60 protein-coding genes and 5 tRNA genes (2 of these 65 cut by a window edge) are annotated in these 56,825 nt (G+C 40.0%); 42 read left to right on the forward strand and 23 right to left on the reverse strand.

Annotation, left to right across the window (positions count from 1 at the left end):
- Both OFN73_RS03720 and rpe read right to left on the reverse strand, forming a co-directional pair.
- Positions 1-583, reverse strand: partial view of a 3'-5' exonuclease gene (locus OFN73_RS03720; RefSeq protein ID WP_270862296.1) — the 5' portion only. 215 nt of this gene lie to the left of the window's left edge; the window shows 583 of its 798 coding nt (coding positions 1-583); it begins with the start codon at positions 581-583; its stop codon lies off the left edge, out of view.
- Positions 580-1,221, reverse strand: a complete 642-nt coding sequence (gene rpe, locus OFN73_RS03725; protein ID WP_270862519.1) for a ribulose-phosphate 3-epimerase — start codon at positions 1,219-1,221, stop codon at positions 580-582. The genes OFN73_RS03720 and rpe overlap by 4 nt, the downstream gene beginning before the upstream one ends.
- A gap of 150 nt (positions 1,222-1,371) precedes the next feature.
- On the opposite strand from rpe, the gene rpmB reads away from it, so the two are divergent.
- Genes rpmB through OFN73_RS03760 form a run of 7 tightly spaced genes read left to right on the forward strand, consistent with a single transcriptional unit; the run spans position 1,372 to position 5,674 of the window.
- On the forward strand, positions 1,372-1,563 hold the full coding sequence (gene rpmB, locus OFN73_RS03730) for a 50S ribosomal protein L28 (protein ID WP_270859292.1): 192 nt from the start codon (positions 1,372-1,374) through the stop codon (positions 1,561-1,563).
- Positions 1,564-1,581: 18 nt separating this feature from the next.
- Entirely contained in the window at positions 1,582-2,712 is a 1,131-nt protein-coding gene (locus OFN73_RS03735) for a potassium channel family protein (protein ID WP_270862297.1), read from the forward strand.
- Positions 2,705-3,898, forward strand: a complete 1,194-nt coding sequence (gene argJ, locus OFN73_RS03740) for a bifunctional glutamate N-acetyltransferase/amino-acid acetyltransferase ArgJ (protein WP_270862298.1) — start codon at positions 2,705-2,707, stop codon at positions 3,896-3,898. The genes OFN73_RS03735 and argJ overlap by 8 nt, the downstream gene beginning before the upstream one ends.
- A gap of 51 nt (positions 3,899-3,949) precedes the next feature.
- Positions 3,950-4,324: a hypothetical protein gene (locus tag OFN73_RS03745; protein ID WP_270862299.1), complete on the forward strand. Its 375-nt coding sequence runs from the start codon at positions 3,950-3,952 to the stop codon at positions 4,322-4,324.
- 1 nt (position 4,325) lies between these two features.
- Positions 4,326-4,751: a hypothetical protein gene (locus OFN73_RS03750; RefSeq protein WP_270862300.1), complete on the forward strand. Its 426-nt coding sequence runs from the start codon at positions 4,326-4,328 to the stop codon at positions 4,749-4,751.
- Positions 4,720-5,148 carry a hypothetical protein gene (locus tag OFN73_RS03755; RefSeq protein WP_270862301.1) on the forward strand — a complete coding sequence of 143 codons (429 nt, stop codon included), beginning with the start codon at positions 4,720-4,722 and terminating at the stop codon, positions 5,146-5,148. The genes OFN73_RS03750 and OFN73_RS03755 overlap by 32 nt, the downstream gene beginning before the upstream one ends.
- The gene (locus OFN73_RS03760) at positions 5,135-5,674 is read left to right on the forward strand and encodes a hypothetical protein (protein ID WP_270862302.1); all 540 of its coding nucleotides are present in this window, start codon (positions 5,135-5,137) and stop codon (positions 5,672-5,674) included. Before OFN73_RS03755 ends, OFN73_RS03760 begins: the two co-directional genes overlap by 14 nt.
- Positions 5,675-5,796: 122 nt before the next feature.
- Here OFN73_RS03760 and OFN73_RS03765 read toward each other — a convergent pair whose 3' ends face one another.
- The 9 genes from OFN73_RS03765 to ribA form a co-directional block, all read right to left on the reverse strand.
- Complete coding sequence (locus OFN73_RS03765; RefSeq protein WP_270862303.1) at positions 5,797-6,330, reverse strand: type II secretion system protein; 534 nt, start codon at positions 6,328-6,330, stop codon at positions 5,797-5,799.
- 84 nt (positions 6,331-6,414) lie between these two features.
- Positions 6,415-6,837, reverse strand: coding sequence for a peptidoglycan-binding protein LysM (lysM, locus tag OFN73_RS03770; protein WP_270862304.1), 423 nt, complete (start codon positions 6,835-6,837; stop codon positions 6,415-6,417).
- Between the two features lie 590 nt (positions 6,838-7,427).
- Positions 7,428-8,294, reverse strand: coding sequence for a zinc metalloprotease HtpX (gene htpX / locus OFN73_RS03775; protein ID WP_270862305.1), 867 nt, complete (start codon positions 8,292-8,294; stop codon positions 7,428-7,430).
- Positions 8,282-8,818 (reverse strand): hypothetical protein, encoded by a 537-nt coding sequence (locus OFN73_RS03780; protein WP_270862306.1) that lies wholly within the window; start codon positions 8,816-8,818, stop codon positions 8,282-8,284. Before OFN73_RS03780 ends, htpX begins: the two co-directional genes overlap by 13 nt.
- Positions 8,815-9,045 carry a hypothetical protein gene (locus OFN73_RS03785; protein ID WP_270862307.1) on the reverse strand — a complete coding sequence of 77 codons (231 nt, stop codon included), beginning with the start codon at positions 9,043-9,045 and terminating at the stop codon, positions 8,815-8,817. The genes OFN73_RS03780 and OFN73_RS03785 overlap by 4 nt, the downstream gene beginning before the upstream one ends.
- Before the next feature lie 9 nt (positions 9,046-9,054).
- On the reverse strand, positions 9,055-9,435 hold the full coding sequence (locus OFN73_RS03790) for a type II toxin-antitoxin system death-on-curing family toxin (protein ID WP_270862308.1): 381 nt from the start codon (positions 9,433-9,435) through the stop codon (positions 9,055-9,057).
- Positions 9,432-9,632, reverse strand: coding sequence for a hypothetical protein (locus OFN73_RS03795; RefSeq protein WP_270862309.1), 201 nt, complete (start codon positions 9,630-9,632; stop codon positions 9,432-9,434). The genes OFN73_RS03790 and OFN73_RS03795 overlap by 4 nt, the downstream gene beginning before the upstream one ends.
- Positions 9,633-9,679: 47 nt before the next feature.
- A complete protein-coding gene (gene rsmG, locus OFN73_RS03800; protein ID WP_442868087.1) occupies positions 9,680-10,246 on the reverse strand; it encodes a 16S rRNA (guanine(527)-N(7))-methyltransferase RsmG in 567 nt (188 codons plus the stop codon).
- A complete protein-coding gene (ribA, locus tag OFN73_RS03805; RefSeq protein ID WP_270862310.1) occupies positions 10,243-10,806 on the reverse strand; it encodes a GTP cyclohydrolase II in 564 nt (187 codons plus the stop codon). Before ribA ends, rsmG begins: the two co-directional genes overlap by 4 nt.
- 61 nt (positions 10,807-10,867) lie before the next feature.
- Between ribA and hemB the strand changes: the two genes are divergently transcribed.
- From hemB to OFN73_RS03840, 7 genes are all read left to right on the forward strand, one after another.
- Complete coding sequence (gene hemB / locus OFN73_RS03810; protein WP_270862311.1) at positions 10,868-11,845, forward strand: porphobilinogen synthase; 978 nt, start codon at positions 10,868-10,870, stop codon at positions 11,843-11,845.
- 14 nt (positions 11,846-11,859) lie between these two features.
- A complete protein-coding gene (gene argF, locus OFN73_RS03815; RefSeq protein WP_270862312.1) occupies positions 11,860-12,780 on the forward strand; it encodes an ornithine carbamoyltransferase in 921 nt (306 codons plus the stop codon).
- Positions 12,781-13,263: a DUF2603 domain-containing protein gene (locus OFN73_RS03820; RefSeq protein ID WP_270862313.1), complete on the forward strand. Its 483-nt coding sequence runs from the start codon at positions 12,781-12,783 to the stop codon at positions 13,261-13,263.
- On the forward strand, positions 13,250-14,614 hold the full coding sequence (gene hemN, locus OFN73_RS03825) for an oxygen-independent coproporphyrinogen III oxidase (protein ID WP_270862314.1): 1,365 nt from the start codon (positions 13,250-13,252) through the stop codon (positions 14,612-14,614). The genes OFN73_RS03820 and hemN overlap by 14 nt, the downstream gene beginning before the upstream one ends.
- A gap of 3 nt (positions 14,615-14,617) precedes the next feature.
- Positions 14,618-15,880: a (Fe-S)-binding protein gene (locus tag OFN73_RS03830; protein ID WP_270862315.1), complete on the forward strand. Its 1,263-nt coding sequence runs from the start codon at positions 14,618-14,620 to the stop codon at positions 15,878-15,880.
- On the forward strand, positions 15,864-16,190 hold the full coding sequence (locus tag OFN73_RS03835; protein ID WP_270862316.1) for a hypothetical protein: 327 nt from the start codon (positions 15,864-15,866) through the stop codon (positions 16,188-16,190). The genes OFN73_RS03830 and OFN73_RS03835 overlap by 17 nt, the downstream gene beginning before the upstream one ends.
- Before the next feature lie 114 nt (positions 16,191-16,304).
- Positions 16,305-16,484: a hypothetical protein gene (locus tag OFN73_RS03840; protein WP_270862317.1), complete on the forward strand. Its 180-nt coding sequence runs from the start codon at positions 16,305-16,307 to the stop codon at positions 16,482-16,484.
- 224 nt (positions 16,485-16,708) lie between these two features.
- Here OFN73_RS03840 and OFN73_RS03845 read toward each other — a convergent pair whose 3' ends face one another.
- Positions 16,709-16,927, reverse strand: coding sequence for a hypothetical protein (locus OFN73_RS03845; protein ID WP_270862318.1), 219 nt, complete (start codon positions 16,925-16,927; stop codon positions 16,709-16,711).
- Positions 16,928-17,048: 121 nt separating this feature from the next.
- On the opposite strand from OFN73_RS03845, the gene OFN73_RS03850 reads away from it, so the two are divergent.
- The 23 genes from OFN73_RS03850 (at position 17,049) to OFN73_RS03960 (ending at position 37,601) form a co-directional block, all read left to right on the forward strand.
- A tRNA-Thr gene (locus tag OFN73_RS03850) sits at positions 17,049-17,124 on the forward strand.
- A gap of 35 nt (positions 17,125-17,159) precedes the next feature.
- Positions 17,160-17,244 (forward strand) — tRNA-Tyr (locus OFN73_RS03855).
- A gap of 9 nt (positions 17,245-17,253) precedes the next feature.
- Positions 17,254-17,330: transfer RNA gene (locus OFN73_RS03860), tRNA-Gly, on the forward strand.
- A gap of 112 nt (positions 17,331-17,442) precedes the next feature.
- Positions 17,443-17,517, forward strand: a tRNA-Thr gene (locus OFN73_RS03865).
- A 57-nt stretch (positions 17,518-17,574) separates the two neighbouring features.
- Positions 17,575-18,774 carry an elongation factor Tu gene (tuf, locus tag OFN73_RS03870; protein WP_270859319.1) on the forward strand — a complete coding sequence of 400 codons (1,200 nt, stop codon included), beginning with the start codon at positions 17,575-17,577 and terminating at the stop codon, positions 18,772-18,774.
- Between the two features lie 56 nt (positions 18,775-18,830).
- A complete protein-coding gene (gene rpmG, locus OFN73_RS03875; protein WP_270859320.1) occupies positions 18,831-19,001 on the forward strand; it encodes a 50S ribosomal protein L33 in 171 nt (56 codons plus the stop codon).
- A gap of 6 nt (positions 19,002-19,007) precedes the next feature.
- Positions 19,008-19,083 (forward strand) — tRNA-Trp (locus OFN73_RS03880).
- Between the two features lie 14 nt (positions 19,084-19,097).
- Positions 19,098-19,271 (forward strand): preprotein translocase subunit SecE, encoded by a 174-nt coding sequence (gene secE / locus OFN73_RS03885; protein ID WP_270859321.1) that lies wholly within the window; start codon positions 19,098-19,100, stop codon positions 19,269-19,271.
- Positions 19,272-19,283: 12 nt separating this feature from the next.
- Positions 19,284-19,814, forward strand: coding sequence for a transcription termination/antitermination protein NusG (nusG, locus tag OFN73_RS03890; protein ID WP_270859322.1), 531 nt, complete (start codon positions 19,284-19,286; stop codon positions 19,812-19,814).
- Positions 19,815-19,837: 23 nt separating this feature from the next.
- The gene (rplK, locus tag OFN73_RS03895; RefSeq protein WP_270859323.1) at positions 19,838-20,263 is read left to right on the forward strand and encodes a 50S ribosomal protein L11; all 426 of its coding nucleotides are present in this window, start codon (positions 19,838-19,840) and stop codon (positions 20,261-20,263) included.
- 59 nt (positions 20,264-20,322) lie between these two features.
- Positions 20,323-21,024 carry a 50S ribosomal protein L1 gene (gene rplA / locus OFN73_RS03900; RefSeq protein WP_270862319.1) on the forward strand — a complete coding sequence of 234 codons (702 nt, stop codon included), beginning with the start codon at positions 20,323-20,325 and terminating at the stop codon, positions 21,022-21,024.
- Between the two features lie 125 nt (positions 21,025-21,149).
- On the forward strand, positions 21,150-21,629 hold the full coding sequence (gene rplJ / locus OFN73_RS03905; RefSeq protein ID WP_270859325.1) for a 50S ribosomal protein L10: 480 nt from the start codon (positions 21,150-21,152) through the stop codon (positions 21,627-21,629).
- Positions 21,630-21,652: 23 nt separating this feature from the next.
- A complete protein-coding gene (gene rplL / locus OFN73_RS03910) occupies positions 21,653-22,030 on the forward strand; it encodes a 50S ribosomal protein L7/L12 (RefSeq protein ID WP_270862320.1) in 378 nt (125 codons plus the stop codon).
- A gap of 93 nt (positions 22,031-22,123) precedes the next feature.
- Positions 22,124-26,260, forward strand: a complete 4,137-nt coding sequence (rpoB, locus tag OFN73_RS03915) for a DNA-directed RNA polymerase subunit beta (RefSeq protein ID WP_270862321.1) — start codon at positions 22,124-22,126, stop codon at positions 26,258-26,260.
- Positions 26,257-30,771 carry a DNA-directed RNA polymerase subunit beta' gene (gene rpoC, locus OFN73_RS03920; protein ID WP_270862322.1) on the forward strand — a complete coding sequence of 1,505 codons (4,515 nt, stop codon included), beginning with the start codon at positions 26,257-26,259 and terminating at the stop codon, positions 30,769-30,771. The genes rpoB and rpoC overlap by 4 nt, the downstream gene beginning before the upstream one ends.
- Before the next feature lie 105 nt (positions 30,772-30,876).
- The gene (locus OFN73_RS03925) at positions 30,877-31,266 is read left to right on the forward strand and encodes a DoxX family protein (RefSeq protein ID WP_270862323.1); all 390 of its coding nucleotides are present in this window, start codon (positions 30,877-30,879) and stop codon (positions 31,264-31,266) included.
- Between the two features lie 91 nt (positions 31,267-31,357).
- Entirely contained in the window at positions 31,358-31,645 is a 288-nt protein-coding gene (locus OFN73_RS03930; protein ID WP_270862324.1) for a type II toxin-antitoxin system RelB/DinJ family antitoxin, read from the forward strand.
- A gap of 1 nt (position 31,646) precedes the next feature.
- Entirely contained in the window at positions 31,647-31,907 is a 261-nt protein-coding gene (locus OFN73_RS03935) for a type II toxin-antitoxin system RelE family toxin (RefSeq protein ID WP_270862325.1), read from the forward strand.
- A gap of 97 nt (positions 31,908-32,004) precedes the next feature.
- The gene (locus OFN73_RS03940; RefSeq protein ID WP_270862326.1) at positions 32,005-33,666 is read left to right on the forward strand and encodes an AIPR family protein; all 1,662 of its coding nucleotides are present in this window, start codon (positions 32,005-32,007) and stop codon (positions 33,664-33,666) included.
- A gap of 199 nt (positions 33,667-33,865) precedes the next feature.
- Positions 33,866-34,240, forward strand: a complete 375-nt coding sequence (rpsL, locus tag OFN73_RS03945; RefSeq protein WP_270859212.1) for a 30S ribosomal protein S12 — start codon at positions 33,866-33,868, stop codon at positions 34,238-34,240.
- Positions 34,241-34,314: 74 nt separating this feature from the next.
- A complete protein-coding gene (rpsG, locus tag OFN73_RS03950) occupies positions 34,315-34,785 on the forward strand; it encodes a 30S ribosomal protein S7 (protein ID WP_270859211.1) in 471 nt (156 codons plus the stop codon).
- Positions 34,786-34,794: 9 nt separating this feature from the next.
- Positions 34,795-36,870: an elongation factor G gene (gene fusA, locus OFN73_RS03955; protein ID WP_270862327.1), complete on the forward strand. Its 2,076-nt coding sequence runs from the start codon at positions 34,795-34,797 to the stop codon at positions 36,868-36,870.
- A gap of 203 nt (positions 36,871-37,073) precedes the next feature.
- Positions 37,074-37,601 (forward strand): hypothetical protein, encoded by a 528-nt coding sequence (locus OFN73_RS03960; protein WP_270862328.1) that lies wholly within the window; start codon positions 37,074-37,076, stop codon positions 37,599-37,601.
- Positions 37,602-37,742: 141 nt separating this feature from the next.
- Here the strand turns inward: OFN73_RS03960 and fldA are convergent, their stop codons facing one another.
- The 8 genes from fldA to OFN73_RS04000 all read right to left on the reverse strand — a co-directional run bounded on the left by fldA (position 37,743) and on the right by OFN73_RS04000 (position 45,467).
- Complete coding sequence (fldA, locus tag OFN73_RS03965) at positions 37,743-38,234, reverse strand: flavodoxin FldA (RefSeq protein ID WP_270862329.1); 492 nt, start codon at positions 38,232-38,234, stop codon at positions 37,743-37,745.
- A gap of 3 nt (positions 38,235-38,237) precedes the next feature.
- Positions 38,238-38,984, reverse strand: coding sequence for a hypothetical protein (locus OFN73_RS03970; protein WP_270862330.1), 747 nt, complete (start codon positions 38,982-38,984; stop codon positions 38,238-38,240).
- Between the two features lie 121 nt (positions 38,985-39,105).
- Positions 39,106-41,316, reverse strand: a complete 2,211-nt coding sequence (locus tag OFN73_RS03975; protein WP_270862331.1) for an endonuclease MutS2 — start codon at positions 41,314-41,316, stop codon at positions 39,106-39,108.
- Entirely contained in the window at positions 41,313-41,654 is a 342-nt protein-coding gene (locus OFN73_RS03980) for a hypothetical protein (protein WP_270862332.1), read from the reverse strand. The genes OFN73_RS03975 and OFN73_RS03980 overlap by 4 nt, the downstream gene beginning before the upstream one ends.
- A 9-nt stretch (positions 41,655-41,663) precedes the next feature.
- On the reverse strand, positions 41,664-42,971 hold the full coding sequence (gene murC, locus OFN73_RS03985) for a UDP-N-acetylmuramate--L-alanine ligase (RefSeq protein ID WP_270862333.1): 1,308 nt from the start codon (positions 42,969-42,971) through the stop codon (positions 41,664-41,666).
- A gap of 17 nt (positions 42,972-42,988) precedes the next feature.
- Positions 42,989-43,558 (reverse strand): recombination mediator RecR, encoded by a 570-nt coding sequence (recR, locus tag OFN73_RS03990; protein WP_270862334.1) that lies wholly within the window; start codon positions 43,556-43,558, stop codon positions 42,989-42,991.
- Entirely contained in the window at positions 43,555-44,799 is a 1,245-nt protein-coding gene (locus tag OFN73_RS03995) for an ArsS family sensor histidine kinase (protein WP_270862335.1), read from the reverse strand. The genes recR and OFN73_RS03995 overlap by 4 nt, the downstream gene beginning before the upstream one ends.
- Entirely contained in the window at positions 44,796-45,467 is a 672-nt protein-coding gene (locus tag OFN73_RS04000) for a response regulator transcription factor (protein ID WP_270859200.1), read from the reverse strand. The genes OFN73_RS03995 and OFN73_RS04000 overlap by 4 nt, the downstream gene beginning before the upstream one ends.
- A 115-nt stretch (positions 45,468-45,582) precedes the next feature.
- On the opposite strand from OFN73_RS04000, the gene dnaJ reads away from it, so the two are divergent.
- Genes dnaJ through OFN73_RS04020 form a run of 4 tightly spaced genes read left to right on the forward strand, consistent with a single transcriptional unit; the run spans position 45,583 to position 49,490 of the window.
- Positions 45,583-46,677, forward strand: a complete 1,095-nt coding sequence (gene dnaJ / locus OFN73_RS04005; RefSeq protein WP_270862336.1) for a molecular chaperone DnaJ — start codon at positions 45,583-45,585, stop codon at positions 46,675-46,677.
- A gap of 19 nt (positions 46,678-46,696) precedes the next feature.
- Complete coding sequence (locus OFN73_RS04010; RefSeq protein WP_270859198.1) at positions 46,697-46,924, forward strand: FeoA family protein; 228 nt, start codon at positions 46,697-46,699, stop codon at positions 46,922-46,924.
- A gap of 24 nt (positions 46,925-46,948) precedes the next feature.
- Positions 46,949-49,327 (forward strand): ferrous iron transporter B, encoded by a 2,379-nt coding sequence (feoB, locus tag OFN73_RS04015; RefSeq protein ID WP_270862337.1) that lies wholly within the window; start codon positions 46,949-46,951, stop codon positions 49,325-49,327.
- Position 49,328: 1 nt separating this feature from the next.
- Positions 49,329-49,490, forward strand: a complete 162-nt coding sequence (locus OFN73_RS04020; RefSeq protein WP_270859196.1) for a FeoB-associated Cys-rich membrane protein — start codon at positions 49,329-49,331, stop codon at positions 49,488-49,490.
- Between the two features lie 283 nt (positions 49,491-49,773).
- On the opposite strand, the gene OFN73_RS04025 is transcribed toward OFN73_RS04020, so the two are convergent.
- The 3 genes from OFN73_RS04025 to OFN73_RS04035 form a co-directional block, all read right to left on the reverse strand.
- On the reverse strand, positions 49,774-53,511 hold the full coding sequence (locus tag OFN73_RS04025; RefSeq protein ID WP_270862338.1) for a restriction endonuclease subunit S: 3,738 nt from the start codon (positions 53,509-53,511) through the stop codon (positions 49,774-49,776).
- 66 nt (positions 53,512-53,577) lie between these two features.
- A complete protein-coding gene (locus OFN73_RS04030; protein WP_270862339.1) occupies positions 53,578-54,414 on the reverse strand; it encodes a M48 family metallopeptidase in 837 nt (278 codons plus the stop codon).
- A complete protein-coding gene (locus OFN73_RS04035) occupies positions 54,390-55,712 on the reverse strand; it encodes an MATE family efflux transporter (RefSeq protein WP_270862340.1) in 1,323 nt (440 codons plus the stop codon). Before OFN73_RS04035 ends, OFN73_RS04030 begins: the two co-directional genes overlap by 25 nt.
- Before the next feature lie 124 nt (positions 55,713-55,836).
- Here OFN73_RS04035 and abc-f point away from each other — a divergent pair, with 124 nt between their 5' ends.
- A protein-coding gene (gene abc-f / locus OFN73_RS04040) for a ribosomal protection-like ABC-F family protein (protein WP_270862341.1) crosses the window boundary here: on the forward strand, positions 55,837-56,825 show its 5' portion. It continues 964 nt past the right edge of the window; 989 of the gene's 1,953 nt are visible here — the first part of the coding sequence; its start codon is at positions 55,837-55,839; its stop codon lies off the right edge, out of view.

Genomic DNA, 56,825 nt, shown 5'->3' on the forward strand with positions numbered 1-56,825 from the left:
TCGTGCGACGCGCTAGCTCTACGGTGCAAATTTTGCGGTTTAGCAGCATGCCAAATCCGCATTTTTGCATACTTGCGTCGATAAAACCATAATCGAATTTGACATTATGCGCCACGAAAATCGCGTCGCCTAAAAATAGTCGAAACCGCTCCAAAACGCTAGCTAGGCTTGGCGCGCCCACTAAATCGCTTGCGCTAATTCCGGTTAGTTCGGTGATACCCTCTGGCACGAAATTTGCATAAACGAAACTCTCAAATCTATCCAAAACTTCTCCGCCTTGCACCTTTATCGCGCCGATTTCGATGATTTGGCCGCTGCTTAGCCCGCCGCTAGTCTCGATATCCACAAAGCAAAAAATCTCGTCCTCGATATCGGTTTCGCGGGTTTTGAGCGTGATTTTGCCGTTGTCTAGCTTGATGACATTTAGCCCCATGGCGCGCCACATGCTAAAATCTTTTGGCTCAAAAAGCTCCGCAATTAGCTCGATTTTTTGCGCTTTGGCAATAAAATCGTGGTAGTTTATGCTTTTTTGCGCCAAAAGTTCGATTAGGTTATCAAGCCTTTTTCTGCTGTCTTGGCTCATACTTTTAGGGCTTTGATAGCTTCGCTGTAATCGTTTGATGAAAATACGAAATTTCCAGCCACGACGATGTCTGCGCCTGCGCTATCTAGCTCGGCGACATTTAGTCCATTTACGCCACCATCGACTTCGATCATACATTTTGCGCCCCGTTTTTCGATCAAATTTCTAAGTTCTGAAATTTTGCGCAAGGCTGAGGGGATAAATTTTTGCCCGCCAAAGCCCGGATTTACGCTCATTAAAAGCACCATATCAACCTCGTCTATGATGTAATCAAGTGCGCTAATTGGCGTGTGTGGATTGAGCGTGATAGCGGGGCTGACGCCGTTTTTGCGGATATGATCTATCAAGCGCAAAGGGTGTTTTTCTTCCTCGATATGAAAGCTTAAAAATTTCGGTTTTAGTGGCAAAAATAAATCAGCGAAAAACGGCACATTTTGCACCATTAAATGAATATCAAGAGGCTTTGTAGAGGCCTTGGCTACGGCATTTACGACAAGTGGGCCGATTGTGAGATTTGGCACGAAGTGTCCGTCCATGACATCGACATGGATCAGATCTGCTCCCGCGTCGCATACTGCGCGCACTTCTTCGCTAAGCCTGCCAAAATCAGCTGATAAAATACTAGGGGCTACATACATATCAAATTTCCTTATCAAATTTATAAAACTCGCAATTTTACTAATTTTTCTCATAAAATTTGCTAAATTTAATACTTTGTATAATTTAAGCAAATTTTGAAATTTTTTAAGATATAATCGCCGTTTATTTTCAAATTATAAGGATTTATTATGGCAAGAAGATGCGCAATCACTGGCAAAGGTGCGATGGTAGGAAACAATGTAAGCCACGCAAACAACAGAACTAAGAAAAAATTCCAAGTCAATCTACGCACAGTTCGCGTTCAGCTAGAAGACGGCACTACAAGAAAAATCAAAGTAGCTGCTTCAACTCTAAGAACAATGAAAAAACAATCAAGATAACCTTAAAAAGAGGAATTTATGTCTATTTTAGGCAGAATAAAATTATTCCTCAACTGGTCCGGCTCTACTAAACCGGACATTAACCTTTATAGCGAAATTTACGACGAACTACGCCCATTTAGACTTCCACTAATTATCATTGTTTTAATGCAGTTAGTGGGGACTTTGGGCTATATGTTCACTGCTGGATTTTCGCTAGTTGATGCAATTTATCAAGCAGGCATGACATTTACCACCGTCGGATTTACCGAGGTGGCGCCAATACCGCCTGCTGGCAGACTTTTTACAATCGCATTTATTTTGATGGGCTTTGGGACATTTTCGTTTTGTCTGGGTGTCGTCGTCGAAGTTATCAAAAGAGGAACACTGCAAAATTTAATCAGGGAGCAAGCTATGATAAACAATATCGCAAGGCTCAAAAATCACTACATTATATGCTATAACAACTCGTATTGTGCGGAGTTGGCGAAGGAATTTCGCGCCAATCATATCCCATTTGTCGTCATTGATCCAAACCCAGATTTGGCAAAAAGCGCTGATGAAAATTTATACCCATACTATATAATCGGCGATCCGCACGAGCAAAAAACGCTTTTAAAAGCGCACCTTTCAAGCGCAAAATCCGTAATCACGCTAAGTCCAAATTTAGCCGATAATATCGCTATTATTACGCTTGTTAGGCTTTATGAAAAAGAATTAGGGCGTATTACGCCGTATTTTATCATGGCGAATTCTGACAGCGACAGCGACAGCGAACGCCTCAAAAAACTTGGTGCGAATTCTGTCGTGTTGCCGTCCAAACTCGCCGCACAGCGTCTTTCGGCGATTAGTGTGCGCCCAGATATGGAAAATATCCTAGAACGCCTCGTTTATCAAAAAGACTCTCCGATTGATATCGAAGAAATTTTAGTCCCTGAGTTTTCGTGGATGAGGTTCAAACGCCTCAAAGAAACCCGCCTCAAAGAGATGACAAACGCAAATATCGTGGGCGTGAAGGAAGCTAACAACCGCTTTGTAGCTATGCCTGATGGGGATTATCTAATCGGCACTGGCGCGAAATTGCTAGTCATCGGCACAGCCGAGGGTATTAGGGATACCAAAAAGCTAATTAGAAGCAAATATAAACCTCAGGAGATGAAATATGTATAAAATCGCCCCTTTGCAAAACGGCCTTGAAAATATCGACGGATTTTATTTTGGCGGGCTAAATTCGGGCTTTAAAAAGGTCGGAAATGATTTGGGATTTATTAGAGCCGACGAGCCGTTTGCTATAAGCGCGATTTTTACGAGTAATAAATTTGCCGCTGCGCCAATAGCGCATTTTAGGCGAATTTTAGAGAAAAACGGCGGGGAATTTCGCACGAATTTCATTTTGATAAATTCTAAAAACGCAAACGCAATGACCGGCGAAGCTGGTATTGGCGATATAGATGAAATTTTCTCTGAAATTTCAAAATTTACGCCCTTAGTAAATCCTGTGATGAGCTCAACCGGCGTCATTGGATATAGATTAAAAAAAGAAAAAATCATAGCCGCTGCGAAAAATTTCGACCTTATGGCGCGTGATTCTGATGCCATAGCCACGGCGATTATGACGACAGATACGCTAAAAAAGGAGTTTGCTTACGAAGTGAGCTTAGATAGTGGCGAGAAATTTCACATAGCAGGTATTTGCAAGGGTGCAGGTATGATAAATCCGGCTTTGGCGACTATGCTTTGCTATATTTTAACCGACGCGAAAATCCCACACTCTGATATGAGCGAGCTTTTAAGCGAGGCTGTGGAGGATAGCTTTAATAGGGTCAGTGTCGATGGCGATACGAGCACGAACGATACCGTCATGCTAGCTACCAGTGCGCGCGCTAGCTATGATAAAGAGGCGTTTCGTGCCACGCTGAAAAAACTCGCACTCGACCTTGCTTTAATGCTAGTGCGTGATGGCGAGGGCGCGAATAAGCTGGTAAAATTTAGAGTTTTTGGCGCGAAAAATGATAATGAAGCCAAAAAGGCTGCTAAGGCTTTGTCAAATTCTCCGCTTGTCAAAACAGCGATTTATGGCGAGGATCCAAACTGGGGGCGCATAGCCTCTACAATTGGCGCGTGCGGGATAGAGTGCGACGCCGAAAAACTCGTGATAAAATACGATGACGCGCTTGTGTATGATAGCGCGCACCGTGAGCTAGACGAGGAGCGTGAAAGGCTAGCGCACGAAGTAATGCAAAAGGCCGAATTTGAAATTTCATGCGATTTGGGGCTTGGAGCGGGCGAATTTAGCGCGTATGGCTGTGATCTCAGCTATGAATATGTCAAAATAAACGCAGATTACAGGTCGTAAATTTAGCGAAATTTGCGCCTGTAAGGGTGGTTTATTCAAGAAAAGAAAAAAATGAAAGCAGGTATTAGGGATTTTTTGTTTGTAATTATTGGTTTTTTGATATGTATTATAGTTTTTGGTGGCGCTAATAGGATATCCTATCAAGTTGCAATCAAAGAAGACCCATGTTATCGATATAATTATATGGATAACATGCGATTAGACAGCAATTATAGTCAAGTATTTGTGTATTGTGCAAATCGTGCATTAAATAGAACTAAAAATATGTTAGATTTTTATTTTAGAATTTTACCAAAAGACGCAAATTTTACTTCCCAAGAACAAATAGTGGTTGATAAGGTAAAAAAAATTATAAATGATGAATTTATTGAAAATAATATAACAAAACAGCAACCGAAAATTCAAAAATTTCAAATAAGAAAATGAGATGAAATTTTTAAAAAAAATATTAAAAATATTAAAAATAATCTTTTATTTGATTTCAACTATTTTGATATTGCTTGTGACAGCACCTTATTTATTAGACAAAAGTACATGTTTATTTGCAGAAAAACGGCTTTTGTCTAGACTAAAAGAAGCAAATGAAACTAAAAATATACTTTTATTACAAGGCATTGTTTTTGATAGTAGAATTTGCAGACAAAAAGAAATTTACGATCAAGCTTCTGTATTGATATGCGCCGATTTTAATTATAACGATTTTATTAAAGAGCTGAATGAGGCAAATAAAACAAAAAATAGAGATAGATTGTTAGAACTTGATGTGCAATCTAAATTTTGTATAAAAAATATGGACATAAGAGATAAGATATGGAAAGAATTTGAATTATATAAGCTATATTGGCGGGAGTAAAAATGATTTGAAACGATACAAAAACATTATTTTATTACCTTTTGTGATAATTGTTGCGTTTTTTGTTTTTCGTATGGTTTATATGGAAATGATTAGCGAGTGTGCTCCAAAAAATCTTTTTTCAGACAATTCTATAAGCAATAACGATAATATTAAACTGAAAGCAAAGTGCATAAAAAAGGCTTTGGAAAATGATGATAAACACCTTATTATGCAGTATTTTAAAAGAGAAACAAATGAGTGCCTTAAAATTATCGATGAACCATCAAGAATTCCGCAAAATTTAGTTAAAGTTAATAGTTTTGACGAGTGGAAAAAATTAAGGATTGCAGATACTGACAATATAATTTGTGCTATTGGTAATACTAAAAAAGGTAATATCGATGAAATCAAATAAATTTATGCAATTTATTTTGGAAAACATTTATTATATTTTGTTTTCTGCTACGCTTTTTTTCATATCGTTTAATATAGAAACTAATTTGAAAAATACCGAATATATCGAAGGAAAAGTAACATCTATCGAGGAGATAGCGGTAAAAAATTTTAGAGATGAGGTTTTATCGCCTAGAAAATATTACAATGTCTGCATTAAAAATAACACTGGGAATAGTTGTATTAAGGTCGTAGAGCCAAATTTGGGATTTGAGCCGATAGTTAGTTATTTGAGCAAAAATAATTATTTTTTTACATTTTGGGTAAAAAAGGAAAGTTTTGGCGATGTTTATAAAATTTACAAAGCGCTTGTTTATGAAGACGAGCAGAAAACAAAAATTCTAAAATTTTATAGTGGAAAAGACGCAGAAATCGTAAAATTTTCACAAAAAGAGCTTCGATTATACAAAAATTTTACCTTGTTTTTGGCGATTGCGCTTTTGTGGTTTGTCTTTAAAAGAAGAAAGTTAGTTCGAAATTGGTTATAAATTATTTTCGCCACGCTACTTTTAAAATTTGAAGCAAGTATCGTAGGGTGGCGTTTTCACTCGCTACAATGAGAAAACAGAACTAAAATTCAAAGCTCCTTAAAACCGCCAAAACCTAAATTTTATCTAAATTTATTCGGATTTAATCCGCCGATTCGTGTGCCTTTGGCTGTTTTGTTTGCGCCAGTTTCGTCTGTGTATGTGAAACTTGCATCGCGCATTGATTTCATCGTGGCTTGATTGTGCGCTAGTTCGCACGCATTTGAGGCACCCGCACTCATACCGTCTATGCGCACCCAAGCCCCCATGTATTCGCTCACGCCATAAGTTAGGGCGTAGCAAGGTTTGTTTTTGACTCTGATGTGCATTGACACGCTACCGCCGTTAGCTAGGCACGAGCCGTTGCCTGCGTGCGCGCCACCAGCGGCTGAGCTAAATGTGGCGACATTGCTCATAAAATTTGGATTGTTGCTAAGACAGCCGTTTGCGTTGTAGTAGTTTGTGATATCGCTAGTAAGGGTCTTTATATTTGTCATCAATCGCACGATTTCAGCATCGTCCCTGCTGGCGTTCATTCTAGGTAGAGCGATACTAGATAAAATTCCCAAAACAACGATAACAAAAACAAGTTCAACCATAGTAAAAGCGTTTTTCATAACCTGCTCCTAGCTAAATTTTGGGTGATTATACAAAAATTTGAAAAATAAAAAAAGAGTAGGGCGCGTTTTGCGCCCATAAATTTAGATTTTTGGAATTCTGATTTTTTGACCTGGATAGATTAGGTTTGCGTCTTTGATGACTTCGCGATTGGCCTCGAAAATCACAGGGTATTTGTTAGCATCGCCGTAGAATTTCTTAGCGATTTTTGAAAGGTTGTCGCCTTTGACGATAGTGTAGTAGTTCTCTTCGCTATCTTCATTGACGCCTTCGATTTCTACGCTTGAAATTCCATTTACATTGCCTGCGATTAGAGCGGCTTTTTCAAGAGTTTCTTTGTCAGCGTTTCCGCTTACTTTAACGACATTGCCCTCGATTTTGACATCTAAGCCCTCGATTGGGGTAGAAGAGAGGTTTTTGGTAATCTCGTCTTTGACATTTTGCTCGTCGTTTCCGATACCAAGTAGCTTTTTACCAGCATTTGCAACAAATGAAAGTAATCCCATTTTTTCTCCTTTGATGAAAAATAAAATGTGATTTTAACGCAAGATAGTAAATATTTGAAAAAATGAAAATTTGTGATTATATTGCAAGAAATGAGAAATAATTTATGAAATTTTAGTTTTGTAAATTTTGCAAAAACACTGACCTGGAATTTTTATTTGTAGCAATGACAAATCAAGTGTAAATTTTGCATAATTTGTCATTGCGAGGCGTGAAACGCCGAAGCAATCTACGAGTTTAAAATTCCTTGCGCTAAATTTGCTGTCATTGCGAGAAAACGAAGTTTTCGAAGCAATCCAGTAAAATTCAGAGTAAAATTCAACCTAAATTTAGCATTGAATTATTTTTTAAATTTTAGATTGCGCCGTGTTTTTCTCGTAAGGGGGAAGGGGGCTTGAATTACTTTGCTTCGCTTCGCTCGCAAGAAATGCCGGCTGTCGCCGTCGCTACGCTCATTTTGCGAGGTCGCGCCCCTTCCCCCTTACAATCCCCCAACCCCCGACGACGCTTTACAAGGTGGCTAAATTTAAAGCTTTGCTTTAAATTTAGCTAGTTTTATTTTACGGAAATGCTTCGCATTTCCTTGCAAATTTTACTTTTGGGTAGCGATTTTGTCTTTTAACTCTTCGAGTTTTGCGATACGGTCGCTTGTGCTAGGGTGCGTGCTAAAAAGCTGAGAGAAATTCGCCTTAATCCCGCTAAATGGGTTTATGATAAACATGTGCGCAGTCGATCCTGTCGCAGAGTGCATGCGGTAGTTTTTGGCGTAATTATCTAGCTTGGATAGAGCAGAAATCAGCCATTCAGGGTGCCCTGTAAGCGCGGCTGCACCGGCGTCTGCTTTGAATTCTCTGGTGCGTGAGATCGCCATTTGGATTATGCTAGCGGCTAGTGGCATTATCACGGCTCCAATTAGCAAGAAAATGCCGTTTGCGCCACCGCGATTTTGCGAGTTTGAGCCCGCAATCGCGCCAAATTTGGCGAAATTTGCTAGCATTGCGATTGCGCCTGCAAACATCGCAGCGACCGAGCCGATTAAGATATCGTAGTGATTAACATGGCTTAGCTCGTGAGCTAGCACGCCCTCGATTTCTTGCGGGCTCATTAGATTTAGCAGGCCTTGTGTAACGGCGACTGCGGCGTTGTTTGGGTTGCGACCTGTGGCAAAGGCGTTTGGAACTTGCTCGTTGATGATATAGATTTTTGGCATTGGTAAATTCGCCTTAGCGCAAAGGCGATCGATTATGTCGTATAACATAGGCTGGCTCTCGGCCGTAACTGGCGTAGCGCGGTAGTGTTTCAAGACTAGTTTGTCGCTGAAAAAATAGCTGAAAAAATTCATACCGCACGCCACGACAAACGCCATAATCATACCCTTTTGTCCGCCAATTAGGCTGCCGACGAACATAAAAAGTAGCACTAGCCCGCTCATTAGCAGGGCGGTTTTTATTTTTTCCATATATCCTCCTTGGATAAATTTTTCGCACTGATTTTTGTGTCTAAATTTTTGATTTTTCCGCCTAAATTTTTGGTTAGACCGATTAGACCTTGCGGATTGATATGTGGCAGGTGAAATTTGCGTCCGCCCGCAAAAAGCCCGCTTAAAAAGGATTTTGGGCGGTTTGCGATGGCTTCTTTGAAAACCACAGCGTCGATTCCAAGCTCAGCCAGCTGTTTTAGAGCGCGAGGCGAGCTTGCAAACATCGCGATTTTAGCGTCAAAAAGATAGTCGTTGGCCAGCTTTTGCGCGAGTGGAGCGGTTTTTTTATTTACGATGATAAATCTCGCACCTGCGCCGTTTGCGAGCAAAATTTCGTTTAGGTTGTTTGTAATGACGCTGAAATTTTTCTCCGTGCTTTTGGCTAGCGAGATTAATTTAGGATCAAATTTAAAGAGCAAATTATCGTATCTGAAAACCTCGTCAGTGTGTTTGATAGCGTAAAACGGCTCGTAATCAACCAATTCATGCCCTAGAATAATCATTTTTTTTCCTTTATTTTTGCCAAGCAAGATTTGCAAATTTGGCGAGAATTATGCGAGATAAGCGCGCTAGTTTCGTAGTATGTCCCGCACTCATCGCAAGGCATTAGCGCTGTTGGCTCTTGCTCGCTCTTTGTGCCTGCGCTCTCGCCCTTTTTGGCGCGAAATTTCGGCACGATTAAAAAATAAATTAACGCAATAATTATCGCTAATGATAAAAGTTTTCCCATTTTTGGCCTTTAAATTTTTAATAAATTTTCAAATATTTCTTGTAATTTTTCTTTTGAAATACTGCCGTCTGCGACGCTTACGACTATATTTTCCATAAATTCGTAAAAACTATCTTTGTCAAAAACTGCCTCATTAATTATCAAAAAAGCCTTTGAAAGCATTATGGCACTTCGTTTGTTTCCGTCTAAAAATGGGTGAAATTTGACGCACGAAAACATTAAATGCGTTACTTTTTCTGCAATGCTAGGATAGTATAAATCGTTTTTGATATTTTCTAATGTTGAGGCTAAATAGCCGATTTGAGCGTTATTGTAGCCAATCAATCCGCCCATTTTTTCTAAAACGCCGTCGTGCAAAGATATGGCTTGATTTAGCGTTAAATATTTCATTTATCTTTTAGCCTTTCAAAGACAGCGCGATTTTTGGGGTTTTCGAAAATATCGTTTAAAATTTCGTTTTTGAAATTTTCAAAATCCTGTGTTTGCTCTGCTTTGTAGCCGATTTTTTGGCAAAATTGCGCAAAAAATTCAACTTCGCCATTTGGAACCAAAACCAACATAGGCGTAAAATCCTTTGAAGTTTGCATTACTTAATCCTTTTAAAATTCGCTTTATCGCAAGATTATACAATATTTTAACAAATTCCGCTAAGAAGTAGGTAATTTCGCATACCAGCGTTAAAAATCTCAAATTTGGCACTTGGAAATTTGCTTTTAGTCTCGGTGATTTCATCATCTACGCTGCTACCTTTATAGAGCAAAAAGTGCGTATTACTATCATAAAATCCATCGCAAATTTCGACTAAATTTTTCGTTTTCATCACAGCCCTTGAAGTTATCAAATCAGCCCTAAATTTTAGCGAATTTTCGATTTTTTCTCTATGAATTTCGACATTTTTTAGCCCCAAATTTACCTTAGCGTAGGTCAAAAACGACGCTTTTTTGGCGATTGGCTCGTATAAATGCCATTTCGTGTGGTTTAAAACCATAGCCAAAAATATCGCCGGAAACCCAGCCCCGCTACCGATGTCAATGGCGATTTTAGGGTATTTTGGGATAAATTTCACCCCACCGATACTATCAGCGATAATTTCGCTTAAATCATCGTAATTCGTAAGGCTGTGGATTGCGTTAAATTTACGCAGACACTCGCCAAATTTAGCGCACTTTTCGTCGAAATTTTCAGGCAAAATCAAATTCACAGCAAATGCCCCATTTTATCTTTTTTGGTTTTAAGATAATTTTCGCTAAATTCGTTAGCTTTGATGATAATCGGTATGCGCTCGACGATCTCCACACAGTGCAAATTTGATAGCTTTTCAGGGTTGTTTGTGAGTAAATTTATCTTTTTGATTTCATAGTGTTTTAGGATAAAATCCACGATTTCGTAAGTTCGCTCATCTGCTTTGAAACCTAGCTGATGATTTGCCTCGATTGTATCTAGCCCCTTATCTTGGAGATTGTAGGCGTTGATTTTGTTCAAAAGCCCGATATTTCGCCCCTCTTGGCGCAGGTATATCACCATACCGCCGTTTTTTTCTATGTATTTTAGGCTCTCTTCGAGTTGGTCGCGGCAATCGCATTTTAGGCTTCCAATCGCATCTCCTGTGAGGCACTCGGAGTGGATTCGCACATTTACGATTTCATTTAACGGCATTTTTGCGATTACTAAGTGTTCTTTTTCGTTTTCTTTGAAGGACTGCACCTTAAATTTACCGAAGCGTGAGGGCAAATTTGCAATCTGCGAAATTTGAATATTCATATAAAATTTACTCCATTTGTGATATTATAAATCGATGATTTTACCCAAAAAAGGAAAAACAATGTTTAAACGATTTAGAAGAGTGCGTATAAATCCCGTAGTAAGGGAGCTTGTGCGCGAAACTTCGTTAGAGATGAGAAATTTTATTTACCCGCTTTTTGTCGTTCCTGGTAAAGGTGTCAAAAACGAGATAAGCTCCATGCCGGGCGTTTTCCAGCTGAGTTTGGACGAAATTTTAAAAGAGTGCGAAATTTTATCAAATTTGGGAATTAATAAAATTTTGCTTTTTGGAATTCCAGAGGTTAAAGACAGCATTGGCTCTGACGCGCTTAGTGATGATGGCATAATCGCCACTGCGCTTCGCGCGATTAAGGATAAATTCCCAAAATTTATGGTGATTACGGATTTGTGCTTTTGCGAATACACTGACCACGGACACTGCGGGATACTAGATCATGTTCATCAAACCGTAAATAACGACGCTACGCTTGAAATTTCAGCCAAACAAGCCTTAATCCACGCCAAAAACGGCGCTGATATGATAGCCCCAAGCGGTATGATGGACGGCATTATCACCACTCTTAGGGGTGCGCTTGATAGCAATGGATTTGAAAATTTGCCGATTATGGCGTATTCGACAAAATTTGCGAGCGGGTATTACGGGCCGTTTCGCGATGTAGCGGAGAGTGCGCCTAGCTTTGGCGATAGAAGCTCGTATCAAATGGATCCAGCAAACCGATTTGAGGCGATAAATGAGAGTTTAGAAGACGAGGCACAAGGCGCTGATATTTTAATGGTAAAACCGGCACTTGCATATTTGGATATAATCCGTGATTTGCGCGAGCGCACACTGCTTCCGATTTGTGCGTATAATGTCAGTGGCGAATACGCGCTTTTAAAAGGCGGAGCGAAGCTTGGATTGATCGATTATGAGCGGGTTTTAATGGAGACTATGATAAGCATAAAACGCGCAGGAGCGGATATGATAATCTCATATCACGCAAAAGAAATAGCTGAGCTTTTGCGTAAATTTAGCTAAATTTAGGAGTGAGTATGCGACATTTTTTGACTTTTGAAGATTTTAGCAAAGATGAAATTTTTGAAATTTTGCGCCTTGCAGCCGAGATTAAAAAAGAGGCCAAAGCGAAGGATTACAAACCGTATCTAAAAAACCAAACCCTAGCGATGATTTTTGAAAAAAGCTCGACTAGAACGCGCGTGAGCTTTGAGACTGGTATGTATCAGCTAGGCGGACAAGCGCTGTTTTTAAGCTCGAAAGATATTCAACTCGGTCGTGGCGAGCCTGTGAGGGATACTGCGCGCGTGATTTCTAGCATGGTCGATATGGCTATGCTTAGGGTTTATAAACAAAGTGATTTGGAGGAATTTGCCAAATACTCAGCCGTGCCTGTGATAAACGGCCTTAGCGACTATCTCCACCCAGTGCAGTTAATCGCGGATTATCTTACTATGCAAGAGCGTGCTAGTGGGGACTGCGTCGCGTATATCGGGGACGGAAATAATATGGCGCATACTTGGATTTCGCTGGCTTCGATTTTGGGATTTGAGCTTAGGATTGCTACGCCAAAGGGCTATGAGGCTGACGCTTCTATCGTAGCACAAGCCGAGAAAAACGCCAAAATTTCAGGGGCAAAAATCATCTACACTCACGATCCGCGCGAGGCAGTCTGTGGCGTAGATGTCGTTACGACTGATACTTGGGTTTCAATGGGACAAGAGAGCGAAAAAGAGCGCAAAATCAAGCAGTTTGAGGGATTTTGCGTAGATAAAGATATGATGAGCCTAGCCAAAAAAGATGCTATTTTCTTGCATTGCTTGCCAGCGTATCGCGGATACGAGGTCAGCGATGAGATTATAGAAGCTCATGCAGGCGATGTTTTTAGCGAGGCTGAAAACAGACTGCACGGCCAAAAGGGCGTAATGGTATGGCTAGATAGACACAGAGGTAATTAAGTGGAAAAAAACGACAAAGCATTAACAAAAATTGATCAAATCAATGAATTTTTCGGTATCGAGGACGCTAATAACACGGTTTTTGAGATTTCGCACGACCCACAAACAAACGAAAAAAAACTAACACTAAAAAAGGGCTCATGGAGCGACGAGGAGCCGTGGTTTGGGATAGATGAGAGTGGCGAATTGCACACAATGGTATCTTTAAAATCGCTAAATAATCTAATCCGAGTCGCAAAAGGGGCGATTGCAGAGAATTTCAACCTAAAATTAGAGCGTTCGATTTTACAGCAAGCCCCAGTGGATTTTGGCGATGCGTGGATTGTGTGCATGGACGAAATTCGCAAAATCACGAGCGAAAACCCAAGCATAAAAAAGATAAATTTAGATTTAGACGCCATAGTTTCGCGCGTGAAGCAATCACACCCAAATTTATTTATTGATATCGAAGAGTTAGTAAGGAGCAGAAATGGCAAACATTGATTTTGACGCGTATGCTAAATTTTCGCGCCCAGGACCGCGCTACACGAGCTATCCCACTGCGCTAGAATTTAGCCAAAATTTCAGCTACGAGCAGTATATAAACGAGCTAAAAACCCAAGACAAAAACGCCCCACTCTCGCTTTATTTTCACATGCCATTTTGCCGTTCGGCGTGCTATTTTTGTGGCTGTAATGTCATCTACACTGGCAAACGCGATAAAATGGACAGGTATTTAGACTATATAGATCGCGAAATGGATATTTTGTGCGAGCATTTAGACGCTAGCAGGGTGGTTACACAAATGCACTTTGGTGGTGGCACACCGACATATTTCGACGCCGAACAACTAGATCGCCACATAAAAAACATAAAAAAACATTTTAAAAATTTTAGCGCTGACGCTGAGATTAGCTGTGAGATTGACCCTAGATTTCTCACACAGCAGCAGCTTGATGTGCTTATTTCGCATGGATTTAACCGCATAAGTTACGGCGTGCAGGATTTTAACGAGCGCGTGCAAAAAGAAATCCATAGAATTCAGCCTTATGAGCTGACAAAAAGCGTAATGGATATGGCGCGAAAGGCTGGGATAAAGTCGATTAATATGGATTTGATTTATGGTTTGCCATATCAAAATTTAGCGACTTTCCAAGAAACGCTAAATTTGGCGCTTAGCCTTAACCCAGATCGTTTTGCGATATTTAATTACGCCCATGTTCCATGGATAAAAAAATCAATGCGTAAATTTGACGAAAGCACACTTCCTGCGCCAAAAATCAAGCTTGAAATTTTAAAATTTACCCATGATTTTTTGACCGCTAATGGATACGAGCCAATCGGCATGGATCACTACTCTAAGCCAAGCGACGAGCTTCATGCTGCGCTTAAAGACGGCACGCTTCATAGAAATTTCCAAGGTTACACCACAAAAGGTGGCGCGGATTTGGTGGGCATTGGGCTTACTAGTATCGGCGAGGGCGAGAGGCATTATGCGCAAAATTTCAAAGATATGGCGCCGTATGAGGAGGCGATTGATAGCGGTAAATTGCCGTTTTTCAAAGGAATTTTGTTAAATAGCGAGGATTTGCTTCGCAAAGATGTCGTAATGAGCCTAATGGCGAATTTCAGGGTAAATATCAAAGAGATCGAAGCCAAGCATAATATTAAATTTTTCGAGCATTTTGCAAATTCTCTAAAAGAGCTTGAATATCTTAAAGATTTTGTGAAAATTTCAGACGATGAGCTTAGCGTAACGCCGACTGGAACGCTTCTAATCCGCAATATCGCAATGTGTTTTGATGAGTATATGCACAAAAATTTGGGTGAGAAAAAATTCTCAAAAACGGTGTAAAAAATGTATGATTTCAAAACCCTAAGCGATAAATGCGTAAAATGTGGCAAATGTATTCCAGCCTGCACGATTCATAATATCAATAGCGACGAAGTTACCAGCCCGCGCGGGTTTTTGGACCTGCTTGGTGCGGTCGAGCGGGGCGAACTCGAACTCGATAAAAATATGAAAAATATCTTTGAGAGCTGTTTTTTATGCACAAGTTGTGTCGATGTGTGCAACGACTCCCTACCTACCGATACTGCGATTGAAAACGCGCGCTACAAAATCGCGCAAAAATTTGGCATAGCGTGGTATAAAAGGGCTGCGTTTTGGTTTTTGAGCCACCGCAAAATTTTGGATTTAGCAGCTAGGCTAGGGTATTTTTTCGTGCCGTGCGCCTTTAAGACGCAAAAAGACAGCGAGCGCGGAAATACGATGAGACCGCGATTTTCGGTGCCTATGATGAGCGTGGAGCGCACACTGCCTAGCTTAGCGAAAAAAAGCTTTATGAACTCACACCCTGAATTTATCGACAATGGCGGAAGCAAAACTATCGGGCTTTTTATCGGCTGTATGGGAAACTACGCATATACGGGCATTGGCGAGGCGTTTTTGAAAATCGCAAAAAGCCTAAATTTAAATGTGAATTTGATGAAAAAGCAAGCCTGCTGTGGCGCGCCGCAGTATTTTACTGGGGATTTTGGCTCTGTGGAGAAAAACGCGAAATTTAACATAGAGTATTTTGAAAAAATGCTAGCTAATCTCGACGCTATCGTCGTTCCAGAGGCGACTTGTTCTGGTATGCTAAAAGTCGATTATGTGCATTTTTTCGAGGGCGATTCGCATTGGCAAGAGCGTGCAAAGGCTGTGGCGAGCAAAATTTATCTAGCGACGGAGTATTTTGATAAATTTACAAATTTAAAAGAAATTTTATCAGAGCGCGGAAAAATAGGGCAAATCACCTACCACGATCCGTGCCACTCACGCAAAATGCAAGGAATTTGGCGCGAACCGCGAAATTTGCTCTCGCAAAATTACGAAATAATCGAAATGCCAAACGCCGATCAATGCTGTGGATTTGGCGGTGTAACAATGCAGAGTGAAAAATATCATCTCTCGCGCAAGGCTGGCTTAGACAAGGTCGCCTCGCTCAAAGATAGCCCCCTAAAAATCGTAAGTGCAGAGTGTAGCGCGTGCAGAATGCAACTAAATAACGCCTTTGGCTTAGCGCAAATCGATATGAAATGCGTAAATCCGCTAGAACTGATTGCTAGGGCGCTTTGATAAAATTTGGTGCATAGGAGTAAGAGATGGCGTCTATAATAGGTGGCTTAATCACAATTTTGGTGCTTTTGGCGAAAGAATTAGTGGCGAACTATCAACTAAGCAAAATGCAAATGCAATGCGGGAAGCCTATGCTAGGGGGTTATCACAAGCGTTATCTAGGGGAGTTGAAAAGGGCGAAAATGCAATCCTCGACCAAAACGCAAAACAATTCCTAAGCAACGGCTTCATAAATCCAAATGTAGCTTCGCACATAGCCATAAGTGGAACAGGTGCGCTAATCTTGGAATTGATATTAAAAAATCATTAAAACAAGCAGGATATTATGCAAACGATGCCGTAAAATTTGAGACAAAAGGCAACTTAATTGACGGCAAATATTGGAAGTATAATACTTACGGATACGAAAGGAAAATAGGCGAAAATGATAGGCGAATTTTTAATAATGATAACAGCACTTTTGGCGGTAATGTGGCTGGATTATTTAACGGACAAAAAAGCGCCAGAAAAGCCGATGAACGACTACAAGCGATTTACGAACAACGGCTACGAGAAGCGACAAAAAATGCTAAACAAACAAAGGGAAATGCGCAAGCGGAAATAATCAAAGCACAGCGAGATTTAAAACAAATGCAATACCGCTTAATGGCGAAAACACAGGACAACAATGGCAAAATTTTATCGACAAACGACAAAATACTATTATCAAAATTGGGGAAAAATTACGAGAGGAACCCGTATATTCGCAGACGCAAATACCTAGAACAAATAACCAAAAAGGTTTCATATTTTTAACCTCTTTATTTTATGCCGAATAATAATTAAATTTCAATCCTCGTAAGCGTTTTCTTCTACTTCTGGCTCTTTTGGGCTGTTTTCTTGGATTAGCATGCGGTTGGTTTCGATCTGTTTTTTTAGCTCGTCGTAGTTGCTCTCGGCTTGGTTTAGTCGCTTTTCTAGCGCTGTGATGCGCTTTTCGGAACGAGAAATAAAATAATACACCACATAAATCATAAATATAACGATAATCCAAGGAACGATTTTCATAACAATCCTTTATCAAAATTTGAGTGATTATAACAAAAAAGAGTAAAATTTTAAAATTTTGCTGATTTAGCCTTGACAAAGATTTTTTTTTCAGATATAATCCAAACTTCAATTTCAAAATGCTGGTGTAGCTCAGTTGGTAGAGCTACTGCCTTGTAAGCAGTGGGTCGGCGGTTCAAGTCCGTTCACCAGCTCCATTTTTTTGTAACAGTGTTTGACCAGATTTTCATTAGGTGAGATACTCAAGTGGCCAACGAGGGCAGACTGTAAATCTGCTGACTATGTCTTCCGTGGTTCGAATCCACGTCTCACCACCATGAATCTATGCGGGAGTAGCTCAGTTGGCTAGAGCATCAGCCTTCCAAGCTGAGGGTCGCGGGTTCGAGCCCCGTTTCCCGCTCCATTTGGGTTTTACTGGGAGCTGTAAAAACTTAATGCTTTTATACGCTTTTATATCCAAATTTCGTCTTACATTGTCAGATAGTAGGTAGCGATTTCTCTTGGCCAGGGGTAATGCTCATATGGCTCAGAGGTAGAGCACTTCCTTGGTAAGGAAGAGGTCGCGGGTTCAAGTCCCGCTATGAGCTCCATTTAGAAAATTGCTTAGTTTTTTATTGTGTAACCACAAATTAATAACGGAGGATATGATGGCTAAAGAAAAATTTACTCGTAACAAGCCACACGTAAACATTGGTACTATTGGTCACGTCGATCATGGTAAAACTACTTTGACAGCTGCTATTTCTGCTGTTCTTTCTAGAAGAGGTCTTGCTGAGCTTAAAGATTACGACAATATCGATAATGCTCCTGAGGAAAAAGAGCGCGGTATCACTATCGCTACATCTCACATTGAGTATGAAACAGAGTCTCGCCACTATGCTCACGTTGATTGCCCAGGCCACGCTGACTATGTTAAAAACATGATTACTGGTGCTGCTCAAATGGACGGCGCTATCCTAGTTGTTTCAGCAGCTGATGGTCCTATGCCACAAACAAGAGAGCACATCTTGCTATCTCGCCAAGTTGGTGTTCCATACATTGTTGTTTTCCTAAACAAAACTGATATGGTTGATGATCCTGAGCTTCTAGAACTAGTTGAAATGGAAGTTAGAGAGCTTCTAAATGAATACAATTTCCCAGGCGATGATACTCCAATCGTAGCTGGTTCAGCACTTCAAGCTCTTGAAGAGGCAAAAGCTGGTAACGACGGCGAGTGGTCAGCAAAAATCATGGATCTTATGAACGCTGTTGATAGCTATATCCCAACTCCAACTCGTGACACTGATAAAGATTTCTTGATGCCAATCGAAGATATCTTCTCAATCTCAGGTCGTGGTACAGTTGTAACTGGTAGAATCGAAAAAGGTGTTGTTAAAGTAGGCGACACAATCGAAATCGTTGGTCTTAAACCAACTCAAACAACAACAGTTACTGGCGTTGAGATGTTTAGAAAAGAGATGGATCAAGGCGAAGCTGGCGATAATGTTGGTGTATTGCTAAGAGGAACTAAAAAAGAAGAAGTTGAAAGAGGTATGGTTCTATGCAAACCAAAATCAATTACTCCTCACACAAAATTCGAAGGTGAAGTTTATATTCTAACAAAAGAGGAAGGCGGACGCCACACTCCTTTCTTTAACAATTATAGACCACAATTCTATGTTAGAACAACAGATGTTACTGGCTCAATCACTCTACCTGCTGGCACAGAGATGGTTATGCCTGGTGATAATGTTAAAATCACAGTTGAGCTTATCGCTCCTGTTGCTCTTGAACAAGGAACAAGATTCGCTATCCGTGAGGGTGGTAGAACTGTTGGTTCAGGTGTTGTTTCAAACATCATTGCATAATTTTTATACAGACGGATTTTCGAATCCGTCTGTTTTTTTAAATTTAAGGAAGTAATATGGCAAAAAATTCAAGTAGAGTAAAAATTGGTCTAAAATGTTCTGAGTGCGGAGATATCAATTACAGCACTTATAAAAACAGCAAAACAACAACAGAAAAATTGGAACTTAAAAAATACTGCCCTAGATTAAAAAAACACACACTTCACAAGGAAGTTAAGCTTAAATAAGTTTATAGGGCAATAGCTCCAACGGTAGAGCGCCGGATTCCAAATCCGATGGTTGGGGGTTCGAATCCCTCTTGCCCTGCCACGAGGATAGGGATTATGGAAAAAATTAAAGAATATTATAGACAAGCAAGAATAGAATTAGATAAGGTAATTTTTCCAACAAAAGAGCAAACAAGAACTGCTTATATTTCAGTAGTTGTTGTGGTTGTGGTCATAGCGTTATTTTTGGCTTTGGTAGATTTTCTAATGTCTACTGCAATTACTGCATAGAAAGGTTTTTTTATGGCACATAAATGGTATGCAATTCAGACTTATGCTGGCAGTGAAATGGCAGTAAAAAATGCTATCGAAGCTCTAAAAGCTGATGAGATGCTTGCGGATAAAATCGGTGAGGTTTTAGTTCCCACAGAAGATGTTATCGAGGTCAAAAACACAAAACAAACTATCAAAGAGAGAAGTTTATATCCTGGATATTGTTTTGCAAATTTAGATTTAGACACTACTTTGTGGCATAGAATTCAAATTTTGCCAAAAGTTAGTCGCTTTATCGGCGAGGCTAAAAAACCTTCTCCTTTATTGGAAAAAGATATCGCAATAATTCTTGAAAAAATCAATAATCGTCAAGCACCAAAACCAAAAATCAATTTTGATGAGGGCGAGACTGTTAGAATTATCGATGGACCATTTGCGAATTTTAATGGTATTGTCGAAGAGTATGATATGCTTCACGGCAAGCTTAGATTAAATGTTTCTATCTTTGGTAGAAGCACGCCGATTGAAATTTCATATTCACAAGTCGAAAAGATAATTTAAAAATTTAATAAGGAGTATAGTAAATGGCTAAGAAAGTTGTTGGTGAGATTAAATTACAAATCGCCGCTACAAAAGCAAATCCAAGTCCGCCAGTTGGTCCAGCTTTGGGTCAAAAAGGCGTAAATATTATGGAATTTTGTAAAGCATTTAACGAGCGCACAAAAGATATGGCAGGTTATAATATCCCTGTTGTTATCACTGTTTATGCTGATAAAAGCTTTACATTTATCACAAAACAACCACCTGCGACAGATTTGATTAAAAAAGCAGCTAAAATCGACAAAGGTTCAGACAATCCTTTGAAGAAAAAAGTTGCGACTTTAACAAAAGCGCAAGTTTTGGAAATCGTTGAGAAAAAAATCGCTGATTTAAATACCAACGATCGCGAACAAGCAGCTAGAATCATTGCTGGTTCTGCACGCTCTATGGGTATTACCATAGTAGATTAATCTTTTGACCGCTAAGATTTAAATAAAAGCGGTAGCACTTTAAAATTGCGGAGAAATATATGTCAAAAAATTCGAAAAGATTTAATGAACTTTTGAAAAAAGTTGATTCTAATAAACTATACAATATATCTGAGGCTATCGATACAGTAAAAGGTCTAGCATCTGCTAAATTTGACGAAACTGTTGAAATCGCTCTTAAACTAAATGTAGATCCACGCCACGCAGACCAAATGGTTCGCGGCTCTATCGTTTTACCAGCTGGCACAGGAAAAACTGTCCGCGTTGCTGTTATCGCAAAAGATGCAAAAGCAACTGAGGCACAAGAGGCTGGTGCTGATATCGTAGGCGCAGATGATTTAATCGAGGAAATCCAAAAAGGTATTATAAATTTCGATGTTCTTATCGCTACTCCAAATTTAATGGGATTAGTCGGTAAAGTAGGTAGAATTCTTGGACCAAAAGGCGTAATGCCAAACCCTAAAACAGGTACTGTTACAATGGATGTAGCACAAGCTGTCAAAAATGCAAAAGGTGGTCAAGTAAATTTCCGCGTTGATAAACAAGGAAATATCCACGCTGGTCTTGGAAAAGTAAGTTTTAGCAAAGAACAACTTTTGGATAATGTCACAACATTTATCAAAGCCATTAACAAACACAAACCAGCTACTGCAAAAGGTAGATATGTGACTCATGCAGCACTTTCGCTAACTATGAGCCCAGCTGTTACTCTTGATAGCCAAGAAGTTATTGATTTAAAATAAAAATTTAAAATTTTTATCTTAGATTGGAGATAGTTCAAGGTCGCTTTGACTTAATTGATTTAAATTTAACTAGCTTAAATTTAAATCTCTTGGCTTGAAATCACCGATCGGAAAGGAGAAACCTAATGACGAGAGATGAAAAATCACAAATCGTAGCAGAACTAAGCGAAGCTTTCAAAAATAGCGAAGCTATTGTTATATCTGATTTCAAAGGTCTAGATGTTAAAAAACTAGAAGAACTTAGAAATAGCGCTCGTGAGCTTGATGTAAAAGTCAGAGTTATCAAAAACACATTAGCAGCTATCGCTTTGAAAAACGCCGAAAAAGATGGTATGAGTTTCAAAGATACAAATATTTTCTTATGGGGCGATCAACTTTCAGTATGTAAAGTTGCTGCTAAATTTGAAGAGAAAAACGAAGCATTTGCACTTAAAACTGCTTATGTCGATGGTGAAGTTACTAGCATCGAAAAAGTTCGCGCGCTTTCAAAAATGCCAAGCAGAGACGAGCTTATCGCAATGTTACTTCAAGTCTGGAACGCACCGATTCAAAATTTTACAATCGGCTTAAATGCGCTTAAAGAAAAAAAAGAACAAACAGCATAAAATAAAAATTTAGGAGAAAAACAATGGCAATTACAAAAGAAGATGTATTAGAATTCATTTCTAATCTTTCAGTTTTAGAGCTTAGCGAATTAGTTAAAGAATTCGAAGAGAAATTCGGCGTTAGTGCAGCTCCTGTTATGGTAGCTGGCGCAGCAGGTGCAGCAGCAGGTGCAGCAGCAGCTGAGGAAAAAACTGAATTCGATATCGTATTAGTTGATGCAGGCGACAAAAAAATCAATGTTATTAAAGTCGTTCGTGCTCTTACAGGTCTTGGTCTTAAAGAGGCAAAAGACGCTACTGAGTCTACACCATCTGTTCTTAAAGAGGGCGTTAGCAAAGAAGATGCTGAAAAAGCTAAAAAAGAGCTTGAAGAAGCAGGCGCTAAGGTCGAACTTAAATAATCTCGCAAAATTTATTAGTTTTGCAAATCATAATGTGTGTCGGTGCGTGAGTGCCGACACTTCTTTCTTAAAATACAACTACGAGGTAGTAGAATGTTAAATAGCTTATATTCAGGTAATCGTCTTAGAGTTGATTTTTCTAAGGTCCCAAAAGATATAGAGATACCAAATTTATTACAATTACAAAAAAAAAGTTTTGATCACTTTTTAAATCTTGATAACTCAAATGCAGATAGTGGTATAGAAAAAGTCTTCCGTGCTATCTTTCCTATTCATGATGCTCAAAACAGACTAAGCATCGAGTATGTAAGTAGCGAGCTTTCCAAGCCAAAATACTCGATTAGAGAGTGTATGGAGCGTGGTCTTACATATTCTGTAAATTTAAAGATGAAAATTCGCCTAATCGTGCATGAGCGAGATGATAAAACAGGCGAAAAAATCGGCGTAAAAGATATAAAAGAACAAGATATTTATATTCGCGATATTCCGCTTATCACCGATAGAATTTCATTTATCATCAACGGTGTCGAGCGTGTCGTGGTAAATCAACTACACAGAAGTCCTGGCGTTATTTTCAAAGAAGAAGAGAGCCCGACTGTATTAAACAAACTAATCTACACAGCCCAAATCATACCAGATCGCGGCAACTGGCTATATTTCGAATACGATGCGAAAGATGTATTGTATGTGCGCATTAATAAACGACGCAAGGTTCCTATTACTATACTTTTCCGCGCACTTGGATATAAAAAACAAGACATTATAAAACTATTTTATCCGATTAAAACAATCTATGTCAAAAAAGGCAAATTCTTAACAGATTTCGATCCAAAAGAGTATGCTGGCAGACTTGATTATGATATCATCAACGAAAAAGGCGAGGTTTTGCACCAAGCAAGCAAGCGTTTAACTCTAAAAAAAGCTGAAAAATTGGCAGAAGAGGGGTTAAAGCTTATAGAATACCCAGCTGAAATTTTAGCAGAGCGCCACTTAGCAGACGCGATTTTTGATAAAGATAGTGGCGAGGTTATATACGATTCGCTTGCCGCGTTAGATGAAGCCAAGCTAGTCGCTATTGCAAATTCACAGAAAAAATTTACAATCGCAAACGACCTAGCTAGCGGTGTCGATGCCTCTATCATCAACTCATTTGCCCAAGATAGCGAAGCTCTTAAAATTTTACAACAAAGCGAAGGCGTTGATGATGAAAATGATTTAGCAGCTATTAGAATTTATAAAGTTATGCGCCCTGGCGAGCCAGTGGTTAAAGAGACTGCAAGATCGTTTGTAAATGATCTGTTTTTCAACCCTGAAAGATACGACCTTACAAAAGTCGGCCGTATGAAAATGAACCACAAACTTGGCAACGAAACACCAGAGTATGTAACGGTGCTAACTAACGAAGACATTATAAAAACAGCAAAATATTTGATAAAAGTTAAAAATGGCGAAGGCTTTATCGATGATAGAGATAATCTAGGCAATCGTAGAATTCGCTCTATCGGCGAGCTTTTGGCTAGTGAAATGCACCTTGGATTTATCAAGGTTCAAAAAGCTATAAAAGATAAATTTGCAAGTATTAGCGGAAATATCGATGAGCTTATGCCTTATGATTTTGTCAATCCAAAAATCATCACAACTACACTTATGGAATTCTTCACAGGCGGTCAGTTAAGCCAATTTATGGATCAGACAAACCCACTTAGCGAGGTTACTCACAAGCGTCGTTTATCTGCTCTTGGCGAGGGCGGTTTGGTTAAAGAGCGCGCTGGATTTGAGGTGCGCGATGTCCATCCGACTCACTATGGTAGAATTTGTCCAATCGAAACCCCAGAGGGTCAAAACATCGGTCTTATCAATACCCTTGCAACTTACGCTAAGGTAAATGATTTAGGCTTTGTCGAAGCTCCTTATAAAAAGGTCGTCGATGGCAAGGTAACAGACGAAATCGTTTATCTAACTGCTACACAAGAAGAGGGTCATGTAATTGCTCCTGCTTCTGCTAAATTAGACGAAAACGGCGCGATTATCGAGGAAATGCTAGAAGCTAGAAAAGACGGCGAAAACCTTATGGCTAGACGCGAGGACATCACTCTAATCGACCTTTGCTCTGGTATGATTGCTGGTGTGGCTGCTTCACTTATTCCATTTTTGGAGCACGATGACGCGAACCGCGCACTAATGGGTTCAAATATGCAACGCCAAGCAGTTCCACTTCTATACGCAACTGCTCCGATTGTAGGCACAGGTATGGAGGCGACTATCGCTAGGGATTCTTGGGAAGCGATTAAAGCTAAAAGAGCCGGTGTGGTCGAAAAAGTAGATAACAAAAATATCTTTATCTTAGGCGAAGATGAAAAAGGTCCGTTTATCGATCACTACTCAATGGAGAAAAATTTACGCACTAACCAAAACACGACATTTTCTCAGCACCCAATTGTGCGCAAAGGCGATAGTGTCAAAGAAGGACAAATCATCGCAGACGGCCCTAGCATGGACGGTGGCGAGCTAGCTATCGGTAAAAATGCTCTAATCGCGTTTATGCCATGGCATGGTTATAACTACGAGGACGCCGTCGTAATGAGCGAGAAGATGATTCGCGCTGATGAATACACAAGCGTGCATATTTATGAGAAAGAGATTGAAGCCAGAGAGTTAAAAGATGGTGTAGAAGAGATCACCAGAGATATCCCAAATATCAAGGAAGAAGAGCTTTCTCACCTTGATGAGAGCGGAATTATCAAAATCGGAACTCATGTCAAACCTGGTATGATTTTGGTAGGAAAAGTAACTCCAAAAGGCGAAGTAAAACCAACCCCAGAGGAAAGACTTTTAAGAGCGATTTTTGGCGAAAAAGCAGGACATGTGGTAAATAAATCACTTTATGCGACAGCTTCTATGGAAGGCGTGGTAATCGATGTCAAAATTTTCACCAAAAAAGGCTATGAAAAAGATCCTAGAACAAACAAAGCTTATGAGGACGAAAAGACAGAGTTAGAGCGCGAGCATCACGATAGACTTTTGATGCTGGACCGCGAAGAAATGCTAAAAGTCGTAGCATTGCTATCAAAAAGCAAGCTAGAAAGCGCGCAAAGCCTAAATAAAAAAGAGTATAACAAAGGCGATATTGTCAGCAAAGAAGAGCTTGAAAGCTCAAACCGCTTTACGCTAAATTCGTTTATCAAAGGTTACTCTAAGAAAATTCAAAAAGAGTATGAGGATTTGAAAAACCACTTCCAAAACGAAAAACGAAAGCTTAAAGAAGAGCACGATGAAAAAATCGAAATTTTGGAGAAAGATGATATCTTGCCAAGTGGCGTAGTAAAACTAGTCAAAGTCTATGTCGCAACTAAACGCAAACTAAAAGTCGGCGACAAAATGGCTGGACGCCACGGAAACAAAGGTATCGTATCAAATATCGTCCCAGAGGTCGATATGCCATACCTTCCAAATGGTCAAAGAGTAGATATCGTCCTAAATCCGCTAGGCGTTCCAAGCCGTATGAATATCGGTCAAATCATGGAGAGCCATTTAGGTCTAGTAGGCTGGCGTTTGGGCGAGCAAATCGCTGAAATTTTAGAGCAAAAAACTGGCGAGTGGCTAAAAGAACTTCGTGCTAAAATGATTGATATTGCAAATGTTTCTAAGCTTATGGACGCTAAGAAAACGCTAGAAAAAATCAGCGATGAAGAGCTTTTGAAATATGCCAGAGATTGGAGCAAGGGCGTTAGATTTGCAGCTCCGATTTTTGAGGGAATCGTGCCTGAGGATTTTGCGAAACTATTTGAAATGGCGAAAATCGACGCTGATGGCAAAACCGAGCTTTATGATGGACGCACGGGCGAAAAGATTAAAGAGCGCGTAAATGTGGGTTGTATGTATTATCTCAAACTCCACCACCTTGTCGATGAAAAAGTCCATGCTAGAAGCACAGGCCCTTACAGTCTTGTTACACAGCAACCAGTCGGCGGTAAAGCGCTATTTGGTGGTCAAAGATTTGGAGAAATGGAAGTTTGGGCGCTTGAAGCTTATGGCGCGGCATATACCTTGCGCGAAATGCTAACCGTCAAATCAGACGATGTCGATGGTCGTTTGGCGGCGTATAAAGCACTTACCAGAGGCGAAAATGTTCCAACAACAGGAATTCCTGAGACATTTTTTGTTTTAACAAACGAGCTTAAATCACTTGCTTTGGATGTTGAAATTTACGGAAACGGGGAAAAGAAATGAGCGAAAACAATAGCTTAGAAAAAATTGAAATTAAAGAAGACGGTAGAGTTCAAGATTTTGATGTATTTGCCATAAGACTTGCTAGCCCTGAGCAAATCAAAAATTGGAGCCACGGCGAGGTTAAAAAGCCAGAAACTATCAATTATCGCACGCTAAAACCTGAACGAGACGGCTTGTTTTGCGCTAAAATTTTTGGTCCAGTAAGGGATTATGAGTGCATTTGCGGAAAATATAAAAAAATGCGCTACAAAGGCTGGAAATGCGAAAAATGTGGTGTAGAAATCACTAGTTCTAAGGTTCGCCGCACACGCATGGGACATATCGAGCTAGTTACCCCAGTAGCGCACATTTGGTATGTAAATTCGCTCCCTAGCCGTATCGGCACGCTTTTGAATATCAAAATGAAAGATTTAGAGCGCGTGCTTTACTACGAGGCGTATATCGTAGAGAGCGCTGGTAGTGCGTATTATGATAACGAAAACACTAAAAAAGTCGAAAAATACGATGTTTTAAACGAAGAGCAATACCAAAGCTTGCGCGAGAGATTTGAGCAAACTGGTTTTGTGGCTAAAATGGGTGGCGAAGTTATCAGAGATATGCTAGCAGATCTTGATTTGGTCGAAATTCTTTCAAATTTGAAAGAAGAAATGGCTAGCACAAATTCAGAATTAAAGAAAAAAAATATAATCAAACGCCTAAAAGTCGTAGAGAGCTTTTTAAATTCTGGCAACAAACCAGAGTGGATGATGATTACAAATTTGCCAGTTCTACCAGCGGATTTAAGACCGCTAGTTAGCCTTGACGGCGGTAAATTTGCGGTTTCAGATGTCAATGATTTATACCGCAGAGTTATCAATCGCAACACTCGCCTTAAAAAACTTTTAGAGCTTGATGCGCCAGAGATTATTATTCGCAACGAAAAACGCATGCTCCAAGAAGCTGTCGATGCTCTATTTGATAACGGCAGAAAGGCAAACGCTGTAAAAGGCGCAAACAAACGCCCACTAAAATCTCTAAGCGAGATTATCAAAGGAAAACAAGGCCGTTTCAGACAAAATTTGCTTGGAAAACGCGTCGATTTCTCTGGTCGTTCAGTTATCGTCGTAGGTCCAAATTTGCGTATGGATCAATGCGGTCTGCCAAAAACAATGGCATTAGAGCTATTTAAACCGCATTTGATAGCTAGACTTCAAGAAAAAGGCTATGCAACAACCGTAAAACAAGCCAAAAAAATGATTGAGGGCAAGGTAAATGAGGTTTGGGAGTGCCTAGAAGAGGTCGTTAAAGGCCACCCTGTCATGCTAAACCGTGCGCCGACACTTCACAAAATGTCAATTCAAGCATTCCACCCAGTGCTAATCGAGGGTAAGGCTATTCGTTTGCACCCGCTTGTTTGTGCGGCTTTCAACGCTGACTTCGACGGCGACCAAATGGCTGTGCATGTTCCACTAAGCCAAGAGGCAATCGCAGAGTGCAAAATTTTAATGCTAAGTTCTATGAATATCTTGCTTCCAGCTAGCGGTAAGCCTGTGGCTGTGCCTTCGCAAGATATGGTTTTGGGAATTTATTATCTTAGCCTTGAAAAAGCCGGCGCAAAAGGCACAAACAAAATTTTTGCCAATGTCGATGAGGTTATGGTCGCTGTGGAGGCGAACTCTCTTGATATCCACGCTAAAATCAAAACTATGGTCGATGGTCGCATTATCTTTACGACAGCTGGTAGATTGGTCATCAAATCGATCTTACCTGATTTTATCCCAGATACATTGTGGAATAAAAAATTAAAGAAAAAAGATATCGCAGAACTAGTTGATTATGTCTATAAAAATGGCGGTTTGGAAGTAAGTGCTGAATTCCTAGATAACCTTAAAAATTTAGGTTTCGAATCCGCTACAAAAGCTGGAATTTCAATCGCTGTTTCAGATATCATCGTGCCAAATTCTAAGTCAAATTTGATCGAGGACGCGAAAAATCAAGTCCGCGAAGTCCAAAACCAATACTCTGGCGGTTTGCTAACTGAGGGCGAGAGATATAATAAAACTATTCAAATTTGGACAAGCACGACTAAAAAACTAGCCGATGAGATGATGGATTTGATGAAAAATGACAAAGACGGCTTTAACTCAATCTATATGATGGCTGATAGTGGCGCTCGTGGTAGTTCAGAGCAAATTCGCCAATTAGCTGGTATGCGTGGTTTGATGTCTAAGCCAGATGGCTCGATTATCGAGACCCCGATTACATCAAATTTCCGTGAGGGACTAGATGCAAACGAATACTTCATCTCAACCCACGGTGCGAGAAAGGGTCTAGCCGATACTGCGCTTAAAACGGCAAATGCTGGTTACCTTACTCGTAAGCTAATCGATGTCGCTCAAAATGTCCGCGTTACAATCCATGATTGTGGCACACACGAGGGTATCGAAGTAACTGAAATCGTCGAAAACGGAACTTTGGTCGAGAATTTAGCCGATAGAATTTTGGGTCGCGTGCTAAGTGCAGATGTGATTGATCCAGTTTCAAATGAAATTTTATTTACCGAGGGCACACTTCTTGGCGAAAAAGAGGTTCGCACTATCGTAGATGCTGGAATTAAATCAGTTAGCATTAGAACTCCGATTACTTGCAAGGCTCACAAGGGCGTTTGCGCTAAATGCTATGGCGTGAATTTGGGCGAGGGCAAACTGGTAAAACCAGGCGAGGCTGTCGGTATCATCTCAGCTCAATCAATCGGCGAGCCAGGAACGCAACTAACCCTAAGAACCTTCCACGCAGGTGGAACGGCTGCTACTGATCAACAAGCAGATAAGGTCATCGCTAGTGATGAGGGCTATATCAGATATTACAATGTCAAAACTTATGAAAACAATGGCAAAAATATCGTAATGAACCGCCGAAATGCTGCTGTGCTTTTGGTCGAACCAAAAATCAAAGCTCCATTTAGCGGTAAGGTAAGCATAGAAGTAACTCACGATGATGTCAATATCTCTGTAAAAAGCAAAAAAGATGAGGTCAAATACAATATCCGCCGCCACGATTTGGCTAAACCAAACGAACTAGCTGGTGTTAGCGGTAAGGTCGAGGGCAAATACTATATCGTTTGCAAAGACGGCGATAATATCGAAGAAAACGAGAGTTTGGTCGAAATCATCAAAACAGACTGGAATATCCCAGCTCGCGTGCCGTTTGCTAGTGAAATTTGCGTCCAAGACGGCGAGCCTGTAACTCAAAAAATCAAATCAGGCGCAGTTGGCGAGATCAAATATTTCATCTTAAAAGGCGATTATTTAGAGCGTCTAAAAGATATCAAAAAGGGAAATATCGTAACCGAAAAAGGTATGTATGCTGTAATCTCTGATGAAAACGGCAGAGAGGCTATCAGACACTATATCCCACGCGAATCTGTGCTTGTATTTAACGATAATAGCAAGGTTAAATTTGATGATATCATCGCAAAACCTAAAAAAGAAGAAAACACCGTAATCGCTCAATGGGATCCATATACTACCCCTGTGGTAGCTGAGTGCGCTGGTGTGGTTAGCTACGAGGATATCGAGCCAGGTTACACTGCTACTGAGCAATACGATGAAGCGACAGGACATAGTAGCTTGGTGATTAATGAGTATTTACCGCAAGGCGTAAAACCAGCTATCGTAATCACACCTAGCAAGGGCGAGCCGATGAAATACAATATCGGACCAAAAACTCAAATTCTTGCAACTAGCGGAGATGAGGTAGCGATCGCTGATATCCTAGCTAGGACACCAAAAGCTGCTGCGAAATCGAAAGATATCACAGGTGGTTTGCCACGCGTTTCTGAACTTTTCGAAGCGCGCAAATCAAAAAATACCGCTATCATCGCTGACATCGACGGAACTGTGAGATTTGGCAAACCTATGAGCTCAAAAGAGCGCGTAATCATCGAGGGCGAGGACGGCACTGTGGCTGAGTATCTAATCGATAAATCTCGCCAAATTCAGGTCCGAAACGGTGAGTTTGTCCATGCTGGCGAAAGGCTAACTGACGGCTCTATTAGCTCACACGATGTGCTTAGAATTTTAGGCGAAAAGGCACTTCATTACTACCTAGTTAGCGAAGTTCAACAAGTCTATCGCTCACAAGGCGTTGCGATTAACGATAAACATATCGAAATCATCGTATCTCAAATGCTTCGCCAAGTCCGCATTATAGATAGTGGCGATACTAAGCTAATCATTGGCGATTTAATCAGCCGCCGCAGGTTTAAAGAAGAAAATGAGCGCATTATGAAAATGGGTGGCGAGCCAGCGATCGCTGAGCCAGTGCTTCTTGGTATCACAAGAGCGGCTGTGGGAAGCGATAGCGTGATTTCGGCTGCTTCCTTCCAAGAGACTACTAAGGTTCTAACCGAGGCAAGTATCGCGGCGAAATTTGATAGATTAGAGGACTTGAAGGAAAATATCATTTTAGGTCACATAATCCCAGTCGGAACCGGTCTATACAAAGACAAAGAAGTCAAGCTTAAAAAATAATTTTGGGGGCGAAATTTCGCCCCTTTTTTAAATTTTAAAATTTTAGAATTCTTGAATTTTGCCAAATTTTAAAATTTTAAAATTTCGCCACAAAAGGGACTATCTATGCCTAAATCATTTCCAAATTTTGGATTATTAATGCTTCGTTTGACGCTTGGAGTCTGCCTTTTTATGCATGGCGTGGCAAAGATAATGAACGGTGTGGGCGGTATAAAGGGTATGCTGGGTGCAAAGGGATTGCCTGAGTTTATCGCGTATGGCGTGTATTTGGGCGAAGTCGTCGCACCAGTGATGATAATCATCGGCTTTTTCACCCGCGTGGGCGCGCTCATCGTGCTTGGGCTGTGCGGCGTGATATTTTATCTAGCGCACCCTGATTTTTTGGCATTATCAAAACACGGCGGATTTGAGGCGGAGATTTTATACCTTTATATCGGAATTTCACTTTGCTTGCTGGCCTGCGGCGGCGGACGCTTTGCGATTGTTAAAGATTGAATTTATAATTTATTTTGACATTTCTTATTTGTATGAATTAAAAATATGATATAATACAAAATCAATCAAATTTCATACAAAAGGATTTAAAATGGCTACAAGTTTAATACAATTAAGAGTAGATGAGAAGTTAAAAAAACAAGCAGATGAGTTGTTTGCTGATTTGGGGCTTGATACTACAACGGCTCTTAGAATATTTTTAAAACAAGCCTTAAAAGTAGGCGGTTTGCCGTTTAAGGTTTTGAAAGAGAAACGAAATGGCTATTCGCTAGATGAAGCCCCGAGTATCAAAGAAATAAGAGCCGAAATTCAAAAAATGCCAATATCGGAGCAAGAAGCATTAAGAGCAGAAGTTAGAGCTCAAATGTTTGGTGAATAAAATGTATAAAATCAGACTTGTAAAAAAAGCAGATAAACAGCTTACAAAAATTAAAATTGGCGATAAAAAAAGTGCAGAGCGAATTGTGATATTTTTGGAAGAGCTTGAAAAAATAGAAAATCCTTTTGCGTTGAAAAACTGTGGCAAAATGGAAGGATACGAAAATCGCTGGAAATGGTATGTAGGAATTCATTACCGAGTAATCGGCGAAAAACACAACAATAGAAATAATAGAAATTTCCACAAGAGAAAATGCGTATAAATAAAAATTTGCAGTGAGAAATTGATTTAAAGTAATGATAAATTTGCGATTTTATTGTAAAATAACATATTAATAATCTGATTTTAAAGGTAATGAAATGGAACAAAATTTAAGCCAAAAAAGAATAATAAAAAACTTAAAGGGTTTATTTGAAAATAAATTATCAAAAAAAGACGGAAATTTTGTTATAGATGAAAATAAATTCTTATCAATGTCATTGGCTGGATTAGCAATTATGATGAAAACCGGGATAGATGAAAATGAAGCTACACAATATATAACAGACGGTTTTAACGATTGTGGAATAGATGCACTTTATTATGATGAAAAACAAGAAAAATTATTTATTATACAGAGCAAATTTTCAAATGGAAATAATGGAATTCAAGAAAGTGATATATTAAAATTTATTGCAGGTATTTCACAAATTTTAAATTTAAAATTTGATGATTGTAACGATAAAATAAAAGCTATGCGAAATAAAATAGAGACTGCATTAGATAAAGCAAAAATATATCTTATTCTAATACATAATTCGAGCCAAAATTTACCACCAGTCAGTCTTAAACACATAAATGATTTTGTAAATTCTACTAATTCTGATGGAATAGAAATATTAAAATTTGAAGAAGTAAAAAATAAAGATATATATGAATTTTTATGTCAAGAAAACATAAAAGAAATGGATTGTATATTGAATAATTGGGGAAATATTAATGAGCCATATAGGGTATATTATGGAATATTATCTGCAAAACAATTAGGTTTGTGGTATAAAGAATATGGCAATTTATTATTTTCTCAAAATATTAGATTTTACAAAGAAAATACAGAAGTAAATACTGGCATAAAAGAAGTTTTGAAAAATGAGCCAGAGAATTTCTTTTATTATAACAATGGAATAAAAATACTATGCAGTTCTGTTGAAAGAACAAGTGTTAAAGCAACGACAAAAGACACTGGCACATTTAAATTGAAAGGCGTTTCTATAATAAATGGAGCACAAACAACTGGTGCAATAGGAGAAATTTATAACGAAAATAGCGATTTATTGGAAAGTGTAAAAGTTTTTGTTCAACTTATAGAAATAAATGAGAATAGTAAAAATATAGATAAAAATACAATTACAAAATTATCAAATACACAAAATAGTATTAGTAGTAAGGATTTTGTCTCATTAGATTCAAATCAAGCTAGATTAAAAAATGAATTCGAAAACTTAGGTTACGAATATGTATATAAATCTGGCTCTAAGGAAATACCAAACGATAAAAAAATTGTGCTAGATGAATTAATTATTGCTTTGGCTTGTCTGCAAGAAGATGTAAAATTAATAGCCGTAGCAAAAGGTAGAGTTGGTGATTTAACGGGGAATAATGGTTATTATACAAAATTATTTAATGAAAGAACAAAAGCAATATCCGCAATCAATGCTGTTAAAGCAATCAGGATAATTCAAAATATAATTGATGAATTAAAAAAATTAGATGAAAATAAAGAACTATTAGGAATTTTAGTTCATGGTAATAGATTTATTCCATATTTAATTTTACAAGATCTAAATTTAGACAATCAGTTGTCAAGTCAAATACAGGAATTTAATAAAGAAAATATAAAATTGGCGATTATACAAAAATGCTACGATATATTAAATATAGTTCGACAAAATAATGAGTGGGAAGAAAAATATTATAATATATTTAAAACCATAAATAAATGTGAAAGTATTTATAGGGAATTACAAAACAACATGTGCTAGATAAGTAGGGTGGCATCCTTGTCCACCGAAAAATTTGGCAACCTTATGGTGGGCAAAGATACCCACCATACATTTAAATTTAATAAGTAAAATATCTACATTTCTTAGAAAAAGCATAAATTCATAGTAGTTTAAGTAATTTTTTTGTAAAATCAATCTCTTTTTTATTTAATAAATTTTTTGATGAAAGGAATTTACTGTGCCAACCATAAATCAATTGGTCAGAAAAGAGCGCAAAAAAGTGACTGTAAAGTCAAAATCACCTGCGCTAAAAGAGTGTCCTCAAAGACGCGGAGTTTGCACCAGAGTTTATACAACAACTCCTAAAAAACCAAACTCAGCTTTGAGAAAAGTTGCCAAAGTAAGGCTAACAAGCGGTTTTGAAGTCATCAGCTATATCGGCGGTGAAGGTCATAACCTACAAGAACACAGCATTGTTCTAGTTCGCGGCGGTCGTGTAAAAGACTTACCGGGTGTTAAATATCACATTGTTCGTGGTGCGCTTGATACCGCAGGTGTCGCAAAAAGAACAGTTTCTAGATCTAAATACGGTGCTAAACGCCCTAAAAAATAGTTTAGCTAAGACAGATTTAACCCTTGGTTTTGGTTAAATTTGAGTAAAATTTTCAAATTTGAAGGAATAATAAAATGAGAAGAAGAAAAGCTCCCGTAAGGGAAGTTATGCCTGACCCAATTTATGGCAATAAAGTAATCACTAAATTTATTAATTCACTTATGTATGACGGCAAAAAAAGCGTTGCGACTGAGATTATGTATGGTGCGCTTGATTTGATCGACAAAAAAGGCGGCGAAGCCAAAGGTATCGATGTTTTCAACGACGCTATCGAAAATGTAAAACCACTTATGGAAGTTAAATCTCGCCGTGTGGGTGGTGCTACATACCAAGTTCCAATCGAAGTTCGCCCTGCTCGCCAACAAGCTTTGGCAATCCGCTGGATCATCACTTTTGCTAGAAAAAGAAGCGAAAGAACTATGATCGAGCGTTTAGCTTACGAGCTACTTGATGCAGCGAATTCAAAAGGTTCTTCATTTAAGAAAAAAGAAGATACTTACAAAATGGCAGAAGCTAATAAAGCATTTGCCCACTATCGCTGGTAGGAGAAAACTATGGCAAGAAAAACTCCACTTAATCGTGTTAGAAATATCGGAATTGCCGCTCATATCGACGCCGGTAAAACAACAACAAGCGAAAGAATTCTATTTTTCACAGGTATGAGCCACAAAATCGGCGAAGTGCATGAGGGTGCTGCTACTATGGACTGGATGGAGCAAGAGAGAGAAAGAGGTATTACTATTACTTCTGCTGCGACTACTTGCTTTTGGAACGATCACCAAATCAACCTAATCGACACCCCAGGCCACGTTGATTTTACTATCGAAGTTGAGCGCTCAATGCGTGTTCTAGACGGCGCTGTTTCTGTATTTTGTTCAGTCGGTGGCGTGCAACCACAAAGCGAGACTGTTTGGAGACAAGCAAACAAATACCAAGTCCCAAGAATTATTTTCGTAAATAAAATGGACCGTGTAGGCGCAAATTTCTTCAATGTCGAGCAACAAGTCCGCGATAGATTAAAAGCTACACCAGTTCCGATTCAAATTCCAATCGGCGCAGAAGACAACTTCAAAGGCGTAGTTGATTTAATCACTATGAAAGCCCTTACTTGGGACGATGCAAAAGGCCCAAGCGCACCAGAAGTAGGCGAAATTCCAGCTGAACTAAAAGAAAAAGCACAAGAATATCGCGACAAAATGATTGAAGCAGTCGCTGAGACAGATGAAGCTTTAATGGAAAAATATTTCGCAGGCGAAGAGCTAAGCGAGGCAGAGATTAAAGCTGGTATCAAAAAAGGCTGCCTAAGCCTAGCATTTTTCCCTATGATGTGCGGAACAGCTTTCAAAAACAAAGGCGTTCAACCACTACTTGACGCTGTCGTAGCCTATCTACCAGCTCCAAACGAAGTTCCAGCTATCAAAGGCGTTTATGAAGACGGAAGCGAAGCAGAAGTTCTATCTACTGATGACGGCGAATTCGCAGGTCTTGGATTTAAGATTATGACTGACCCATTTGTCGGCCAGCTAACTTTCGTTAGAATTTACCGCGGTATGTTAGAGAGCGGAAGCTATGTAATCAACTCTGGCAAAAACAAAAAAGAGCGTATTGGACGACTTTTGCGTATGCACTCAAACAAACGCGAAGAAGTCAAAGAGCTTTACGCTGGCGAAATCGGCGCGATTGTAGGCCTAAAAGATACACTTACTGGTGATACACTAGCTAGCGAAAAAGACAAAGTTATCTTAGAGCGTATGGAATTCCCAGATCCAGTTATCAGCGTCGCAGTTGAGCCAAAAACAAAAGCAGACCAAGAAAAAATGGGTATCGCACTTCAAAAACTTGCACAAGAAGATCCAAGCTTCCGCGTAGCAACTGACGAAGAGAGCGGTCAAACAATCATTAGCGGTATGGGTGAGCTTCACCTTGAAATCATTGTCGATCGTATGCTACGCGAATTCAAAGTCGATGCAGAGGTTGGCCAACCACAAGTCGCTTATCGCGAGACTATCCGCAAATCTGTCGAGCAAGAATACAAATACGCTAAACAATCAGGCGGTCGCGGTCAATACGGCCATGTATATTTGCGCTTAGAGCCATTAGAGCCAGGTAGCGGATATGAGTTTGTCAATGACATCAAAGGTGGTGCGATTCCAAAAGAATATATCCCTGCTGTCGATAAAGGCTGCCAAGAAGCTATGCAAAGCGGTGTTTTAGCAGGATATCCAGTAGAAGATGTCAAAGTTACCGTATATGACGGAAGCTACCACGAAGTCGATAGCTCTGAAATGGCGTTTAAACTAGCTGCTTCAATGGGCTTTAAAGAGGGCGCACGCAAAGCTGGTGCAGTTATCTTAGAGCCTATGATGAAAGTCGAAGTAGAAACCCCAGAAGAGTATATGGGCGATGTAATCGGCGATCTAAACAAACGCCGCGGCCAAGTAAATAACATGGGCGAACGCGGTGGAAACAAAATCATCGACGCTTTCTGCCCACTTTCAGAGATGTTTGGTTACTCAACTGACCTTAGAAGCCAAACACAAGGAAGAGCTACTTACTCAATGGAATTTGACCACTACGATGAAGTTCCAAAAAATGTAAGCGAAGAAATTATCAAAAAACGCAACGGCTAAAATTTAGCCCGTTTGATACTTCACACAGGGATTTGGCGAATTTGCCAAATCCCTTTTTTATTTCTGTAAATTTACCCTTTGAAATTTTAAACTCGTAGATTGACTTCGTTGCTTTGCTCCTTGCAATGATAATACTGCGTGAAATTTGCAAATTTAAACAAAAAACAGGTAAAATTCGGCGAATTTTAAAAAAAGGAAATTTTATGAGTTTTAAATTTAACGAGCCAGATATAAAAGCCTTAGATAGCGTTTTAAAGCCGTTTTCAAGCGTAGGAAAAGAGTGGATGCTAGTTAGCAGCGGCACTAGCGAAAAATACCCACACTACAACACAATGACCGCCTCATGGGGTGGATTTGGCTATCTTTGGGAAAAGCCAGTAGCGCACATCTACATCCGCCCGCAACGCCACACCTTCAAATTTAGCGAAAAAGGCGAGCTTATGAGCCTTTCGTTTTTTGAGCCTGGACATAAAAAGGCTCTGGCATATTGTGGCAAAATCAGTGGAAAAGACGAGGACAAGGCCGCAAATTGCGGGCTAAATTCGGTTTTGTTAGAGCGGGATTTAATCGGTTTTAAAGAGGCAAATTTGATACTAAAATGCAAAAAACTCTATACTTCGTATTTTAAAGAAGAGGATTTCATAAGCTCGCAAGAGCCTGAAATGTGGTACTCTAACAAGGATTTTCATAGAATTTACATTTGCGAAATTTTGGGATTTTACACAAAATAAATTTTAAAATTTAGGTTTAGAAGTGGCGAGATTTCGCCACTTTGGTTAAAATTGCGCCACTAAATTTCGCGGCGCAGTATCTTAAAAAGGCGCACAAAATTTTAAAATTTCGCGGCACAGTATCCCCCAAACTAGATAAATTTACGCCAAATTTGGCTTTATTTGCTCCACCCACGCGCTAATTCTAGAATCCGTCAAATCGCTTTGGTTGTCGTTATCTAATGCAAGTCCTACGAATTTGCCATCTTTTACGGCGTTGCTAGCGTCAAACTCATACCCCTCAGTGCTCACCGCGCCTACGATTTTTGCGCCTTTTGATGTGAATTGTTCGTATAATTCCGCCATTGCGTTGCAGTAGGCGTCCGAGTAGCTAGCACTATCGCCCATGCCAAAGATCGCCACAGTTTTGCCTGTAACTTCAAGAGCGCTAAAATCGAAGCTCGCCCAATCGTCCTGCAACTCGCCGTCGTTCCAAGTCGAGCTTCCTACGATGAGCGAGCTGTATTTGCCAAGCTCGCTAGGGGCGATATCGGCGACATTTACGACCTCATTTTCTATGCCAAGTTGCGCTGAAATCGCCTTTGCGGCGTCCTCTGTGTTGCCCATAGAGCTACCAAAAATAATTCCTACCATGTTTTATCCTTTCAAAAAAATTTTATTATTTATGCTGTAAGGGACGAGTTTGAGAGTGAAATCCGGCGCGAAAGAGTGGGATTTGACCTCGATATGACGGCGAAAATGCTCACTTCTAGGATAGACTAGATATAGCGTGTCTAGATTTAGGTGCGAATTTTGCGAGATTGCAAGGGCGATGTCGCTTTGAATACCTGCGCCGTTTGCGTCGCCAACCTGCCTAAAAAAGGGCAAAATTCCAAGGCGAAATTCGCCCTTTTGTATGACGATAACCTCGCCATTTAGCGAGATTTGGCAGTTTTTGTTTTTGTATGAAATTTTGTCAAACACGAAATTTTTAAATCCGCTTGAAGCATCGAAATTAATGCCAAATTCGCCGTTGTTTTGAAGCAGGGCGATGATTTTGGCGACTTTGAGTTTTGGCAAGCTCGCGCAAAGTGGAGCCTTTTTGCCCTGTAAAAATGAGTAAATGATTAAATTTGAAGTAAGGCAAAATTTGGTTGTTTTTTTGAAATTTAGGCTGTTTTTGGCGAGTGAAAATTTGATAAATTTATCAAAAATTTGGCGAATTTTGGTGCAATTACGGCTAAATTTATGCGGGATTTGATAAGCGCTACCAAGATTTGCGTTATACAGCGTCAAAAAAATTTGGCAAACTTGCTCTTTGCAAAATTCTTTAAAAATATCTGGCACGAAATCTTTGTTTCCAGCAAAGCCGAAAATTTCGTTATTTGGTGTGAAATTTTTCATCGCTAACCTTTTATATTTTGATATTTGATATTATTATAGTGGATTGTAGATTAAATTTAACTGATACCAAATATCATAAAAGCAAAAATTTCACACTAAATTTTGAAATTTCACGCAAATTTTAGAGTTTGACGACCTTGCTTCCAAAACCCCCTTCGTTCGGGGCTCCGTCGCGGAAATCTTTCACGCTTGGGTGTGATTTGAGAAACTCTTTTACGGCGTAGGCTAGTTTGCCAGTGCCGATTCCATGCTTTACGATAACCTCGTCAAAGCCCATTACAAGGCTTTGGCTGATGAATTTATCAAGGCGCGTTATCGCCTCATCGGCGCGCAGTCCGTGCAAATCTAGCACGAGCGAGGCTTCGCGCGGTTTTTCGACCTTTATGCTGATTTTATTTGGCGCTGGGGCTGGCTGATTTCCGCTTAGTTTTAGCATATCGCGTGGCACACGAAGCCTTATTCCGTCGCTTTCAATCATTGCCATAGTTTTATTTAGGCTTACGATTTCGCCCTTGATTTTGCCGTATTTTACGCGATCGCCGACCTTGAAATCCACAGGCTCGCTGGCACTAAATTCCGGTTTAGAAATCGCCTTAACTAGCTCGTTTGCGTGGTTTATACTGCGTTGCTTTTCTTTGGTATCATTTAGCCTAACCGTGCGTTTGGCCTCGTTTATAGCGTGGTAATACTCGTTTTCTAGCCTAGAAATCGTGGCAGCTAGCTCGTTTTGCGCGTTTTCTTTTTGCTCTTTTAGTGTGGCGGTTAGGGCGTCTAGTTTGCGCTCTTTTTGCTCGGTGGTGATTAGTTTTTGCTTTAATTCTAGCTCTAAATTTATCGCTTTTGAGATTGCTTCGTTTAAATTCTCTTTATTTTCGCCGTAATTTTGGCGTGCGGCTGCGACTAAATTTTGCGCTATGCCATATCGTAGTGCCGTCTCAAAAGCGTATGATTTGCCGATAATTCCCTTTAAAAATTCGTATTTTGGGACGCTGTTTTTCTCATCATACAGCGCGGCGATTAGCTCGACATTGGCGTCTTTTGCCAAAAGCATTGCGAGGCGTTTGTGGTGGGTGGTGATGACCATTTTGATATCGTTTTGCATGAGACGCTCTATCATCGCGCTATACAGGCTCGCAGCCTCTTCGAAATCAGTTCCAAGCTCGATTTCATCGACGCCTACAATCATATCCTTGCGCCCAAAAAGCTTGCTAAATGCGACCATACGCCCAGCAAATGTGGAGATATCGTTTTTGGCATTTTGCGGATCTTCCATGATTAGCTCAAATTCCTTAAACGAGCCAATCTTGCTTTTTGGGGCGCAAATTCGCATAGGAAGCAGGTATTTGCCTAGCAGGCACGCACTCATTATGCTTTTTAAAAGCATTGATTTTCCGCCGGCATTTACGCCAGTAATCAGCAAAATTTTGCCCATAAATTCCACGCTGATTTTTTTAGGATTTTTTAGCGCAGGGTGTGCAAATTCGCTAATTACTATATCTTTTGAGCTATCAGCTAGCACGATTTCGTAGTCATTTGCCCTCATCATCTGCGCTCTTGCGATAAGTCCGTCAATCTCATCGAAAGATGAGTTTATAAATTTCAAAAACGGTAAATTTTTGGTGAAATTTGAACTAATTATTTTACAATGCTCGAAAATGATTTCTTCTTTTTTATCCAAAATCGCACTTTGAGCCGATTTGAGCGCGGTTACAGCATCAGGTGCGACATAAAAATATCCGTTTGCTGAGCGCCCCAAAACTGCGCCTTTTAGCGCGTGGTTAAATCCGCCTCGCACCAAAAGCGTCTCGCTGTCGTTGATATAGTGAATCTGCGTGTCGGCTAGGTAGGGCGAAATGGATTTTGTGTAGATTAGCTTTTTTAGGGTTTGATTAATCTCTTCGCGCTTGATTTTGTATGCCTCATTTAGCGCGATGAAACGCTCATCGACGCTGTCTTTGAAGGCGCCGTTTTCGTCAAAATAGTCTTTTATGGCTTTTATGCTATCTGGAATTTCGATTTTATCGAGATACGCGCGCAGTTTTCCTTCGAAATTTTGCCTTTTTAGATACAAAAAATATCGGATAATCTTGCTAAATTCGTAAATTTCGCTTATGTGAAGCACGGCGTGTTTGCCAAGGCGCATTAGCGCGTCATCGAGGTTAGCGATAGTTTCGCAAGGATTTATGTCAAATTTGGCTAGTTCGTTTATTTTTTCGAAATTTATCTTGCTATCGCCGTGCAAAAATAGCGGTTTTTCGCGCGCCAAATATGAGTTAAATTTCGCCAAATACTCGCTTAAATCGAGTTTTTTAAACAGCTCGTCTATGTTCATAATTCGCACTCTTTAATCTCGTAAATTTTGCCGTTGTATGGGTGTGGGGCGTCTTTTTTGGCGATGAAGGAATTTAGCGAAAACGAGTAGGTAAAATGCGCGCTCTCCACGCTCTCGCCACGGCATTTGATACTTTTGCCAGCGTTAAAGGCATTTACGATTTGCTGGGAATTTTTAGCAAAATTTGCGCTAAAATTTTCGTAAAAATATGCGCTACCTCCCACGCATAAAATAATCGCAGTAAGCAAAATTTTAAATTTTGCATTTAAAATTTTATTATCCACGAAAAAAATCGCCACTATGAATAAAAAAGCAAAAATAAAAATCAAAAATCGCACAACTTTTCCTTAAAATTCGCCACGCAACTGATATGTGATATCACCTGCGCCAAAGCCGATTACTAGGCCGTCATTGATGATATGGCGCACGCCAAAAATATCGCTGAATTCGATCTTTTCGCCGTTTCTAAATACTCTCTCGGCAAAAAGCGGATTAAGGCCTTTAAACTCCTCTTTTAAATCCACGCCGTTTGGGTTCTCGCCGGCTGCATACACAGGCAAAATCACCAAATCCACACCCTCACCAAAGCACTTTTTAAACCCGGCTAAATTTGCCTTTAACCTGCTGTATCTATGTGGCTGGAAAATTGCCGTAATCTTGCTAATGCCTAGCAAGGCGGCGTATTCTTTCGCGCTTTTTAGCGTAGCGGCGATCTCTGTGGGGTGATGACCATAATCGTCGATTAGGACGAAATTTGGATTAGCGCAGAGTATGTCAAAACGCTTTTTAATGCCTTTGTAGTTTAATAAATTTTGGCGTATGTTTTCTAGCCCCGTCTCGCACGCAGCGGCTAAAATCGCTAGCGATGCGTCGATCGCGATATGCTCGCCAATCCCAAAAACCTCGAATCTGCCAAGCTCTTTGAGATTGAAGCTAAGATATGGTTGATTATCGCGCAAAACCATTTTTAAATCCGTGATATCTCGCGAAGGGTAGAGTTTGATCGCGCTTAAATTTAACGAGCCTAAAAATTCGTCCTCGGCGTTGATAACGCGAATTTTAGCCCTTTCTAAAAATCCGCGATATGCGGCGTGAAATTTGTCTAAATCATTGTCGTAATGATCCATGTGTTCTGGCTCGGCGTTGGTTACCACGGCGACATAGGGGTTGGAGTTAAGAAAGCTACTATCGCTCTCATCGGCTTCGAAAATGATATTTTCGCTGTTTTCGTATTTCATATTTGAGCCAAACTGCTTGCTAATCGCGCCGATGATAACCGAGCCATTTATCAGCGATGAGGCAATCGCGCTCGTGGTGCTTTTGCCATGCGCCCCAGCCACGGCAAATACATGCTTGTCTTTTAGCACATAAGGCAAGGCTTCTTTGCGTGATAGGCATTTGATACCGCGCCTTTTGGCCTCGACTAGCTCGACATTATCCTCTTTGATAGCGGCTGAATACACCACGACCTCTTGATCTTTTATCGCCGAGGCGCTGTGCGGGGTGTTGATATTCATACCGCTTTCGCGTAGTTTTATCGTAGTGGGACTTTCTGAAATATCAGAGCCTGAAATCGTGTAGTTTCGCTCCTGCAAAAATCTAGCCAGCGCGCTGATTCCGATACCGCCAATGCCTATGAAATGAACCTTTTTCACTATTTTTCCTTTTAAAATTATATATTCGTGCGCCCGTTGATTGCCTTCATAAGCGAAAGCATATCTATATTATCCAAACTTACGCCAGTTGGCACGCCTTGGGCAAGCTTGCTAAAACGCAAATTTAAATCAGAGAGTTTATCCTCGACATAGAGCATAATCCCGTCTGAATTTATACTAGGCGTTAGCGCAAAAATCAGCTCATTTGCGCCATTTTGGATTATCATGGCGCGAAGTTTGTCGATGATTTCTTCGCTAGCGTCTTCTAAGACAAAATATTTGCCATTAAAAATTTTATTACTCTCAAAGATAAAAATATCTTTCGGGCTCTCTACAATGGCGATTTTCTCGCTCTCTCGCTCGTCATCGGCGCAGTATTCGCAGATCTCGTCCTCGCAAATCGCACCGCAAATTTCGCATTTTTTCAGCCCCCGCACAGCTTCTTCGATATTGTGAGCTAAATTTAGCCCCAAAGTTGAGTTTTGCACGCTGACATAATACGCAAAACGCAAAGCCGACTTTTTGCCCACGCCCGGGAGCTTTTCGAAGCTAGCAACTAGCTCTTCAAATTTATCATTTGCACTCATTTTTTACTGCCTGGATTGTTGAAAATTATAGAAAAATAATGTGTATTATCTGAATAATTATAAGTAAAGCTAAATTTGTGAAGATCGCAAATTTTATCTATGATATACAGCCCAAGCCCCATGCCGGTGGCCTTTTCGTTTTTGTTGCGAATAAAGGCTTGTTTGTAGTGCTCGAAGGATTTTTCAAGCGCGGCTCCGTGGTTGGCTACGCTGATTTTATTCTCGTCGCAAATCACGCTGACATGGTGATCGCTGGAATATTTTAGGCCATTGTCGATTAAATTTTTAATCGCCAAGGCAAAAAGCCCAAAATCGACATTGATAATGGCGTCATCTTCGATATTTTCGGCAACTAAGCTATCCCATTTATCTAGCATTGACATATCGCGAACCTGCTCTAAAATCAGGCTAAAATGGTATTTTTGGTAATTTAGCGTGTAGCTTTTCGATAGTAGTTGCTCGATTTTTGCAAATTCATTAATCAAAATTTCAAGCCTTTCAAAAACAGCCACAAGGCGCGTCTTTTGCGTCTCGTCATCGAGCATTTCAGTGATTAGTCTGCCCTTGCCAATCGGGGTTTTTAGCTCGTGCATTATAGTGCGTAAAAACAGCTGTCGAGAGCGGATAAGCTCTTGAATTTTAATAATCGCGTTGTTAAATTCATGCGCTACTTGACCGATTTCGTCCTCTCTGCGAATTTGTTTTAAATCTATTTCTAAATTTCCTAAGGAAAATTGTTTTATGTTTTTACTAAGCTTTTTTAGTGGCGCGAAACTGCGTAAAATCGACAAATACAGCGAAAACAAAACCACAATAGTAATCAAAAATCCCACCCAGAGCGGATCGTTTAAATTTTTGGTGCCAATGCTCTCAAAAACCACGACCATTGAGTTGTTTTTGATATTTAAAAACAGAGTGTTGTTATACTCGATCGAGCTAATCTCGCCTATGGCAGTTTCTTGCGCGAAGTATTTTTTGCCTGAAATCAGGACATTTTGGACTAAATTTTTATCCTTGACAAGCTCCAAGCCAAAATTTGAAAAATAGCTTTCGATATCTTGTGGCGGGTTGTTTCGTTTGTAGGATTCTAGTAGGTAATTTACGGCGTTGATTTGGTTTGCTTGCATGCTACCTAGGGCTTTGTTCATTTGAATTCGCCCAAATGTGATAAACAGCACGCAAACCAAAATTATCGCAGTTACGAAAAATATCGTAATTTTCGTGATTAAAGAGTGCTTCATCCGATGAGCTTATATCCGATTCCGCGAACTGAAAAAATATGTTTTGGTGATTTTGAGTTGTCTCCGATTTTGGTGCGAAGGCGACCGATGATGACATCAAGGCTCTTTGAGTCTTTGTCTTTTAGGCTCTTGCAGTGATAGACTAACTGCTCGCGAGAAACAGAAAAGCTGTGTTGTTTGATGAGATATTCTAAAATTTCATATTCAGCCGGAGTTAGCACGAGTGCCTCTTCGCCAAAGTAGATTTCATGGCGTTTTTCATCTATGCGAAATACGCTATCAGCGACGGTTTCTTCTTTTTCGATTGTTTTTTTGTAACGGCGAATTAGGCTCATAATGCGTGCGTGCATTTCCTTTGGATCGTAAGGTTTAGGCAGATAATCATCTGCTCCGATTTGCAGACCCACGACCTTGTCGCTGACATCAGATCTGGCCGAGCTAATGATGATTGGAATATCGTATTTTTCGCGGATTTCTTTGCACACTTCCAGTCCGTCCATGCCAGGAAGAGTTAAATCCAAAATTAGCAAATCATAGTTTTTGATTCCGGCACTTAGTCCGATATATGGGTCTTCGAAATTTGTAACATTGATATTAAATTTAGCCAAATATTCACTTAGCAAAGTAGCAAATTCGCTATCGTCTTCGATCATAAGCACATTTACCATGACGCATCCTTTATAAAAATTTTGAAATTTTGCATTATATTGTAAAATAGTTAAATCTTAACTTGCATTTTAGCAAATTTAGATAAAATTGAGCCTTTTTAGTTTAGGAGAGATAATGGAAGAAGATTATTATGATATTTTAGGCGTGGCGCGCGATGCGGACGCTGAAACGATAAAAAAGGCATTTCGCAAACTAGCCTTGCAGCACCACCCAGACCGCAACCAAGGCAACAAAGAGAGCGAAGAGCAGTTTAAGAAAATAAACGAAGCTTACCAAGTCCTAGGCGATGAAGAAAAACGCAAAATGTATGATAGATACGGCAAAGAGGGCTTATCTGGCGGATTTGGCGGAGGCGGTAGCGCAGGAGATGCTTTTGGGTTTGGTTCGATGTTTAGCGACTTTTTCGAGCAAGCCTTTGGCGGAGGCGGTAGCAGGGCTAAACGAAGCGTCGATCCTTACGGCATAGATACAGAATTAGCCGTTACTTTGGAATTTAAAGAAGCTCTACGCGGTGTGCATAAAGATGTAAAATACAAAATCAAAAAACCATGCCCTACCTGCGACGCAACCGGCTCAAAAGACAAGAAAAAACACACCTGCCAAACATGCGGTGGTTCTGGGCGAATCATGGCAAGGCGCGGATATATGAGCTTTATTCAGACTTGTAGCGCGTGTGGTGGAAGTGGCGAAAGTATAAAAGAAAAATGCAAAGATTGCGGTGGCAAGGCATATATCGAGGAGGAAATCAGCGTCAAATTTGACATACCAGCTGGCATTGATGATGGGCAAAGAATCCGCCTAGGGGGCAAAGGAAATGTCTCTAAAACAGGCGAGGTCGGCGATGTGTATGTGCTAGTAAGAGTGCGCTCAGATAGCCATTTCGAGCGCGACGGCGATGATTTGTATATCGAAGTGCCTGTCTTTTTCACCCAAGCGATTTTGGGTGAGAGTATCGAAGTGCCGACGCTTGATGGCAAAACTGAGCTAAAATTAAAAGTCGGAAGCAAGGATAAGGATAGATTTGTGATCCATGGCGAGGGCGCGCCAAATATCAGAACGAAGCAAAAAGGCGATTTGATCGTGCAAATCAGCGTCCAAACTCCAAAGAAACTAAACGACAAACAAACCGAGCTTTTGCGCGAATTGCAAGCTAGTTTTGGCGAAAATGACGAGGGAATTTTAAGCAAAATCAAAAATTTCTTTAAATAATGAAATTTATGGAGAATTTATGCAAAGGCTAAACGAGGTAAAAATCGGCGCAAGTGTCAAGGTGGTCAAAATCCACGGAGACGGCGCACTTAGGCGCCGTATTATGGATATGGGGATTACAAAAGGCATTGAGATAAAGCTAAAAAAAGCAGCCCCCTTAGGCGATCCTTTGGAGCTAGGCGTGAGAGGATACGAGCTCTCGCTACGCAAGGCTGACGCGTCATTGATAGAGGTCGAAAATTTATAAATTTTGCAAATTTAAAGAGTAAAAATGATAAAAATCGCACTTGTAGGAAATCCAAATTGTGGCAAAACGACATTTTTTAACGCCCTAACTGGCTCAAATGCCTTTGTCGGCAATTGGCCGGGCGTAACGGTCGAGAAAAAAGAGGGCTGTTTAATCGGCAAAGAAAATATCATAATCACCGATTTGCCGGGCATTTACTCGCTCTCGCCATACACGCCAGAAGAGATTGTGGCGCGCAACTACCTTTTGCACGAAAATCCAGATGTGATTTTAAATATCATCGACGGCACGAATTTAGAGCGAAATTTATACCTTAGCACGCAACTTTTGGAGCTTGAAATTCCAATGGTGATCGCTGTGAATATGACCGATATTTTGCGCAAAAGAGGCGATAAAATCGATTTAAAACTTCTTAGCAAAACCCTTGGCGCGCCGTGTGTGGAGATTTCTGCGCTTAAAAATATCGGCACGAATTTATGCGTGGAGCTAGCAATCGAGGCTAGCAAAAACCCTGCCCCGCACCCAAAACACGATTTTTGTGGCCCAGCCGAACACGCGCTAGCGCATATCGAAGATGCTGTTTTAAAGGGCAAAAAGGGCGATAGGTGGTATGCGGTTAAAATTTTTGAGCGCGATGAGAGCGTGCTAAAAGAGCTAAAAATCGAAAAAGCCAAATTTGGCCTAATCGAGGAAAAAATAAAATCCTGTGAAACCGAGCTAGATGACGATAGCGTGGGGATTATCGCAAACGAACGATACAACTATATCGCGCGCGTAAAAGAGGCGTGTTTTATCAAAAACACCGATTTTGTGGCAAATGCTAGCGAAAATATCGACAAGGTTTTGACGCATAGGATACTAGCTTTGCCGATTTTTGCGGTGATTATGTTTATCGTGTATTATACTTCGGTTACAGGCGTGGGCGGGCTGATGACGGACACCGTAAATGACGGGATTTTTGGCGACGGATTTTTCGTGGGAAGTGGCGAGAAATACGAGCAGGCTCTTGGCACACATTTGCAAAGCAAAATTTGCACTAGCGAATTTGTGGGCGCGCTAGATATGATAAATCCTGAATTTAGCGCAGCCTCAGAAAATTTAAAAACCGCTTGCAATGAAGGCGATTTTGGTGCATTTAGCGAAAATTTTGATGCACTAAGCGGTGAAATTTCGCAAATTTCAAACGAAAATTTAAAAGAGCAAATTTCACTAGCTAGTGCGAATTTAGAGGCCGAAATTTTGCCAAATCCTAGCGAGTATGGACTGTATCTGCGCGGTCTGCCTGTGGTAATGGACGAGTTTTTGGAGCGCATAAACTGCGCGCAGTGGCTAAAAAGCCTCATCATAGACGGCGTTATTAGTGGCGTGGGAGCGGTGCTTGGCTTCGTGCCACAAATGGCGGTGCTTTTTATCTTTTTAGCGTTTTTGGAGGCGTGCGGGTATATGACGCGCGTGGCTTTTGTCTTAGACCGCGCATTTCGTAAATTTGGGCTTAGCGGCAAGTCCTTTATCCCTATGCTAATCGGCACGGGCTGTGGCGTGCCCGGCGTGCTAGCCACGCGCACAATCGAGAGCGAAAAAGACCGCAAAATGGGCATTATGACGACGACATTTATGCCGTGTTCGGCGAAAATGCCAATGATTGCGCTCATTTCCGCTGCGCTTTTTGGCGGAGTGTGGTGGGTGGCGCCTAGTGCGTATTTTCTGGGGATTTGCGCGATTGTGATTTCTGGGCTAATGCTTAAAAAAACGCCGATGTTTGCGGGCAAACCTGCGCCTTTTGTCTTGGAGCTGCCGCCATATCACATGCCAACGCTCAAAAATATTTACAGAAGCGTCAAAGAGCGCGTTAGCTCGTTTATCAAAAACGCTGGAACGATAATTTTCATCTCATCGGTGCTGATTTGGTGCGGATCGAGGTTTGGCTTCGCCGAGGGGGGCTTTGTCTTTGACATAGAGCTTGATTTAAACGATAGCTTTATCGGCAAAATCGGTGCGTTTGTGGCGCCACTATTTGCGCCACTGGGCTTTGGCGACGCAAAATCCGCAATCGCTACGCTTATGGGCTTAGTAGCCAAAGAAGAGGTCGTGGCGGTCTTTGGGATACTCGATTTTTCGGGGCTTGACACGCTTAGTGGATATGCGTTTTTGGCTTTTAACCTGCTTTGCGCGCCTTGTATAGCGGCAATGGCGACAATCGCAAAAGAGATGAGAAGTGCGCGCTGGACGGCGTTTGCGCTTGTGTATCAGACGCTGTTTTCTTACGCGGTCGCGCTTATGATTTATCAATTTGGCAGATTTTTTAGTGGTGCGCAAGGCGTTGGAGTGGGGCTTTTCGTGGCGTGCGCGTGCGCTGTGCTGATAATTTTAATGCTAGCAAAACCTTATAAAGAGAAAATTTGATATGCAAACTTTAACACAAAATATCGGAACAATCGCGGTTTTAGTGGTGCTTGGCGGGCTTTTGTTTTTGGCGGCAAGAAGTTTTGCGAAAAACAAAAATTCCTGCAATAAATGCGAGGGCTGCGGCTGCAACAACCCGCAAGAGTGCAAAAAAGACGAGTGAGGGTGTTTTTGCCTTTGCAAGGCGCGCTTGGCGCGAACCTATGAACCCTGCGCCTGATTTGTCATTGCGCGGTAATCAAAGCGCAAATTTTGCTAAATCTGTCATTGCGAGAATTTTTAAATTTGCTTTCATGTCATTGCGAGAAAACGAAGTTTTCGAAGCAATCCAGAGAATTATCAAAATGTTTAAATTTATAAAAAACGGCTTCGCCGTTTGCTGGATTGCTTCGAGTTTTTTCAAAACTCTCGCAATGACAGATTAGGCAAATTCTCTCAATAATGTATTATTTCAAATATCTATCCAAAATCTCGCTGTATGCACCTTTTAGGCTTTCTAGTTTTTCTTTGCGGATAGAAATTTCATTTTCGATTTTTTCAAATTCGGCTACGATTTTTTCTTGCACTTCAAGTGGTGGAAGTGGGATTTTTATATTTTGTAAATCTTTTGAATTTAAGCTTTTTCCAAAAGCATTAAAATTATCTTTATCTAATTTTATAAAATAAGTAAATAAACAAAAAATAAAATTATCAAGTATTTCATGTTTAAATTCATCTTTTATAATCAATCCTGCTATTGCTTCATTTGTATATAAATCTTGCCCAGCCATTGCTGTTTTACCAATAGATAATTTAAAGCTTACAAGAGTTGTGCCTTTTTTTATTAATTTTACATTTGAATTTTCGATAGCTAAATCAGTTATTTTTTCTTTTGTGTCATAAATGATATTGTTATTCATCTCTGAAATACTTAACCACAAATTTTTTCCATTAAAATATTTAGGTTCTTTTCTGCTCGGTGTTCCACCGATAAGAATATTAAATTTATTTTCTAATTTAACCAACGAATATTTTTCAATATCAAATTTATCAAAAATTTTGCTTTGCTCTGTTTGGAATTCGGAAATTTCAGAATTTAGTGTGGAAATTTCATTATCCACGCTTTGGCACTCGGTTACGATTTGTTTTTGAATATCAATCGGTGGCAAAGGGATTTTTAAATTTTCTAAATTTGTTCTAGTTATTTGTGGTTGAGCCGAGCCTGTAACGATTGAATTTTTATCAATATTATCCAAAATATGTTTTAAAAATATTTCGGATAATTGACTTTCATCAAAAGGAATAATGACCATAGCATTTCCTGTTACCCAACTTTTAGGTTCTGTAACATTTATAGCACCACAAGTTGCACCACGACAAGCCATTGCTATAACTGATTTTTCATGATTAAATTTATCGTAATATCCGATTACTCCATTTGCACCATAAACTTTATAATCACCATTTTCTTTTATTTCATTTGAAGTAATTGTTTTTGGTTGATACATTTCGCAAATATCTTTTAATTTAATGAGCGGATACTTACTTACAATCTCCACTTTGCTACTTGCTGATAAATTTATGGCTAGGTCAAATTCGCTCTTTTTAAAATCGATTAAATCTTTCAAATTTGCGTAACGGGCGTATTTTTGAAGTTCCAAATTTGCGCTAAATTTAGTCGTATCAAATGAGCCGTTAAAGTTCGCTCTAATCCAAAAATTTAGTTTTTGGCTATTTAGTGAATTTTCATCGTTTGGATTTTCGCTTGGGTCGTAAAGGGCTGTGTTTATGCTTTGCAAAGCCTTAGAAGTTTCGGTTAGCTCGTCTTCGTCGTCAATGCTTGGTAAATTTAGATATTTTATGCCCTCGCTTCCTTTTCGGTTGCTCCACTCATAGCCTAAAAATTTGCTCTGTTCTTTGTTTTCGCTTGGGCTTTTTGTGATTAGCGTTTTTTGCTCGCAAACTAGCATAAAAAAGATAAATTTGGTTTTTTCGATTTCCAAAATTTTATCCTTAATAAATTTATCCAAATCAGCTGATTTTTTCTTTGAAAGCGTTTTATATTCGCCACTTTTTTGAATTTTGGCAATGTATTCGCTAAAAATTTCGTTTTCTAAAATTTCGCCGGAGCGGATAAATTCCATAAATTCGTCAAAATCATAATCCATAAATTCGCAGTATTTTCGCAAATCGCTTTCATCGTCATAAACGGCGTTTAACTCGCCTTTAAAGATATGTTCGCTTCTAGCTTTTATGGCTTCGTAAAAGCTTGGATTTTGGGCGTATTTACGCAAAAATAAAACGACTGTGTTGGTGCCTGTTTGACCAAAAGTTTTATTTCCAAATTCGCTAACGGCGATGATTTTGAAATTTCGAAGTAAAATTTCTCTTGTTTTTTTGTAAATTTCGCCGTTTTTGTTGATAAGTGAGCTTGGCACGATGATACCTGCAACTGCGTTTTGCTCTAAAATTTGAGCTGCTCTTTCGATGAAAAAGCACTCAATGGCGTTGTTTGTGGCTGTGTTTTCGCCGACTATTTGAGAAAGTTCATAATTTTGGCGTTCGCTAGGCGAAAGCGTGGATAAAAAGCCCTTGACAGAATACGGCGGATTTGCGATTAAAATGTCAAATTTAAGCTTTTTAATCTCGCTAATATCGCTCAATGCGTCTTTGCCTAAGATATTTATGTTTTGGTTATACATAAAAGAAGCCACTTTGCTGACTTTGGCAAGTCTTGTTTCTTTTTCGATGCCGTAAATGCCCTTTTCTAGCTCTTTTTGCTGGTCTTGGGTTGTGAAATTTTTAATATAATTTGCGTATTCATTTAGAAAATGTCCTGCTCCACAAGCGTAATCAATCGCCTTTATTTCTTGATTTTGTGATAATAAGTCTTTAATCGGGAGCGATGAGATTATGAATTTGACTATCGGCAATGGTGTGAAAAACTGCCCTTCGCTTTGTTTGACACCGCTATCTAAAAAGCCTTCAAATAAATCGCCTAAAAATTGGTTGTGCGTAGCGGTGGTTAGGCGGATATTTTCTAGCATTTGCACCATTTTGATAAGAATTTGGGTGTTTTGCTCGAAAAGCTCTTTATTATAAACTTCGATAAAGGCAAAATCGTTGTTGGTGTAGTATTTAAGCTGTGTGAAAAGATTATTGATTTTATCTTTTGTAGCGTCTGGGTCTTTTTTGACAAAGCGAAAAGCTTTGTTGATTTGGTCGTTTGAAACATAGGTAATTTCGGTGTTTAAAAAGTCTTTCATACCTTTTTGATAAAGTTTTTGTAAGCGGTCGCAAAACTCGTAAATATCGTCATACCTTTTGCCACGATAGTTAAATTCAAGCTTTATTGGATTTTGTTTTTCATCTATAACCTTGCATAAAAATAAATTTAGCAATTTATCAAAGGCGTTTTCTCGTCCGCTAATGTTATGTTGGCGTAAAATGGTGGCAAATTCGTGGTATTTTTTTTGTATATCATCGTGGGAGAGTTCTTGTAAATTTTCAATGCTTGGGCTTATTTCTTGGATTTTATAAGGCGTGAGATTGTCTTCAAAAATGCCATTACAAAAGCTATCCTGCCCGTAAGTATCGCACCAAACCTGAAAAAATTCGCTAACGCTATTTGCGTTTTTGTAAAGTAAATCTACGCTTAGGCGTTCATCATCTCGCATATCGACGGCAAAATACTCTCTTTTTATGCTTTCATTTGCAAAATCACTCGCATAAAGGCAGATAAATTTGGCATTTGTATCTTGGGTAAAATAGCTAAAAAGCTGACCGCCGTCACGGAGCATATTTGCTTTTTCTTTGTTAAATTCGCCACCAAAGGTTTTGCACTCGATGATAAGATAAATTTTTTCGTTTTCGTCTTTTACGATGATGTCTGCTTTACCGCTAGTTTTGCTTTCGTGTCCTAGCTTCCATTTTGGTTCTAACTCTAAATTTGCACTTTTGTAGCCGATAGATAAAAGTCTATCAACGCACTCTAAAACAACGAAATTTTCGGGGTGTGAGAAATTTTGGGTAGTTGTGTCGCCGTATTTTAAATCACTTGGATAATGAATTTTTTCATCTGTGAAATTTACTTGAATTTGATTTAAATTTGAGTAGCTTTTCTCCCAAATTTCGCTCTCGCTACTCTCTCTCTCGCAAAAGCCCATATTGGCAAGAACAGCTCGTAAATTTTCTTTTGTTATCATAAAATTTCCTTTGATTTCAATGCGAAATTATAATAAATTTGGACTTGCGATTTGCTTTTGCAAAAATTATCTATTTTTCACCAGATTAATTCGTTCTTTGAAATCAGGCATAATCCCAGCTATGAAGTCGTAAAATTCGCGCCTGTGGTGGGCGTAGATGAGGTGAGTTAGCTCGTGAAGCACGACATAATGGACAAAGCGCAAATCTTTTTCGACCAATTTTAACGATAAATTTATGTAGCCCTTCGTGCTGTTGCAACTACCCCAGCGCGTCTTCATATCGCGCACGACTAGGCGATTGACACTCTTTTGCACGAACGGCAAGTAGAGTTTAATCAAATCTTTGTATAAATTTAACGCCAAAAATTTCTTAAATTTCGCAAATTCTATCTCGCTTACGCAGTAAATTTTACTCTCCAAAACGGCGATTTTGCCGTTAAATTTCGCCAAATTTTGCGCCAAAATTTCGTTTGGCGTGGCGGACTGGGCGGACTGGGCGTTCGTGGAGTTTGTGTTTGGCGTGGCGCTAGGCGCAGTATCACTCGTGCCACTCTCGCAAAATTTCGGCGCAGTATCGCCACCGCTAAAATTTTGCGCACTAAATTTCGGCGCAGTATTCCACAAATCCGCGAATTTTTCGCCAAATTTCAGCTCATAAATTTGCCCTAAAATTTCACTCTCGTTTTCTTTTAGCGCTAAATTTTCGTATTTTTCTAAGGTTTTTTTAATCCAAATTTCATGCGATGCGATAAATTCCTGCGCCCTTTTCACGCTCCAAAACCACGGCACGCTAGCGCGCACGGCGCAATCAGGGCTAATGCGAATCCTAGCGTATTTTACGCGCTTGAAACTCGCCAAAACGCAAATTTCGCCCAAATTTAGACTAATCGTTTGCTCTGCCATTTTTTGCTAATCCACCGCCAAGTATTCGCCCCACCTCTGAGCCACTCGTCGCACAAAAACCCAATCCAAACGCCCAAAATCCCGATTCCAAGCGAAATTCCTAAAAAATACCCCACCGGAAGCGACACGCCCCACATAAAGATTAACCCCATTAAAAACGGAAATCTCGCATCGCCACTGGCGCGCAAGGCATTGACAAAGACGATATTGAAAGTGCGCCCAAGCTCTAAGATTATCGTTAGATAAAACAGCGGCCGCATGATTTCTTTGTGCGTTTCGCCTAGATTTAGCACGCTCATGATTAGCTCGCGCGCGAAAAATACAACCGCGATGAAAAACGCCGTGACGATTAGACCGATTTTTAGCGCGTGAAAGGTGTGCGAATACGCGCGTTCTGGCTCTTTTGCGCCTACTAGGCGACCTACGATGACCTCATTTGCCATGCTAATGGCACTTCCGCCAAAGAAAATAAAGCTTGAAATCTGAAAATAAATCGTCTGCACCGTAAGACTTGCCTCGCCCATACTCGCTACAAAGGCAAAGGCGACGAGATATTGCGTGATCCAAAGCAGATTTTCCCCCGCGCTCGGCAGTCCCACGGATAAAATTTTGCGTAAAATTTTAAATTTTATTTTCAAAAACATTGAAAAGTAAAATTTCAGTTTTATGATTTTTACGGCAATTAGCGCGAAAAGTATCACGCCCACAATCCGCCCGATAATCGTGCTAATTCCCACGCCAAAAAGCCCATAAAATGGCAGTCCAAAGGGCTGGAAAAGTGCGATAAAATTTCCCACTAGCGTGATGATATTCATCGTTACAGAGATGATGATTATGTAGTTTGCATAGCCATACACGCGGATTATCGCGCTAAAAACTATCGCCACAGCGTCGATTGCAAAGACAATGCTAATGATTTTTAGATAAATCGTGCTATCAGCAAGTAGTTCGCTTGGCACCTGTAAGGCACGGAGCAAAAGTGTGGCGCACGAAAATACAAAAACCCCGCTAAGTCCGCCGATTAGGGCGTTAAAGGTAATGCTAGTATGTATTGCGCGCAGGGCTAAAATTTTATTCCTTGCCCCCAGAGCTTGGGCGACCACGACCGAGCAACCCACAGCCAAAAACCCAAAAACCGTGATAAAAAGCAAAAATACCTGATTGCCAGCGCCTAGCGCGCCCACGAGCCTGACATCGACAAGGCTTATCATGTAGGTGTTAATCAGCGCGGTAACTAGGCGCAAAAACATATCCGCATAGATTGCTAGGCTTAGTTTTGTTAGTGAAATTTCCTTCATTAATTCTCTTTTTTTAAAATAAGAAGTGCATTTTAGCGAAAAATTCATAGATTAAATTTAGAAATTATTCAAATTTAATATTTTTTTTACTACAATCGACAAATTTTATCTATAAAGGCAAATTTTGGCATTAGTTGATTTGATTGATGTAGTTAAAAAATTCGGTTCAAACACTGTCCTTGACGGCGTGAATTTCAGCCTAAGCTCTGGCGAGAGAGTCGCAATCATCGGCAAAAACGGCGGCGGAAAATCTACGCTGATGAAAATCATCGCTGGCGAGTATGAAATCGACGGCGGTAGGGTAATCACGCAAAACGGCATAAATATCCAAATGCTAGAACAAAGCCCGAAATTTGACGATAATCTCTCTGTCAAAGACGCCCTAAAACGCGAACTCAAAGAAATTTACGATGCCATTGATGAATACAACCAAATTTTAGAACAAATCTCAAACGACCCCCAAAACGAAGCACTTTTGGCTCGTCAAAATGAACTAAATAAATTTATCGACGCCAAAGACGGCTGGAATATCGACAATAAAATCGAGCGAATTTTGGAGCATTTTGGGCTTAAAATTTACGAAAACCGCTCGGCTTGCACGCTAAGCGGAGGCGAAATTCGCCGCGTTGCCCTTGGTGCGCTGGTGCTTAAAAAGCCAGATATTTTGCTACTCGATGAGCCGACAAACCACCTTGATGTCTATATGGTGAGATTTTTGGAGGATATGCTTTTAAATTCGAAGCAAACCATACTTTTCATCTCGCACGATCGCTATTTCATCGACAAACTTGCGACCAGAAGTATCGAGATAGAGGAGGGCAAACTAAGCTTTTTTGATGGCGGATACGAAAACTATCTAAGGCGCAAACAAGAAATTTTAGCTAGTTTGCAAAAATCACACGAAACTCTACTTAAACAGCTAAAATACGAAGAAGAGTGGCTTCATCGTGGCGTAAAAGCTAGGCTCAAACGCGACGAGGGTCGCAAAGCCCGCGTGCTAGCCATGAGAGAAGAAGCCAAAAAAAATCCGGGCGTGATAAGGCGCGTGAAATTGGAGCTTGAACGCGCTAGTAGGAATTTCAACGGCACAGGTGGCGAGAACCGCAAAAAAAT

Source organism: Campylobacter sp. JMF_14 EL1, from assembly GCF_027737585.1.
Classification (GTDB): Bacteria; Campylobacterota; Campylobacteria; order Campylobacterales; family Campylobacteraceae; genus Campylobacter_B.

Excerpts from the sequence above, each read along its gene's own strand:
- OFN73_RS03780 (WP_270862306.1), bottom strand. The coding sequence starts at position 8,818 with ATGATTATTCTAGGGCATGAATTGGTTGATTACGAGCCGTTTTACGCT.
- fldA (WP_270862329.1), bottom strand. The coding sequence starts at position 38,234 with ATGGTAGGAATTATTTTTGGTAGCTCTATGGGCAACACAGAGGACGCC.
- hemN (WP_270862314.1), top strand. The coding sequence starts at position 13,250 with ATGGCAAACATTGATTTTGACGCGTATGCTAAATTTTCGCGCCCAGGA.
- OFN73_RS03750 (WP_270862300.1), top strand. The coding sequence starts at position 4,326 with ATGAAATTTTTAAAAAAAATATTAAAAATATTAAAAATAATCTTTTAT.
- OFN73_RS03940 (WP_270862326.1), top strand. The coding sequence starts at position 32,005 with ATGGAACAAAATTTAAGCCAAAAAAGAATAATAAAAAACTTAAAGGGT.
- secE (WP_270859321.1), top strand. The coding sequence starts at position 19,098 with ATGGAAAAAATTAAAGAATATTATAGACAAGCAAGAATAGAATTAGAT.
- OFN73_RS03845 (WP_270862318.1), bottom strand. The coding sequence starts at position 16,927 with ATGAAAATCGTTCCTTGGATTATCGTTATATTTATGATTTATGTGGTG.
- OFN73_RS03735 (WP_270862297.1), top strand. The coding sequence starts at position 1,582 with ATGTCTATTTTAGGCAGAATAAAATTATTCCTCAACTGGTCCGGCTCT.
- OFN73_RS03925 (WP_270862323.1), top strand. The coding sequence starts at position 30,877 with ATGCCTAAATCATTTCCAAATTTTGGATTATTAATGCTTCGTTTGACG.
- rpe (WP_270862519.1), bottom strand. The coding sequence starts at position 1,221 with ATGTATGTAGCCCCTAGTATTTTATCAGCTGATTTTGGCAGGCTTAGC.
- OFN73_RS04010 (WP_270859198.1), top strand. The coding sequence starts at position 46,697 with ATGCAAAGGCTAAACGAGGTAAAAATCGGCGCAAGTGTCAAGGTGGTC.
- fusA (WP_270862327.1), top strand. The coding sequence starts at position 34,795 with ATGGCAAGAAAAACTCCACTTAATCGTGTTAGAAATATCGGAATTGCC.
- OFN73_RS03830 (WP_270862315.1), top strand. The coding sequence starts at position 14,618 with ATGTATGATTTCAAAACCCTAAGCGATAAATGCGTAAAATGTGGCAAA.
- rpoC (WP_270862322.1), top strand. The coding sequence starts at position 26,257 with ATGAGCGAAAACAATAGCTTAGAAAAAATTGAAATTAAAGAAGACGGT.
- tuf (WP_270859319.1), top strand. The coding sequence starts at position 17,575 with ATGGCTAAAGAAAAATTTACTCGTAACAAGCCACACGTAAACATTGGT.
- rplL (WP_270862320.1), top strand. The coding sequence starts at position 21,653 with ATGGCAATTACAAAAGAAGATGTATTAGAATTCATTTCTAATCTTTCA.
- rpsG (WP_270859211.1), top strand. The coding sequence starts at position 34,315 with ATGAGAAGAAGAAAAGCTCCCGTAAGGGAAGTTATGCCTGACCCAATT.
- OFN73_RS03765 (WP_270862303.1), bottom strand. The coding sequence starts at position 6,330 with ATGAAAAACGCTTTTACTATGGTTGAACTTGTTTTTGTTATCGTTGTT.
- OFN73_RS04000 (WP_270859200.1), bottom strand. The coding sequence starts at position 45,467 with ATGGTAAATGTGCTTATGATCGAAGACGATAGCGAATTTGCTACTTTG.
- OFN73_RS03930 (WP_270862324.1), top strand. The coding sequence starts at position 31,358 with ATGGCTACAAGTTTAATACAATTAAGAGTAGATGAGAAGTTAAAAAAA.
- OFN73_RS03960 (WP_270862328.1), top strand. The coding sequence starts at position 37,074 with ATGAGTTTTAAATTTAACGAGCCAGATATAAAAGCCTTAGATAGCGTT.
- rpmB (WP_270859292.1), top strand. The coding sequence starts at position 1,372 with ATGGCAAGAAGATGCGCAATCACTGGCAAAGGTGCGATGGTAGGAAAC.
- OFN73_RS03935 (WP_270862325.1), top strand. The coding sequence starts at position 31,647 with ATGTATAAAATCAGACTTGTAAAAAAAGCAGATAAACAGCTTACAAAA.
- htpX (WP_270862305.1), bottom strand. The coding sequence starts at position 8,294 with ATGGAAAAAATAAAAACCGCCCTGCTAATGAGCGGGCTAGTGCTACTT.
- OFN73_RS03970 (WP_270862330.1), bottom strand. The coding sequence starts at position 38,984 with ATGAAAAATTTCACACCAAATAACGAAATTTTCGGCTTTGCTGGAAAC.
- rpoB (WP_270862321.1), top strand. The coding sequence starts at position 22,124 with ATGTTAAATAGCTTATATTCAGGTAATCGTCTTAGAGTTGATTTTTCT.
- OFN73_RS03840 (WP_270862317.1), top strand. The coding sequence starts at position 16,305 with ATGATAGGCGAATTTTTAATAATGATAACAGCACTTTTGGCGGTAATG.
- OFN73_RS03995 (WP_270862335.1), bottom strand. The coding sequence starts at position 44,799 with ATGAAGCACTCTTTAATCACGAAAATTACGATATTTTTCGTAACTGCG.
- OFN73_RS04025 (WP_270862338.1), bottom strand. The coding sequence starts at position 53,511 with ATGATAACAAAAGAAAATTTACGAGCTGTTCTTGCCAATATGGGCTTT.
- ribA (WP_270862310.1), bottom strand. The coding sequence starts at position 10,806 with ATGAATATTCAAATTTCGCAGATTGCAAATTTGCCCTCACGCTTCGGT.
- OFN73_RS03760 (WP_270862302.1), top strand. The coding sequence starts at position 5,135 with ATGAAATCAAATAAATTTATGCAATTTATTTTGGAAAACATTTATTAT.
- dnaJ (WP_270862336.1), top strand. The coding sequence starts at position 45,583 with ATGGAAGAAGATTATTATGATATTTTAGGCGTGGCGCGCGATGCGGAC.
- OFN73_RS03745 (WP_270862299.1), top strand. The coding sequence starts at position 3,950 with ATGAAAGCAGGTATTAGGGATTTTTTGTTTGTAATTATTGGTTTTTTG.
- feoB (WP_270862337.1), top strand. The coding sequence starts at position 46,949 with ATGATAAAAATCGCACTTGTAGGAAATCCAAATTGTGGCAAAACGACA.
- lysM (WP_270862304.1), bottom strand. The coding sequence starts at position 6,837 with ATGGGATTACTTTCATTTGTTGCAAATGCTGGTAAAAAGCTACTTGGT.
- argF (WP_270862312.1), top strand. The coding sequence starts at position 11,860 with ATGCGACATTTTTTGACTTTTGAAGATTTTAGCAAAGATGAAATTTTT.
- rplA (WP_270862319.1), top strand. The coding sequence starts at position 20,323 with ATGTCAAAAAATTCGAAAAGATTTAATGAACTTTTGAAAAAAGTTGAT.
- hemB (WP_270862311.1), top strand. The coding sequence starts at position 10,868 with ATGTTTAAACGATTTAGAAGAGTGCGTATAAATCCCGTAGTAAGGGAG.
- OFN73_RS03790 (WP_270862308.1), bottom strand. The coding sequence starts at position 9,435 with ATGAAATATTTAACGCTAAATCAAGCCATATCTTTGCACGACGGCGTT.
- OFN73_RS04020 (WP_270859196.1), top strand. The coding sequence starts at position 49,329 with ATGCAAACTTTAACACAAAATATCGGAACAATCGCGGTTTTAGTGGTG.
- rplJ (WP_270859325.1), top strand. The coding sequence starts at position 21,150 with ATGACGAGAGATGAAAAATCACAAATCGTAGCAGAACTAAGCGAAGCT.
- recR (WP_270862334.1), bottom strand. The coding sequence starts at position 43,558 with ATGAGTGCAAATGATAAATTTGAAGAGCTAGTTGCTAGCTTCGAAAAG.
- OFN73_RS03785 (WP_270862307.1), bottom strand. The coding sequence starts at position 9,045 with ATGGGAAAACTTTTATCATTAGCGATAATTATTGCGTTAATTTATTTT.
- OFN73_RS03795 (WP_270862309.1), bottom strand. The coding sequence starts at position 9,632 with ATGCAAACTTCAAAGGATTTTACGCCTATGTTGGTTTTGGTTCCAAAT.
- rpmG (WP_270859320.1), top strand. The coding sequence starts at position 18,831 with ATGGCAAAAAATTCAAGTAGAGTAAAAATTGGTCTAAAATGTTCTGAG.
- OFN73_RS04030 (WP_270862339.1), bottom strand. The coding sequence starts at position 54,414 with ATGGCAGAGCAAACGATTAGTCTAAATTTGGGCGAAATTTGCGTTTTG.
- OFN73_RS03975 (WP_270862331.1), bottom strand. The coding sequence starts at position 41,316 with ATGAACATAGACGAGCTGTTTAAAAAACTCGATTTAAGCGAGTATTTG.
- rplK (WP_270859323.1), top strand. The coding sequence starts at position 19,838 with ATGGCTAAGAAAGTTGTTGGTGAGATTAAATTACAAATCGCCGCTACA.
- argJ (WP_270862298.1), top strand. The coding sequence starts at position 2,705 with ATGTATAAAATCGCCCCTTTGCAAAACGGCCTTGAAAATATCGACGGA.
- nusG (WP_270859322.1), top strand. The coding sequence starts at position 19,284 with ATGGCACATAAATGGTATGCAATTCAGACTTATGCTGGCAGTGAAATG.
- OFN73_RS04035 (WP_270862340.1), bottom strand. The coding sequence starts at position 55,712 with ATGAAGGAAATTTCACTAACAAAACTAAGCCTAGCAATCTATGCGGAT.